The sequence below is a fragment of the Streptomyces sp. L500 genome, assembly GCF_054551825.1.
In genome coordinates this window covers 339768-397438 of sequence record NZ_JBTOLC010000002.1, presented here as the reverse complement: position 1 = coordinate 397438, position 57671 = coordinate 339768, and the positions used below count along the sequence as shown (strand labels likewise).

Annotated in this window: 46 protein-coding genes (2 of these 46 cut by a window edge); 21 read left to right on the top strand and 25 right to left on the bottom strand. The window is 73.9% G+C overall.

Annotated features, from left to right (window positions below; genetic code table 11):
- Together ACX9I7_RS04675 and ACX9I7_RS04670 are read left to right on the top strand one after the other, a co-directional pair.
- Positions 1-355 carry the end of a quinone oxidoreductase family protein gene (locus tag ACX9I7_RS04675; protein ID WP_459386566.1) on the top strand. It extends 578 nt beyond the left edge of the window, so 355 of the gene's 933 nt are visible here — the last part of the coding sequence; its start codon lies beyond the left edge, outside the window; the stop codon is at positions 353-355.
- A gap of 320 nt (positions 356-675) precedes the next feature.
- On the top strand, positions 676-2547 hold the full coding sequence (locus ACX9I7_RS04670; protein ID WP_459386565.1) for an exo-alpha-sialidase: 1872 nt from the start codon (positions 676-678) through the stop codon (positions 2545-2547).
- A gap of 86 nt (positions 2548-2633) precedes the next feature.
- On the opposite strand, the gene ACX9I7_RS04665 is transcribed toward ACX9I7_RS04670, so the two are convergent.
- Positions 2634-3659, bottom strand: coding sequence for a bile acid:sodium symporter family protein (locus tag ACX9I7_RS04665; RefSeq protein WP_387567419.1), 1026 nt, complete (start codon positions 3657-3659; stop codon positions 2634-2636).
- A 95-nt stretch (positions 3660-3754) separates the two neighbouring features.
- Here ACX9I7_RS04665 and ACX9I7_RS04660 point away from each other — a divergent pair, with 95 nt between their 5' ends.
- The 3 genes from ACX9I7_RS04660 (at position 3755) to ACX9I7_RS04650 (ending at position 7612) form a co-directional block, all read left to right on the top strand.
- On the top strand, positions 3755-4660 hold the full coding sequence (locus ACX9I7_RS04660; protein ID WP_459386564.1) for a LysR family transcriptional regulator: 906 nt from the start codon (positions 3755-3757) through the stop codon (positions 4658-4660).
- A gap of 161 nt (positions 4661-4821) precedes the next feature.
- Positions 4822-6648, top strand: coding sequence for an AMP-dependent synthetase/ligase (locus tag ACX9I7_RS04655; RefSeq protein WP_459386563.1), 1827 nt, complete (start codon positions 4822-4824; stop codon positions 6646-6648).
- A 121-nt stretch (positions 6649-6769) separates the two neighbouring features.
- Positions 6770-7612 (top strand): aldo/keto reductase, encoded by an 843-nt coding sequence (locus ACX9I7_RS04650; protein ID WP_358625136.1) that lies wholly within the window; start codon positions 6770-6772, stop codon positions 7610-7612.
- Between the two features lie 45 nt (positions 7613-7657).
- Here ACX9I7_RS04650 and ACX9I7_RS04645 read toward each other — a convergent pair whose 3' ends face one another.
- Positions 7658-7963, bottom strand: a complete 306-nt coding sequence (locus tag ACX9I7_RS04645; protein WP_459386562.1) for a 4a-hydroxytetrahydrobiopterin dehydratase — start codon at positions 7961-7963, stop codon at positions 7658-7660.
- Between the two features lie 191 nt (positions 7964-8154).
- On the opposite strand from ACX9I7_RS04645, the gene ACX9I7_RS04640 reads away from it, so the two are divergent.
- Positions 8155-9924, top strand: a complete 1770-nt coding sequence (locus tag ACX9I7_RS04640) for a hydroxysqualene dehydroxylase (protein WP_459386561.1) — start codon at positions 8155-8157, stop codon at positions 9922-9924.
- Between the two features lie 73 nt (positions 9925-9997).
- Here the strand turns inward: ACX9I7_RS04640 and ACX9I7_RS04635 are convergent, their stop codons facing one another.
- Positions 9998-12445 carry a collagenase gene (locus ACX9I7_RS04635; RefSeq protein ID WP_459386560.1) on the bottom strand — a complete coding sequence of 816 codons (2448 nt, stop codon included), beginning with the start codon at positions 12443-12445 and terminating at the stop codon, positions 9998-10000.
- 163 nt (positions 12446-12608) lie between these two features.
- On the opposite strand from ACX9I7_RS04635, the gene ACX9I7_RS04630 reads away from it, so the two are divergent.
- Both ACX9I7_RS04630 and ACX9I7_RS04625 read left to right on the top strand, forming a co-directional pair.
- The gene (locus tag ACX9I7_RS04630; protein WP_459386559.1) at positions 12609-13190 is read left to right on the top strand and encodes a TetR/AcrR family transcriptional regulator; all 582 of its coding nucleotides are present in this window, start codon (positions 12609-12611) and stop codon (positions 13188-13190) included.
- Positions 13191-13283: 93 nt separating this feature from the next.
- Positions 13284-14045, top strand: a complete 762-nt coding sequence (locus ACX9I7_RS04625; protein ID WP_459386558.1) for an SDR family NAD(P)-dependent oxidoreductase — start codon at positions 13284-13286, stop codon at positions 14043-14045.
- Positions 14046-14119: 74 nt separating this feature from the next.
- Here the strand turns inward: ACX9I7_RS04625 and ACX9I7_RS04620 are convergent, their stop codons facing one another.
- Both ACX9I7_RS04620 and ACX9I7_RS04615 read right to left on the bottom strand, forming a co-directional pair.
- Positions 14120-15505: an amino acid permease gene (locus ACX9I7_RS04620; RefSeq protein WP_459386557.1), complete on the bottom strand. Its 1386-nt coding sequence runs from the start codon at positions 15503-15505 to the stop codon at positions 14120-14122.
- 276 nt (positions 15506-15781) lie between these two features.
- Positions 15782-16072 (bottom strand): hypothetical protein, encoded by a 291-nt coding sequence (locus tag ACX9I7_RS04615; protein WP_387567399.1) that lies wholly within the window; start codon positions 16070-16072, stop codon positions 15782-15784.
- Between the two features lie 232 nt (positions 16073-16304).
- Between ACX9I7_RS04615 and ACX9I7_RS04610 the strand changes: the two genes are divergently transcribed.
- Entirely contained in the window at positions 16305-17732 is a 1428-nt protein-coding gene (locus tag ACX9I7_RS04610; protein WP_387567397.1) for a CoA transferase, read from the top strand.
- 58 nt (positions 17733-17790) lie between these two features.
- Positions 17791-19668: a DUF5107 domain-containing protein gene (locus tag ACX9I7_RS04605; RefSeq protein WP_459386556.1), complete on the top strand. Its 1878-nt coding sequence runs from the start codon at positions 17791-17793 to the stop codon at positions 19666-19668.
- Positions 19669-19785: 117 nt separating this feature from the next.
- On the opposite strand, the gene ACX9I7_RS04600 is transcribed toward ACX9I7_RS04605, so the two are convergent.
- Complete coding sequence (locus ACX9I7_RS04600; RefSeq protein ID WP_387567393.1) at positions 19786-20136, bottom strand: VOC family protein; 351 nt, start codon at positions 20134-20136, stop codon at positions 19786-19788.
- A 253-nt stretch (positions 20137-20389) separates the two neighbouring features.
- Between ACX9I7_RS04600 and ACX9I7_RS04595 the strand changes: the two genes are divergently transcribed.
- Positions 20390-22387, top strand: a complete 1998-nt coding sequence (locus tag ACX9I7_RS04595) for a zinc ribbon domain-containing protein (RefSeq protein ID WP_459386555.1) — start codon at positions 20390-20392, stop codon at positions 22385-22387.
- Between the two features lie 15 nt (positions 22388-22402).
- Here the strand turns inward: ACX9I7_RS04595 and ACX9I7_RS04590 are convergent, their stop codons facing one another.
- Positions 22403-23236, bottom strand: a complete 834-nt coding sequence (locus ACX9I7_RS04590; RefSeq protein ID WP_459386554.1) for a class I SAM-dependent methyltransferase — start codon at positions 23234-23236, stop codon at positions 22403-22405.
- 156 nt (positions 23237-23392) lie between these two features.
- On the opposite strand from ACX9I7_RS04590, the gene ACX9I7_RS04585 reads away from it, so the two are divergent.
- Positions 23393-24592: an aminotransferase class I/II-fold pyridoxal phosphate-dependent enzyme gene (locus tag ACX9I7_RS04585; protein ID WP_459386553.1), complete on the top strand. Its 1200-nt coding sequence runs from the start codon at positions 23393-23395 to the stop codon at positions 24590-24592.
- 84 nt (positions 24593-24676) lie between these two features.
- The gene (locus tag ACX9I7_RS04580; RefSeq protein ID WP_459386552.1) at positions 24677-25738 is read left to right on the top strand and encodes an MBL fold metallo-hydrolase; all 1062 of its coding nucleotides are present in this window, start codon (positions 24677-24679) and stop codon (positions 25736-25738) included.
- 41 nt (positions 25739-25779) lie between these two features.
- On the opposite strand, the gene ACX9I7_RS04575 is transcribed toward ACX9I7_RS04580, so the two are convergent.
- The 3 genes from ACX9I7_RS04575 to ACX9I7_RS04565 form a co-directional block, all read right to left on the bottom strand.
- On the bottom strand, positions 25780-27045 hold the full coding sequence (locus tag ACX9I7_RS04575) for an RCC1 domain-containing protein (protein WP_387567383.1): 1266 nt from the start codon (positions 27043-27045) through the stop codon (positions 25780-25782).
- A gap of 206 nt (positions 27046-27251) precedes the next feature.
- A complete protein-coding gene (locus ACX9I7_RS04570) occupies positions 27252-27800 on the bottom strand; it encodes a GNAT family N-acetyltransferase (RefSeq protein ID WP_387567381.1) in 549 nt (182 codons plus the stop codon).
- 71 nt (positions 27801-27871) lie between these two features.
- Positions 27872-28462, bottom strand: a complete 591-nt coding sequence (locus ACX9I7_RS04565) for a TetR/AcrR family transcriptional regulator (protein ID WP_387568367.1) — start codon at positions 28460-28462, stop codon at positions 27872-27874.
- A 97-nt stretch (positions 28463-28559) separates the two neighbouring features.
- On the opposite strand from ACX9I7_RS04565, the gene ACX9I7_RS04560 reads away from it, so the two are divergent.
- Positions 28560-29012 (top strand): DUF6463 family protein, encoded by a 453-nt coding sequence (locus tag ACX9I7_RS04560; RefSeq protein WP_459386551.1) that lies wholly within the window; start codon positions 28560-28562, stop codon positions 29010-29012.
- On the opposite strand, the gene ACX9I7_RS04555 is transcribed toward ACX9I7_RS04560, so the two are convergent.
- The 7 genes from ACX9I7_RS04555 to ACX9I7_RS04525 all read right to left on the bottom strand — a co-directional run bounded on the left by ACX9I7_RS04555 (position 29013) and on the right by ACX9I7_RS04525 (position 36890).
- A complete protein-coding gene (locus ACX9I7_RS04555; RefSeq protein ID WP_459386550.1) occupies positions 29013-29693 on the bottom strand; it encodes a 4'-phosphopantetheinyl transferase family protein in 681 nt (226 codons plus the stop codon).
- The gene (locus tag ACX9I7_RS04550; protein WP_459386549.1) at positions 29690-32218 is read right to left on the bottom strand and encodes a condensation domain-containing protein; all 2529 of its coding nucleotides are present in this window, start codon (positions 32216-32218) and stop codon (positions 29690-29692) included. The genes ACX9I7_RS04555 and ACX9I7_RS04550 overlap by 4 nt, the downstream gene beginning before the upstream one ends.
- Positions 32215-32445 (bottom strand): phosphopantetheine-binding protein, encoded by a 231-nt coding sequence (locus tag ACX9I7_RS04545; protein ID WP_459386548.1) that lies wholly within the window; start codon positions 32443-32445, stop codon positions 32215-32217. Before ACX9I7_RS04545 ends, ACX9I7_RS04550 begins: the two co-directional genes overlap by 4 nt.
- A gap of 5 nt (positions 32446-32450) precedes the next feature.
- Positions 32451-33083, bottom strand: a complete 633-nt coding sequence (locus ACX9I7_RS04540; RefSeq protein WP_387567373.1) for an isochorismatase family protein — start codon at positions 33081-33083, stop codon at positions 32451-32453.
- 37 nt (positions 33084-33120) lie between these two features.
- Positions 33121-34791, bottom strand: coding sequence for a (2,3-dihydroxybenzoyl)adenylate synthase (locus ACX9I7_RS04535; protein ID WP_459386547.1), 1671 nt, complete (start codon positions 34789-34791; stop codon positions 33121-33123).
- Positions 34788-35954: an isochorismate synthase DhbC gene (gene dhbC, locus ACX9I7_RS04530; RefSeq protein WP_387568364.1), complete on the bottom strand. Its 1167-nt coding sequence runs from the start codon at positions 35952-35954 to the stop codon at positions 34788-34790. Before dhbC ends, ACX9I7_RS04535 begins: the two co-directional genes overlap by 4 nt.
- Positions 35955-36110: 156 nt before the next feature.
- Complete coding sequence (locus tag ACX9I7_RS04525) at positions 36111-36890, bottom strand: 2,3-dihydro-2,3-dihydroxybenzoate dehydrogenase (RefSeq protein WP_459386546.1); 780 nt, start codon at positions 36888-36890, stop codon at positions 36111-36113.
- 175 nt (positions 36891-37065) lie between these two features.
- On the opposite strand from ACX9I7_RS04525, the gene ACX9I7_RS04520 reads away from it, so the two are divergent.
- Entirely contained in the window at positions 37066-37872 is an 807-nt protein-coding gene (locus ACX9I7_RS04520; RefSeq protein WP_358625176.1) for an ABC transporter ATP-binding protein, read from the top strand.
- 39 nt (positions 37873-37911) lie between these two features.
- Here the strand turns inward: ACX9I7_RS04520 and ACX9I7_RS04515 are convergent, their stop codons facing one another.
- From ACX9I7_RS04515 to ACX9I7_RS04485, 7 genes are all read right to left on the bottom strand, one after another.
- A complete protein-coding gene (locus ACX9I7_RS04515) occupies positions 37912-39909 on the bottom strand; it encodes a S9 family peptidase (protein WP_387567368.1) in 1998 nt (665 codons plus the stop codon).
- A 51-nt stretch (positions 39910-39960) separates the two neighbouring features.
- Positions 39961-41298, bottom strand: coding sequence for a M20/M25/M40 family metallo-hydrolase (locus ACX9I7_RS04510; RefSeq protein WP_459386638.1), 1338 nt, complete (start codon positions 41296-41298; stop codon positions 39961-39963).
- An 82-nt stretch (positions 41299-41380) separates the two neighbouring features.
- Positions 41381-41599: a hypothetical protein gene (locus tag ACX9I7_RS04505; RefSeq protein ID WP_387567366.1), complete on the bottom strand. Its 219-nt coding sequence runs from the start codon at positions 41597-41599 to the stop codon at positions 41381-41383.
- A 106-nt stretch (positions 41600-41705) separates the two neighbouring features.
- Positions 41706-42449, bottom strand: a complete 744-nt coding sequence (locus ACX9I7_RS04500) for a methyltransferase domain-containing protein (RefSeq protein ID WP_459386545.1) — start codon at positions 42447-42449, stop codon at positions 41706-41708.
- On the bottom strand, positions 42446-44785 hold the full coding sequence (locus ACX9I7_RS04495) for an ATP-binding SpoIIE family protein phosphatase (protein WP_387567362.1): 2340 nt from the start codon (positions 44783-44785) through the stop codon (positions 42446-42448). The genes ACX9I7_RS04500 and ACX9I7_RS04495 overlap by 4 nt, the downstream gene beginning before the upstream one ends.
- Positions 44786-44932: 147 nt before the next feature.
- On the bottom strand, positions 44933-47299 hold the full coding sequence (locus ACX9I7_RS04490; protein WP_387568359.1) for an MFS transporter: 2367 nt from the start codon (positions 47297-47299) through the stop codon (positions 44933-44935).
- Positions 47300-47537: 238 nt separating this feature from the next.
- Entirely contained in the window at positions 47538-47996 is a 459-nt protein-coding gene (locus tag ACX9I7_RS04485; RefSeq protein ID WP_387567360.1) for an SRPBCC family protein, read from the bottom strand.
- A 151-nt stretch (positions 47997-48147) separates the two neighbouring features.
- Here ACX9I7_RS04485 and ACX9I7_RS04480 point away from each other — a divergent pair, with 151 nt between their 5' ends.
- Positions 48148-48678: a GNAT family N-acetyltransferase gene (locus ACX9I7_RS04480; RefSeq protein WP_459386544.1), complete on the top strand. Its 531-nt coding sequence runs from the start codon at positions 48148-48150 to the stop codon at positions 48676-48678.
- On the opposite strand, the gene ACX9I7_RS04475 is transcribed toward ACX9I7_RS04480, so the two are convergent.
- Complete coding sequence (locus ACX9I7_RS04475; RefSeq protein WP_189448542.1) at positions 48648-49283, bottom strand: HEAT repeat domain-containing protein; 636 nt, start codon at positions 49281-49283, stop codon at positions 48648-48650. The two genes, ACX9I7_RS04480 and ACX9I7_RS04475, sit on opposite strands and share 31 nt — an antisense overlap.
- Positions 49284-49615: 332 nt before the next feature.
- Here ACX9I7_RS04475 and ACX9I7_RS04470 point away from each other — a divergent pair, with 332 nt between their 5' ends.
- The 5 genes from ACX9I7_RS04470 to ACX9I7_RS04450 form a co-directional block, all read left to right on the top strand.
- Complete coding sequence (locus ACX9I7_RS04470) at positions 49616-51433, top strand: 3-hydroxyacyl-CoA dehydrogenase family protein (protein ID WP_387567356.1); 1818 nt, start codon at positions 49616-49618, stop codon at positions 51431-51433.
- 100 nt (positions 51434-51533) lie between these two features.
- Positions 51534-52391 (top strand): TetR family transcriptional regulator, encoded by an 858-nt coding sequence (locus ACX9I7_RS04465; RefSeq protein WP_459386543.1) that lies wholly within the window; start codon positions 51534-51536, stop codon positions 52389-52391.
- A 70-nt stretch (positions 52392-52461) separates the two neighbouring features.
- Complete coding sequence (locus ACX9I7_RS04460; RefSeq protein ID WP_459386542.1) at positions 52462-54813, top strand: tetratricopeptide repeat protein; 2352 nt, start codon at positions 52462-52464, stop codon at positions 54811-54813.
- Between the two features lie 350 nt (positions 54814-55163).
- Positions 55164-56501: a crotonyl-CoA carboxylase/reductase gene (gene ccrA, locus ACX9I7_RS04455; protein WP_387567352.1), complete on the top strand. Its 1338-nt coding sequence runs from the start codon at positions 55164-55166 to the stop codon at positions 56499-56501.
- Between the two features lie 6 nt (positions 56502-56507).
- A protein-coding gene (locus ACX9I7_RS04450) for a protein meaA (RefSeq protein WP_459386541.1) crosses the window boundary here: on the top strand, positions 56508-57671 show its 5' portion. Its footprint extends 849 nt past the window's final position; 1164 of the gene's 2013 nt are visible here — the first part of the coding sequence; it begins with the start codon at positions 56508-56510; its stop codon lies beyond the right edge, outside the window.

The following is a 57671-nucleotide window of genomic DNA, read 5'->3' as shown; positions in this document are numbered from 1 at the left end:
GGGCGACCCGGTGGACATCGTGCTCGACGCGGTCGGGGGCGAGCTGCTCTCCCCCGCCGTCGCCGCCCTCGCATCGGGCGGCCGGCTGGTGCCCTACAGCTCCGGCGGCGGGACGATCGAGGCGTACGACCTGCTGGTGGGCGCGAAATCGGCCATCGGCTTCCAGATGGCCCTCATAGCCCGTGGGCGGCCCGAGCTGATGGAGCGATGGCGGCGGGAGCTGTGGGAGCTGTTCGCGGCGGGGCGGATCCGGCCCCGGGTGGACTGCGAGCTGCCCCTGGAGGACGTGGCGAAGGCTTTCGGCATCATCGAGTCGCGCGCCAACCGCGGCAAGGTGATTCTGCGACCCGTGTGAGCGCATATGGCGTCCGGTCCTTGTGAGAGGAAGGCCCGCCCCGTACGTTGACCCACCGGACACGTGGGGCCGCCCCGACGGCCTTGACGCGAAAGGGACGGGCCATGGCGGCGCATCCTTCCTCCCCCGGCACCTCCGACAGCCCCGACGGAGGATCCGCCGACAGCCCTGACGAAGAGTCCGCCGGAAGACCGGACGGGAGACCGGACGGGCGGTGGAGGGTCGGGCGGCGGCGCGGCGCCCCTTTCCGATCCCCCTTCCCATCCCGATTCCCCTTCCCATCCCGATTCCGCTTCCGATCCCGCTTCCGTGCCGCCGCCGTGTTCGTCCTCGCCGGCGCGTTGCTGGCTCTCCTTCTGCGGCCCGGGGCGGCCGGAGCCGCCGGGGCGACGGAGGATCCGGTCGGGCCGGGAGGGGCCGGGTTCGACGAGCGGGTCCTCTTCCGGGCCGACCAGGACCCCGGCTACGCCTGCTACCGCATCCCGGCCATCGTCACCACCACCCATGGCACCCTCCTCGCCTTCGCCGAAGGGAGAAAGGACAACTGCGGTGACGCCACCGACATCGATCTCGTGCTCAAACGGTCCACCGACGGGGGCCGCAGCTGGGGGCCGCTCCAGGTCGTCGATCCGGGCCGGGGCGACACCCACGGCAACCCCGCGCCGGTCGTGGACCGCCGGACCGGCCGGATCGTGCTCGCCACCACCTACAACGAGGGCCGTGAGGACGCCGGGAACTGCGACGTGCCCTGCGACCGCACCCCCCATCTCCAGTACAGCGACGACGACGGCGTCAGCTGGTCGTGGCCGCGCGACGTCAGCGAGGAGATCCGGCCCCCCGGCTGGAACTCCTGGTACGCCACGGGTCCCGGGCACGGCGTCCAGCTCGGCCACGGCCCCCATGAGGGGCGGCTGGTCATCGGCCTCAACGCCGAGAGCCACGACGGCACCCGCACCTCCGCCAACCACGCGGCACTCGCCCTCAGCGACGACGGCGGGGCCCACTGGCGGCTGGGCGCGGTCGACACGTACCCCGTCGCGGCCGACCGGACGTACCGTCAGAAGCCCTCCGAGCTGACGCTCGCCGAGCGGAGCGACGGCGCGGTCTACGCGGGCGGGCGCGAGCAGGACGGCACGGAGCTGGGCAACCGGGACGACGCCGTGAGCGGGGACGGCGGGGAGAGCTTCGACGCGCCGTTCCGGCCCCTTCCCGACCTCTACTCCCCCATGGTGCAGGGGGCGGTGCTCCCACTGCGGCCCGGGCGCTGGCTGTTCTCGGCACCGGCCGACCCGGACCGCCGCCGCACGATGACCGTCCGCTCCTCCTACGACGAGGGGCGCACCTGGGAGAGCGCCGAGCGGGGGCGGCGGGTCACCGCCGACTGGTCCGGCTACTCCGACATGGCGGTCATCGGGCCGGACACGACCGGTCTGCTCTACGAGGCGGGCAAGGCCGACGCCCGCCAGGAGATCCGCTTCGCGCGGTTCACCGAGGAGTGGCTCGGCCCCCGGCGCGGCCCGGACCCGACGACGCCGGACCGGGCGCCCGGCGGCACCGGGGCGTACGTCCTCGGGGGCGCCCGTCCGGTCGGGGGCCGGTTCGGGGGCGGGCTCGGCTTCGACGGGACGGACTCCGCCGTGCGCCTGCCCTACCGGACCGCGCTGCCGCTGGGCACCCGGGACTTCACGGCTGCCTTGTGGTTCCGCTACCGGGCGGCGGCAGTCAGGGACGAGCAGCCCCTGCTGTGGATGGGCGGGGTCGGGGGCGCACCGCAAGTGGCGCTGCGCGGGGAGCCGGGCACCGGCCGGGTGACCGGCCAGGTGACGGCGCTGGCGCCGGGCCCGGGCCCGTCCCGTACGGCGACGGTACGGTCGGCCGGCGCGTACGGCGACGGGCGCTGGCACCATGCGGCCCTGCGGCGTTCCGGCGGCCGGCTGACCCTCACCGTGGACGGCGCGTCGGCGTCGGTGCCGGACGTCCCGGGGTCGGTGAGCCGCAACTCGACGTTCGGGGTACACCTGGGCCAGAAGCCGGACGCCCGCGCGTTCCTGACGGGTGATCTGGACGAGGTACGGGTCTACGGCCGGGCCCTGACCGACGCGGAGCTGGCGGCGGTACGCGCCCGCAACGCGCCGGTCGCCGGCCGGGACGCGGTGCTGTGGCTGCCGCTGGACCGGATCGACGGCGGCTGAGCGATGCGCCCCGTAGGGGCGCGGGGAACTGCGCGACCAGCCCCCACCGGCCCGCAGGTGAACGAATCGACCTCCGCGCGGAGCGCTCACGCTCCGCCCCGCGCGGAGGCGGTTTCCATCGCCGAGCCCGCCGGCTCCGCCGGCTGGGCGACCGGCTCGCGGCCGAAGCGTTTCGCCAACACCGCGCCCACCATCAGCTGGAGCTGGTGGAAGAGCATCAGCGGCAGGACGGCCAGGCTCGCCTGGGCGCCGAAGAGGACGGTGGCCATGGGCAGCCCGCTCGCGAGGCTCTTCTTCGAGCCGGCGAAGGTGATGGCGATACGGTCCTCGCGGCCGAAGCCGAGCCCGCGCGAGCCGACCGTGGTGAGGGTCAGCATCACGGCCAGCAGGACGGCCTCGACACCCACCAGTACCACCAGCCGCCACGGCGAGACCTGTTGCCAGACGCCGCGCACCATGCCCGCGCTGAAGGCCACATAGACCACGAGGAGGATGGAGCCCCGGTCGACGAGCCCCAGCACCCGGCGGTGCCGGGTCAGGAAGCCGCCGATCCAGCGGCGCAGCAGCTGCCCGGCCAGGAAGGGCACGAGCAGGCGCAGCACCACCGACAGCAGCGAGTCCAGTGAGACCCCGGCGCCGCTGCCGCCCAGGAGCAGGGCCGCCAGCAGCGGGGTGAGGACGATGCCGGCGAGGCTGGAGAAGGTGCCCGCGCAGATCGCCGCCGCGACGTTGCCGCGCGCCAGCGAGGTGAAGGCGATCGAGGACTGGACGGTGGAGGGCGTCAGGCACAGGAAGAGCAGCCCGGTGTAGAGCTCCGGGGGCAGGACGTGGGGCACGAGTCCCCGGGCGGCGAGGCCGAGCAGCGGGAAGGCCAGGAACGTGCAGGCGAGGACCGTCAGGTGCAGCCGCCAGTGGCGCAGCCCGTCCATCGCCTCGCGGGTGGAGAGCTTGGCGCCGTAGAGGAAGAACAGCAGCGCCACCGCGCCCGTGGAGGCCCCGTCGGCGACGGTCGCGGCCGGGCCGCGTACCGGCAGGAACACCGCGAGCAGCACCGTGCCCAGCAGCGCTGCTATATAGGGGTCGACGGGGAGACGGGAGAGAAGACGGCGCATGCCTCCCACCCTCTCCGGCCGACCGCTCATCGGGAACCCCGTACACCGCTCTGACTGCTATCACGGATTGCGATAACCCGCTAACGTCGGTGGACGTGTTCGATCCCGTGCAGTTGCGCACCTTTCTGGCCGTCGCCCAGACGCTGAGCTTCACCCAGGCCGCACGGCGGCTGGGTGTGCGGCAGTCGACGGTGAGCCAGCAGGTGCGCCGGCTGGAGGAGGCCGCCGGGCGGCAGTTGTTCTCCCGGGACACTCACAGCGTGCGCCTCACCGAGGACGGCGAGGCGATGCTCGGTTTCGCGAGAACGATCCTGGAGGCCCATGAGCGCGCCGCGCACTGGTTCGCGGGGGCGCGGCCCCGGGGGCGGCTGCGCTTCGGGGCGTCGGAGGACTTCGTGCTGACCCGGCTGCCGGAGGTCCTGGAAGGGTTCCGGCGCCATCACCCCGAGGTGGACCTGGAGCTGACCGTCGAGCTCTCCGGGCATCTGCTGAAGCGGCTCGCGGCCGGGCGCCTCGATCTCGTCCTGGCCAAACGGCATCCGGCCGACGAGCCCATGGCGCCGGACCCCGGGGCCGACGAGACCCATGGCCGGCTGGTCTGGCGCGACCGGCTCGTGTGGATCGGCGCCGAGGGCACCCGCCCCGACCCGCGCCGCCCGCTGCCGCTGGTGCTCTTCCCGCCCCCGGCCGTGACCCGCGCCCGGGCCCTGGAGGTGCTGGAGCGGCACGCCCGCGCCTGGCGGGTGACCTGCACCAGCGGCAGTCTCAACGGTCTGGTGGCCGCCACCCGGGCCGGGCTCGGGGTGATGGCCCACGCCCAGGGGATGATCCCGCCGGGGCTCGTCCGCCTCCCGGCCGGCGCCGGGCTGCCGGACCTCGGCGGGATCGACGTCGTCCTGCTGCACGGCGCGGGCGCCCGGCGGGAGGGGCCGGTGCGCGACAGCGCGGAGGCCCTCGCGGACGCGATCCTGGCGGCGGGCGACCGGCTCCACTCCGGTTGACCTCCGCTCCGGTTGACCTCCACTCCGCTCGACCTCCCCTCCCGTTGACCTCCGCTCCGGTTGACCGCCCCCGGGACCGGGTACGGTCACGGCGCTGTGCCACGTCCGCGACAGCTGTGCCACGTGGCGAGGGCTGTGCCGCGTCCGCGAGGAGCGAGAGGTTGCGCGAGTTCACCGTGCCGTCCCTGGTGACGGCGCCCCCTGTCGGGGGGCTGGCGGACGTCGTCTTCGACCATGCCGCCGAGGATCCCGACCGGGTGGCGCTGAGCCGGGCCGAGGGCGGCGTGTGGCGGGACGTGACCGCGGCCGCCTTCCGGGACGAGGTGCTGGCGCTGGCCAAGGGCCTGCTCGCCCAGGGCGTCCGGTTCGGCGACCGGGTGGCCGTCATGTCCCGCACCCGCTACGAGTGGACGCTGTTCGACTTCGCGCTCTGGAGCGTCGGCGCCCAGCCCGTCCCGGTGTATCCCACCTCCTCCCCCGATCAGGTCCTGCGGATGCTGCACGACGCGGAGGTCACCGCCTGCGTCGTCGAGCACGAGGACCACGCGATGACCATCGGCTCCGTCATCGACCGCCTCCCCCGGCTCACCCGCCTCTGGCAGCTGGACGCGGGCGCGGTCGACGAGCTCACGGGCGCCGGGGCCCGGATCCGCGACGAGGTCGTCCACCGCCACCGGATGGCGCTCACCCCCGGCTGCCCCGCCACCGTCGTCTACACCTCGGGCTCCACGGGCCGCCCCCGGGGCTGTGTCCTCACCCACGGCAACTTCATGGCCGAGAGCGACAACGTCCTCCGCCGTTACGAGCGGGTCTTCCGCTCCCGACCCGGCGAGCAGGCGTCCACCCTCCTCTTCCTCCCCCTCGCCCATGTCTTCGCCCGCATGGCGCAGGTGGCCGCGGTCCGGGGCCGGGTCAGGCTGGGCCACCAGCCGCGGCTGACCGCCGCCGCCCTCCTGCCGAGCCTCCGCTCCTTCCGCCCGACGTTCGTGCTCGCCGTCCCCTATGTCCTCGAGGGCCTCTTCGCCGCCGCCCGGCGCGCCGCCGAGCGGGAGGGCCGGGGCGGGCCGTTCGAGAAGGCCGTCGACGTCGCGGTGCGCTACGCGCGGGCGCTGGAGGACCGGGCCTTCGGCACCGGGCCGGGCCCCAGCACGGCGCTCCGCGTCCGGCACCAGGTCTTCGACAGGCTCGTCTACGCCAGGCTGCGCGAGGAGCTCGGCGGCCGGGTGCGGTACGCGATGTCGGGCGGCTCCGCGCTGGAGCGGCGCCTCGGGCTGTTCTTCGCGGGGGCCGGGGTGACCGTCCTCGAGGGGTACGGGCTGACGGAGACCACCGGCGCCGCCGTCGCCAACCCGCCCGAGCGGACCCGCTTCGGCACGGTGGGCCGGCCCGTGCCCGGCACGAGCGTGCGGATAGCCGACGACGGCGAGGTGCTGCTCCGCGGCGATCAGGTGTTCGCGGGCTATCTGGGGGACGAGCGCGCCACCGGCTCCGCGCTCCGGGACGGCTGGCTGGCCACCGGCGACCTGGGGACGCTCGACGAGGACGGCTATCTGACGATCACCGGGCGGAAGAAGGAGATCCTGGTGACCTCCGGGGGCAAGAGCGTCTCGCCCCTCGTCCTGGAGGAGCGGGTGCGCTCCCATCCGCTGGTCGCCCAGTGCCTCGTGGTGGGCGACGACCGCCCATACGTCGGCGCGCTCGTCACCCTGGACCGGGAGGGGGTGGCGCACTGGCTCGCCATGCGGGACGTGCCCCGGCCCACCACCTTGGCCGAACTGGTGCACGATCCCGAGCTGGAGGCCGAGATCCGGCGGGCCGTGGTGGCCGCCAACACCCTCGTCTCGCGGGCCGAGTCCATCCGCGCCTTCCGCATTCTGCCCGGCCCCTTCACCGAGGAGCAGGGGCTGCTGACGCCGACGCGCAAGCTGCGGCGCAAGGCCATAGAGAAGGCATACGCCGATGAGGTGGAAGCGCTCTACTCCCCCTGACGCTCCTCCGGTCCCTTCCGATCCCTTCCGATCTCCTCCGATGGCGGGAGCGGGAATGCGACCGATGACGTTCCGGTTGACCCTGGAGCAAGTGCATATCCGAACGTAAGGATCGACTGCTGTGAGCAAGGTCCCCACCATCACCCTCAACAACGGCGTCGAGATGCCCCAGCTGGGCTTCGGCGTGTGGCAGGTCGCCGACGACGAGGCGACCGCCGCCGTCTCGACCGCCCTCGAAGCGGGGTACCGCAGCATCGACACCGCCGCCATCTACGAGAACGAGACGGGCACCGGCAAGGCCCTCGCCGCCTCCGGCATCGCCCGTGACGAGCTGTTCGTCACCACCAAGCTGTGGAACAGCGCGAACGAGACGTGGACGCGCGACAACGTGCTGCGGGAGTTCGACGCCTCCCTGGCCAAGCTGGGCCTGGACTACGTCGACCTCTACCTCATCCACTGGCCCCGGGCCATGCGCGAGGACTACGTGACGATCTGGCGCGCCTTCGCGGAGATCGCCGCGAGCGGCCGCGCCAAGGCGGTCGGTGTGTCCAACTTCCACGCGCCCCAGCTTGAGCGCGTGATCGCCGAGACCTCCCTGGTCCCGGCCGTCAACCAGATCGAGCTGCACCCCGACTTCGCGCAGACCGAGCTGCGTGCCGTGCACGCGCGCCACGGCATCGCCACCGAGGCCTGGTCCCCGCTGGGCCAGGGCCGCGACCTGCTGGGCGACCCGGTCCTCGCGCGCATCGGCGCCAAGCACGGCAAGTCGGCCGCCCAGGTCGTCCTGCGCTGGCACCTGCAGGTGGGCAACGTCGTCATCCCGAAGTCGGTGACGCCGTCCCGCATCCGCGAGAACTTCGACGTCTTCGGCTTCGAGCTGGACGCCGACGACCTCGCGGCGATCGCCGGCCTCGACGCCGGCAACCGGCTCGGCCCCAACCCGGACGAGTTCGACTGGAGCTGATCGACCGGCCGGTCCCACCGGGCACGCGCCCGGTGGGACCGGCCGTCAGCGCGCTCCGTGGCCCGGGGCGACCGCCTCGATCCTGCGGGCCAGCTCCACGTCCAGCCCCGTCACCTTGCCGCCCACACTGTGGGTGTTCACGGCGAGGGTCACGGTGTTGTAGCCGAGCGTCAGGTCGGAGTGGTGGTTCAGCTCCTCCTGGATCTGGGCGATGTGCATCACCATGGCCGCCGCCTGGAAGTGGCCGTCGAAGGTGTAGCGGCGGGTGATCCGGTCGCCTTCCGCGGACCAGCCGGGGAGCTCCTGGAGGCGAGACTCCACGTCCTTCTGCGAGAGCGGTTCGACTGCCATCACGCATCCCTTCGTTCTCGTCGCCCGACCGGCGAGGGACCTGCCACTCCAGCGTCCCATGGGGCGGCAGCGCTTTCACGCCAATGTGCGGCGGATGGCACAGCCGCGTCGGCGGCGCCCTTCCGGGACGTCTGGGACCCTCTTATGCTCCTGCGCCGGGCATGACACGTTACCGGGCAGGGGGCTGTGGCATGGCGGATCGCACACGCAGAGGGTTCATCGGCGGCGCGGCGGCCGTCACGGCGACGGCGGCACTCGCGGGGACGGCCCACGCCGCGCCCCGCGGCGCCGCCAAGAAGGCCGGACGGCGCGTCGCCGTCCTCGGGGGTGGTGTCGCCGGGCTGACGGCCGCCCATGAACTGGCCGAGCGCGGCTTCGAGGTGACGGTCTACGAGCGCAAGTCCGCGCTCGGCGGCAAGGCGCGCAGCATGGACGTGCCGGGCAGCGCGAAGGGCGGCCGCAAGCCCCTGCCCGGCGAGCACGGCTTCCGTTTCATCCCGGGTTTCTACCGCAATCTCCCCGATACCCTGCGCAGAATCCCCTTCAAGGGCAATGCGAACGGCTGCCACGACAACCTCGTGCCCTCAAGCGAGGTCATGCTGGCCCGCACCGGTGGGCGGGAGGACCTCCGCATCCCCTTCGGCACCATCGGCTCGCCGCCGCCCCTCCTCACCCCGGACGCGCTGCTGCGGGCGCTGACGGCCTACTGCGAGACGTTCTCCCGGCTGCGGGCCCATGAGATCGCGTACTTCGCGAACCGGCTGCTGGTCTGGTTCACCAGCGGCGAGCGCCGCCGGCTGGAGTCCTGGGAGCGCGTCCCGTGGATGGAGTTCACCGGGGCCGCGCGGATGTCGGCCGACTACCGGCAGCTGCTGGCCATCGGCATCACCCGCAACATCGTCGCGACCAAGGCGGAGGTCGCCAGCACCCGGACCGTCGCGACCTGCGTCGAGGCCTTCCTCTACAACGCGCTGGGCCGGGGCGCCGACGGCGAGCCCGACCGGGTCCTCGACGCGCCCACCAACGAGGCGTGGATCGACCCGTGGACCGACCGTCTGCGCTCGCTGGGCGTGGTGTTCCACACCGGCTGGTCCGTGACGGACCTGCGGCTGGAGGGCGGCCGGATCACCGAGGCCGTACTGGAGGACGCGGGCGGCGCCCGGCAGGCGGTGACCGCCGACCACTTCGTCTCCGCGATGCCGGTCGAACACGCCCGGCGGACCTGGAACGAGCAGGTCCGGGCGGCCGACCCCCGGCTCGCGCGCTGCGACAGACTCAAGACGGACTGGATGACGGGCATCCAGTTCTATCTCACGGAACCCACCCCGATCATCCACGGCCACATCAATCACATCGACACGCCATGGTCGATCACCTCCGTCAGCCAGGCCCAGTACTGGCGCGGCCGGGACTTCCGGGCCGACTACGGCGACGGCACGGTCGCGGACTGCCTCTCCGTGGACGTCTCCGAATGGGACCGCCCCGGCATCCTCTACGGCAAGCCCGCCAAACGCTGCACCCGCGAGGAGGTCGCCCGCGAGGTCTGGGCCCAGATGAAGGCCGGACTCAACGACACCGGGCGCCCGGTGCTGCGCGACGCGACGCTCCACTCGTGGTTCCTGGACCCGGCCGTGGAGCTGGACGGCACCCGCGCGAGCAACGACGAACAGCTCTTCATCCACCCCACCGGCACCTGGTACGACCGCCCCGAGGCCCGCACCGCCATCCCCAACCTCTTCCTCGCCGGGGACTACGTGGCCGTCGACATCGACCTGGCCACCATGGAGGGCGCCAACGCCGCCGCGCGCGCCGCCGTCAACGCCCTCCTGGACGAGACCGGCTCCCGCGCCGAGCGCTGCGCCGTCATCCCCCTCTACCGGGCACCGGAACTGGAGCCGTTCCGGCGCCAGGACGAACTCCGGCACCGGCTGGGCCTGCGCAACGTCTTCGACCTGGGCTAGCGCGAGGCGTGACCGCCGCGACACGCGGTCTCCCGGACCCGAGTGCGCGGGTCCGGGAGACCGCCCGTCGTTCTCAGGGCCGCAGCGGGCCCTCGCAGGAGAAGTCGGCGGTGCCCGCCCTGCCGTCGGTCCAGATGTCGACGGCTCCGAAGGAGCAGTTCATGTCCGAGAGGTTGTTGGCCGCCGGGGCGGCGCGGTCGAGGATGAAGTAGTCCACGGTGCCGGACATGTCGCTGAAGACATGATCGGGGCTGCCGCTGTCGGAGAGGTTGGCGGTGATCCGGCCCGTGCAGGTGAAGCGCGGCTTGCCGGTGGTGTCGCCGTTGCCGGCGCAGGCCGACGGGGTGATCCCGGTGGCGCTCGTGAAGGCCGCGCCGACCTGGTCGGCGGCCGCGTGGGTCAGCGAGCCCACGGGGGTGTAGTGGGTGTCGGGGACGTAGAGGTGGTCGACGCCGCGGATCTGCTCGTCGAGGAAGGCGTCGTACTCGCGCTGGATGGCGGCGTCCTTGCCCATGCGGGTGCGCCAGGCGTCGAAGCCCTTGGGGTCGTCGGCGCGCTCGTATCCGTACATCTCCCGCAGCAGCGAGGGGTGCTCGCGCCACAGGAACTCGAAGAAGGTGCCCGCGTAGTTGTAGAAGCGGAAGCCGTCGCCGTCGTAGGTGGCGTGGAGGAACCGGTCGACGCTCATCCGGGGCTTGCCGCCGGCGGTGTCGGCGATGATGCCCTTGACCAGGGACTTGCGGACCTTGATGCCCTCGCCGCGGGTGGCGCCGTCGAAGAACTCGGCGGTGCCCTCGTCCATGGCGGTGGTCAGGTCGCCCTGGTACCAGGGGCCTTGGCCGAACATGCCGGGGACGGCCCAGCGGCCGTTGAGGTAGTGGGTGTACTCGTGGCGGAAGAGCTCCTCGAGGGTGAGGCTGGAGTCCTGGGGGACGCGGCGCTGGTAGGTGTAGAAGGTGGCGCCCTGTTCGATGTAGACGCCGCCGTTGTTGGTGCCCATGCCGGTCAGGAGGGGGTGGAGCACCTCGTAGTCGGCGCGTGAGGCGTAGAGGTGGATGTGGAGGGTGGCGTTGGGGTCGCCCGCCAGCGGGACGTTGGTGCCGAGCACCCGGAAGAACTGGGCCTTGACCTGCTTGCTCGCGTAGTAGAGCTGGTCGACGGTGGCCTGGTCGAGGGCGGTGCGGACCTCGATGCCGCCCTTGTCGTAGGTGTAGGTGCGCGGGAAGACCCGGGCCTCGATCTGGGGCTTGCAGACGTTGTAGGGCGCGCACGCCTCATAGGTGTTGAGCCAGGAGGCGAGGGAGGCCCAGGGGGCGCTGAGGTCGCCGAAGTTGGTTTCGGCGGTCTTCAGCAGCGCGCCGAGGTCGGTGGTGATCTCGGGGCGCAGGCCGTCGACCTGGCCGAAGCGCCCGTACTCGCTCAGGGCGTCGCGGACCGTCCAGGCGTTGGCCGTGCCCTTGAGGTGGGTGTGGCCGGAGAAGGCGCGGAAGGCGGCGCGGTAGCCGGCGTCGGCGGCCACGGCCCGCTGGAAGGCGGTGTCCTTGTTGCCGGGGTAGACGCCGAGGTAGTTGACGGTGAGGGCGGCGAGGGCCGCGCCGCCCCAGGACGCGTCGCCTGCGGTGGTCCGGCCGGGGCCCATGGTGGCCAGGGTCCTGGTGACGAGGCCGAGTTGGTGCTGCCGCAGGCCCGGCGCGCTGCCGGCGGTGAGGGCCTCGCGGAGGGTCTCGGCGTTCTGCCGGGTCACGTCGAAGGTGTGGGCGGCGGTGCCGTACGCGTCCGTGGCGCGGCGCATGGCGTCGACGGTCGCGGGGTCGGTGAGGTCGATCTCGTCGTGGGAGAAGTCGTGGTAGACGGCGGCGTGGAGGTAGGTGAAGAGCTCCAGGAGGTGGCTCGCGTCGTCCCCGGTGTGCCGGGGGGCGAGCTCGGCGGCGCGCCGGGCGACGGCCTGGACGTGGGGGCGGGAGAGGACGGGGACGAGGCGGGCGTCCCAGGTCCAGATCAGGCCGCGCAGACAGCCGTCCGCGGTGACGGCGGGGTCGGTGAGGAAGTCCGCGAGCTGGTCGGGGCCGAGCCGGGTGAGGCCGTCGAGGGTGCAGGGGACGGAGCCGTGCAGGGCCGGGCCGCCGGTGGGTCTGCCGGGTTTGCCGGTGCTGCCGGCTCTGTCGGGTCTGGCAGAGCTGTCGGGTCTGGCGGTGCTGTCGGGTCTGGCGGAGCTGTCGGGTCTGCCGAGGCTGTCGGGGCTTGCGGAGGCGAGGTCGCCGGGTATCCGGCCCGGTTCGGCCCGCTCGCCGCCGGGGACGGGGGTGCGGGTGGTGCTCCTGGGCGGGGCGGCGAGCCTGTCGACCTCGTCGCGCGGGTCGTGGACCGGGGCCGTGCCGGTGGCGGTCCCGGTGGCGGGCGCGGGTGTCCGGGCGGATGGTCGGGCGGGTCCGGCCTGGGCGGCCTGGGCCGTCGGCAGGGCGAGAGCGGCCGCCAGGGCGGCGGCCAGCAGCCCCTTGCGCACTGTGCGTAGCGCGTACACCGGTTCTCCTCAGGGGGGTTGATGTTGCGTCAGCTACGAGTGACGTGCGGCGTACCATAGTAATGTGACATTTCACTGACAACCCATAAGGCCACGATGAACGAACTCTTGACCGATCGTTGATTCTTGACCGGTCGTTCTGGATACACCTAAGATCGAAAACGTGGCCAGGACCAAGGAATTCGATCCGGACGCCGCCCTCCAGTCGGCCCTCGAACTGTTCTGGGAGCGCGGCTACGAGGCGACGTCGATGGCGGACCTCGTGGAGCGCCTCGGCATCGCCCGGGCGAGCCTCTACGCGACGTTCGGCGGCAAGCGCGACCTCTACCTCAAGGCCCTGGAGCGCTACGGCGAGCAGCAGGACCCACGCTTCATGGCCGAACTGGCCCAGCCCGGCCCGGCGCTGCCCGCCGTCCGCGCCGTGGTGCGCCGCTTCGCCGCCGAGTCGGCCGGGGAATCACCCCGGCTCGGCTGCTTCGTGACGAACACGGCCGTGGAGCTGGGCCCGCACGACCCGGTCGCGGCGCGCCGGGTCGAGCAGAGCTGGCACCACGTCGAGGCGGCACTGACCTCGGCCCTGATGCGGGCCGCGGCGCAGGGCGAACTCCCTCCGGACCGCGACCCGGTGGCGCTCGCCCGGATGCTCCTGGTCTTCCTCCAGGGCCTGCGCGTGATCGGCCGGCTCGACACCGGACCGGGCCTGGCGCGCGACGCCGCCGAGCAGGCACTGGCCCTGCTGGACTGACACCCCGAGGAGCACTTCCCCCGCTCCTTCATGCCCAAATTCAAGACCGATCGTTCTTTTATCTTTGTTCGCGTTATCCGAGGAGTCATCGACATGACCACGCGTTTCTCCGGCAGGACCGTCCTCGTCACGGGTGGTGGCACCGGCATCGGCCGGGCCGTCGCGCTCGCCTTCGCCCGGGAGGGCGCCCGGGTCGTGGTCGCGGGCCGGCGGGCCGAGCCGCTTCGGGAGACCGTCGCCGCCGTCGAGGCGGCGGGCGGCGAGGCCACGGCCGTCACCGCCGACGTGACCCGCCCGGCCGACGTCGAGGCCCTCGTCGAGCGGACGGTGAAGCGGTACGGCGGCCTGGACGTGGCCGTGAACAACGTCGGCGTGTTCGTCCCGCCCGCCAAGGTCGCCGACCTCCCGGAGGACGACTGGCACACCGTGCTGGCCACGAACCTCACGGGCGTCTGGCTGTCGATGAAGCACGAGATCGCGCACATGCGGGTCAACGGCGGTGGCGCCATCGTCAACATCTCGTCCAACCTCGGCGCGCACACGCGCGTCCCGGGGCTCGGCGCGTACGCCGCGAGCAAGGCCGCCGTTTCGACGCTCACCCGCAGCGCGGCCCTCGACCACATCGGCGAGGGGGTGCGGATCAACGCTGTGAGCCCGGGGCCCATTGAGACCACGATGTCCTCGCGGCCCGGGGAGTCGGCCGACGAGAAGGCCGAGCGGATGAGCCGCGACGTCCCGGCCGGGCGCGCGGGCAGCCCCGAGGAGGTCGCCGCCGCGGTGCTCTACCTGGCCTCCGACGAGGCCGCCTACACGGTCGGCACGGAGCTCGTCCTGGACGGCGGCGTCACGGCCTGAGACGGCCGGAACGTGAGGAAGGGGCGGGCCCGAGGGCCCGCCCCTTCCTCATGGGTACCGCATGGGTACCGCCGTTACGCGACCAGCTCCGGCTCGGCGGACTTCTCCGCCGCCGCCACGGGCTCGCCCTGGCGCTCTTCCGCCGCCGGGCGGCGGGCTGCCATGAACGCGTAGACGAGGATGCCGGCGAGGAGGAACAGTCCGCCCTGGTAGACCGCCGCGTACCCGGCGCCGGCGACCAGCCAGAAGGAGAAGCCGAAGCCGCCGAGCGCGAAGACCATGTCCCGCGCGAACCGGCCCGCGTGGACCTTCTCGCGCTCCCCCTTGAGCAGGAAGAACACCTGCGCGGCGGTGGCCAGGAGGTAGGGGACGGTCGCCGAGAAGGTGGTGATCAGGACCAGGATCTCGAAGACCCCGCCCGCGCCCGACGTGTAGTTGACGATCGTCAGCAGCGAGGCCAGCACCGCCGCGGCGAGCACGCCCGCCGTGGGCACCCCGCGCCGCTTCTTCCCGAACATCGCCGGGAACAGGCCGTCCTTGGCGGCCGCGTAGGGCATCTGGGCGCTCATGAGCGTCCAGCCGTTGAGCGCGCCCACGATGGAGACGACGGCGGCGAAGGCGATCAGCGTGCCGCCCCACTGGCCGCCGAACATCACGTCGACCGCGTCGGAGAAGGGCGCCGTGGACTTGGCGAGCTTGTCGTGCGCGACCGTGCCGAAGACCGCGACGGTGCCGAGCAGATAGACCACGGCGGCGCCGATGGTGCCGAGCACGCTGGCGCGGCCCACGTTGCGCTCCGGGTCGCGGACCTCGCCCGCGCTCATCGCGGCGGACTCCACACCGATGTAGCTGTAGAGCAGGATCGCCGCCGAGGCGGACAGACCACTGGCCCAGCTGCCGCCGCCCTCGGAGAAGGAACCGAGGTTCTTCGGGTCGAAGAAGAAGAGACCGGCGACGGCGACGAACAGCAGCGGGATGAACTTCAGCAGCGTGGAGACCACCTGCACCGCGCCCACCCAGCGGGTGCCGGCGAGGTTCGCCAGCGCCGGGAGCCACAGCATGAGCAGGGCGATCACCAGGTCCGTGCCCTTGGAGGACGAGCCCCCGGTGAGCACGTGGAAGTAGCCGACGCCGGCGACGGCGAGGGCCGCGTTGCTGACCCAGGTCATCGTCCAGTACGACCAGGCGGACAGGAACCCGGCGAAGTCGCCGAAAGCCGCGCGCGCATAGACATACGGTCCGCCGGTGTGCGGATGGCGCTCGGCCAGCCGCCCGAAGACGAGGGCGAGGGCGATCGCGCCGATCGTCAGGACACCGAAGGCCAGCAGGCTGACGGTGCCGAACGGGGCGACCGAGGCGGGCAGCAGAAAGATGCCCCCGCCAATGATGTTGCCCATGACCAGGCAGATGGCCGTGGGGAGGCCGAAGCGGCGTGCGGGAGTGCCGTCGGTTTCTTGCATGGAAGGGTGCGCCTCTCGTACTGCGGGCAGGTCGCTGATTCTGTGGCGACTTCGCATGACTGTGCAAGAGCACAGGTATGTGCGACAGCACATATTGACCGCAGTGTGAGACGGCGCAAAATTGAAATTTTTTGTCCCGTGAGGTAGGCCCGGCGGCCGCAAAAGGTGCTGCGATCGACCCCGCGCACCGTGATTCGTCCACCGCCGCGCGATCAAGCGGAACGGGCTGCTTCGCTCCTGTCGACGGGATTCGCGCCCGCGAGCGGGAGAATCCGGTCAGCCGTCCCGCTCCGGGGCGGGCGGGGCGGGCTCATCGGGGGGCTCCTCGGAGGGCTTCCCGGAGGGCTTCCCGGGGTGGCCGAGGGTCGGGTCGAGCCCGGAGTCGTACGTCCCGGATCCCCGGCAGTGGGCGCACTGCCCCGCGCGGTGGACGGTGTCGGCCGGGCCGGCGAAGGGGTCGGCGCCCGGACAGTAGGCCAGTGCCCGTGTCCCGAACCCGGAGCCGTGGCACCACTGGCACGTCAGCCCCAGCGGGTCCGGACCGGACGGAGATGTGCGCTCGCTCACCGAAACCCGCCCCAGAGCCGCTCACCGGGCGCCGCCCGCCGATCACCGTTGGTCGCGACCCAGCCTAGACCGCCGGGGCCGCCGCGCCGGGCCCGCGCCGGATGTCACCCGATCGGGTTGCCTCCCCCATCCGTCCCCTATGGGACAGGACGTCCTTGGGCAGGACACCTCCGGGCAGGACGCCTCAAAGGGCCTCTTCCCAGCCCCTGGCACCCAGTGCCAGACTCGGAGGATGATCAAGCGATCGTCCGAAGCCACGGACCGCGTCTGGGCGTTGCTCGGCGGGGATCCCGCGCTCACGGCCTCCGTCGAATACACCGGCCCGGAGGCGGCCCTGTCCGGCCGGCTCCCGGCCCGGCTCCCCGTCCGGGAGGCGGCCCGGGCCACGGTGGCCGTCTGCGCGCTGGCCGCCGCCGAACTGCTCGCCGCCCGGCGCGGCGGGCCGCCGCCACGCGTGCGCGTCGACGACGGCGCCGTCGCGACGGCGTTCGCCAGCGAGCGCCATGTGCGCCGCGACGGCCGCGCCCCGGCCTCCTTCGCCCCGCTGTCCCGCTTCTGGCGCACCGCCGACGGCTGGGTGCGCACCCACGCCAACTACCCCCACCACCGCGCCCGCCTCCTCGCCGCCCTCGCGGTGCCCGACCCGGGGCCGGACGCGGACGCCGCGCCGCTCGTCGACCGGGTCGCCGCCGAGCTGGCCGGCCGGGAGGCCGCGCGGGTCGAGGAGCTGGTGTGCGCGGCCGGCGGGCTGGCCGTCGCCGTGCGCACCCCCCACGAGTGGGCCGTCCACCCGCAGGGCGCGGCGGTGGCCCGCCGCCCGCTGCTCGCCCTGGAGCGGCTCGCCGAGGGCCCGGCCCGCGAGCTCGGGGCGCCCTCCGGCGCGCTGCCCGCCGAGGGCCTGCGCGTCCTCGACCTCACCCGGGTCCTCGCGGGCCCGGTCGCCACCCGCACCCTCGCCCTGCTCGGCGCGGACGTGCTGCGCGTGGACTCCCCCGCCCTGCCGGAGAGCCAGGAGCTGCACGACGACACGGGCGCGGGCAAGCGCTCCACCGTCCTCGACCTGGCCCGCACCGCCGACCGCGCGACCTTCGAGGAGCTGCTCGCCACCGCCGACGTCGTCGTGACCGGCTACCGGCCCGGGGCGCTCGACCGGTTCGGCCTGTCCCCGCAGGCCCTCGCGGAGCGCCGGCCGGGCCTGGTCGTCGGCCAGCTGAGCGCCTGGGGCAGCTACGGGCCGTGGGGCGACCGGCGCGGCTTCGACAGCCTCGTCCAGGCCGCCTGCGGCATCGCCGCCACCGAGCCGGGCCCCGGCGGCGGCCCCGGCGCGCTGCCCGCCCAGGCGCTCGACCACGGCACCGGCTATCTGCTGGCCGCCGCCCTGCTGCGCGCCGTCACCGAGCAGCGCGCCATCGGCGGCACCCATCTGGCCCGCTTCGCCCTCGCGCAGACGGCGGCCTGGCTGGCCCGTGACGTGCCCCACGACGACGGCGTGCCCGCGCCCGGCGCCGACGCCCACGACCCCACGCCCTGGCTGGCCGAGGCGGAGGGCCCGCTGGGGCGGCTGCGGTACGCGCGCTCGCCCGTGGAGTTCACGGGCTCCCCGCGCGACTGGGCCCGGCGGCCCGGACGCTGGGGCGCCGACGCCCCCGCGTGGCTGTGACAGGACCCCTGCCGAAAGCCCCTCCGAAATCCCTCCGAAGCGAAAGGGAGCCCGACGCGTGGCCACCACCATCCGCCGAGCCGTGCTGACCCTGCCCGCGGCCTCCCCCGGCCCGGAGAACCCGCTGCCGCGGCTGGGCACGCGCGGCGACGTCCACCGTCTGGACCGCGCCGCCATGGCGGGCCTGCCGCCCGCCATGGCCCGGCGGATGCGCTACGCGCCGCTGCGCTCCCTGCTGCCCGTCCGCCGCCGCGACGACTACACCCGCACCCGGGTCCCCACCGACCTCGACGCGATCGTCATCGAGAACGACCGGCTGCGCGCCACGGTCCTGCCGGGGCTCGGCGGCCGGGTGCACTCCCTCGTCCACAAGCCGACGGGCCGCCCGCTCCTCTACTCCAACCCCGTCCTCCAGCCCGCCGGCTTCGCCCTCAACGGCGCCTGGTTCTCCGGCGGCATCGAATGGAACATCGGCGCGACCGGCCACGGCACCCTCTCCGTCGCCCCGCTCCACGCGGCCCGCGTGCCCGCGCCCGACGGCGGCGAGATGCTGCGGCTGTGGGAGTGGGAGCGGCTGCGCGACCTGCCCTTCCAGGTCGACCTGTGGCTGCCGGACGGCTCCGACTTCCTCTACGCCGGTGTGCGCGTCCGCAATCCCCACCACCGCGCCGCGCCCGTCTACTGGTGGTCCAACACCGCCGTGCCCGAGACCCCGCGCACCCGGGTCCTCGCCCCGGCGGAGGCCGCCTGGCACTTCGGCTACGACCGCGCCTCCCTGCGCCGGGTGCCCGTCCCCCACTGGGACGGCGCCGACCGGACGTACCCGGCGGACGGCACCCGGCACGCCGACTACTTCTACGACCTCCCCGACGGCGAACGCCGCTGGATCGCCGCGCTCGACGAGCACGGCCAGGGGCTCGTCCAGACCTCCACCGACGCCCTCACCGGCCGCAAGCTCTTCCTGTGGGGCGCGGACGAGACCGGGCGGCGCTGGCAGGAGTGGCTCACCGAGCCCGGCACGGGCGGCTACGCCGAGATCCAGGCGGGCCTCGCGCCGACCCAGCTGGAGCACGTCCCCCTGGAGGCGGGCGGGGAGCTGGCCTGGCTGGAGGCGTACGGGCCGCTGACCGCCGACCCGGCCGCCGTCCACGGCGCCGACTGGGCGGCGGCGCGCGCCGAGGCCGCCGCGCGGCTGGAGGCGGCGCTGCCGCGCGCCTCCGTCGACGCCGCGTACGCGGCGTGGCGGCCGTACGCCGACCACGAGCCCAAGGAGACGCTGGCCACCGGCTCCGGCTGGGGCGCGCTCGAGGTCGAGCGCGGGCGGCTGGAGCTGCCGGGCACGCCGTTCCCGGTGCCGGCCGAGGACGTCGAACAGCGGCCGTGGCGGGCGCTGCTGCGCACCGGCGCGCTGGGCGAGGAGGGGCCGGAGCCCGGCCCCTCCCTGGTCTCCCCCGCGTGGCGGGAACTGCTGGAGCACGCCGAGCCCGCCCCGCACGCCTCCTACCACCTGGGCGTCGCCCAGTGGCACGCCGGCGACCGCGCGCAGGCCGTCCGTAGCTGGGAGCGCGCGCTCCGCCAGGGCATGGGCTGGCCGGCACGCCGCGCGTTGGCGGCGGCGGACGTCGAGCGCGGCCACCCGGAGCGGGCCGCCGAGCGCTACGCGGCGGCGGTGGCGGAGGCGCGGGATGCGGGGGCCTCGCGGCCCGCGCGGACGGCGCTGGCGCTGGAGGCGATCGAGGCACTGCTGGCGGTCGGGCGGGCGGAGGACGCCGCGGCGGTGCTGGCCGGGGTGCATCCCACCGCGCGGGCGCGGGGGCGGTTCCGGTTGCTGGAGGCGCGGGTTCGCCAGGCGCGGGGGGATGCGGCGGGGGCGCGGGCGATTCTGGACGCGGGGGTGGAGGTGGAGGACCTGGGTGAGGGGGAGACCTTCCCCTGAGCCGCCTCTTCCCGTAACCGGGGCTCCGCCCCCGGACCCCCGGTCCTCAAACGCCGGACGGGCTGAAACCAACCCGTCCGGCGTTTGAGGACACCGCGCGTCAGCGCCTATAAGGGCTCACCCCGCCCGGCGGTCCACATACTCGAACACCGAGCCGTCCGGGTGACGGGCCACCAGGTTGCTGCCGATGGACGTCCGCACCGGGCCCGCGATGATCTGCGCGCCCACCGCGCGCAGATCGGCGAGGGCCTCGTCGACGTCCGTGACGGCCAGCGTGGCCGTGATGTTGCGCAGGACGGAGAGTTCGGCTTCCGGTCCGCTCATCAGGAAGAAGCAGCCGACGGCCGCGACCGAGACCCCGCCGCGCCGGAAGCGCTGGGCCTCGGTGCCGGTCAGTCGTTCGTACACCGCGATCGCCGATTCCAGATCGCTCACGCACACCCTTAGCGAAGTCCCCAGAATGTTCATGAAAAGCAGGCTAGTGGCTCGTCTCGCATCGTTGGCCGGGTAATCGACGTGCGACGTGATCCACGCCGTCGATGAACGGGGGTTCGATGATCGAATCGTCGCGCCTGCGGTAGGTGCCATCACCGATCAACAGCCGGTGACCGGCAGCCTGGTTGCCCAATCACATCCCATATCAGGGATGGTCGACCCAATCCCCGCACCTGGAGGGTGTACTTCGCGTAGCGTGCCATAAGTCAACTGATCCGGAACGGAGGTGACTGCCCTGCAGGCCGCCCAGCCACAGCAGAAGTTCCGGGGGAAGAACAAAGCCCCGAAGTGGACCAGACCCGACGGCGGGATGGTGTCGGTGATGGTGCTGCCGCTGGCCGTCACCGACCCGGCCGACCTCGCCCGGCTGGAGAAGCTCTTCGGCGCGATGTGGTCGATCAAGCGCGCCGTCCAGCGCGACGCCCGCGCCAAGGTGGACGCCTACTGGTCCGCCAAGCACGAGCGCGACACCCACAGCGCGAAGGACGTACGACAGCGACTCGGCCTGTCCCGTGAGGCCCTGGAGCGCTGTGCGTACAAACACCTGGAGGCGGCCGGTCACCTCAAGCACCACGCCTCCAAGGCCCTGTCCATGCACATGGCCGACGAGGTATGGAACGGCGTACAGAAGCACCTGTTCGCCGACGCCACCGGCAACCGCCACGGCCGCCCCCGCGTGGGTCGCCGGCACGGCTTCACCCGTATTCCCGGCCGCGCTCGCTCCCACACCACCGCCAACAAGTGGGAGACCTTCCGCCTCGTCGGCACCTTGCACGGCCACCTGACGGCCTACACCAGTGGCGGACAGCACGACCTGATGCAGCCGCGCCGAATGCCGAAGCCGACTCGGCCGAATGGCGAGGTTCCTACCGGCAAGGGCACCCGCAAAGCGAACTGGTGGGATCATGCAGGGCCGCTCGCCGTGGTGTTCGCCGGCGGCCCAGACGGCAAGCGCGGCGACCTCGTCCTCCCTGTCCGCATCCCCCAGAGCCCCGCTCAGGAGAACCGGGTACGGCACTTCCTTGAGACCGACGCCCGCTGGCACAAGGTCGATCTCGTCCGCCGTCGCAAGGCGTCCGCGCCGGGCGGCTGGGCGTACGAGGCGCACCTGACGGTCCTCGGCCCCGGCTACACCTCCCCTGCCGTCCGGCAGATACGGCAGCAGGCCGCCGAACTGGACCGTATCGGCGGCGTGGACGGCAACGTCTCCAACCTGTCCGTCGTCTCCTTCCCCGCCAGCTTGGAGGCATCGGCAGGCGCCGCCAAGTCCTCCGAGATCGTACTCACCGACGACGAGCGGACGCGGCTGGAGAAGGAAGCGAAGAAGCGGCGCGGCCGGGCCAAGGCGCTGGAGCGTTCCCGCCGCGCCACGAACACCACACAGTACGGCTTGTCGCGGGGGCAGACCGCCCGCGCCGAACGCCGCGCTGCCAAGGGCCTGACCCCCAAGGCCGTGGTTGTCCCGGGCGGTGCCCGTGCCGCACGAGCCGACGGGGTGCCCAAGCAGCCGTTCCGCCGCGACCGACTGTCGGTCGGCTACCGGGAACTGCGCGCACGCCAGGCCGAAGCCTCCGCCGGCGCTGCCGAGTGCCGACGCCACCGCGCCCGCGCTGTGGCCCGCGACATCGTCGCCGCCCACGGGCCCCGCCTCACGGTGGAGGACTGCGACATCCGCACCTGGTACCGGCTGTGGGGAAGGCGCCTGGCCCAGACCACGCCGGGCATGCTCATTGCCGCCCTGGAGATCGAGTGCGAGGCTGCCGGTGGTCGCCTCGTGCGTGCCTCCACCTGGTCCACCGCACTGTCCCAGCACTGCATGTGCGGTGAGCGCGTCGCCAAGGCCCTCCGGGACCGCGAACACAAGTGCATCGCCTGCGGCCTGGTCGGCAAGCGAGACCTGGTGTTCGCCGCTCTGGCCGCCTTCGTGGACTTGTCCAACCCCGACGACCCCAAGACCGCGACCCTGGACACCGCCCGATCGCGGCACGCACGAATCATCTTCGATCAAGGGCTGAAAGAGGCCCTGTGTGAGTCAACCACACCGTGCCAGAACACCCCTCGGGGCGCTGGCCGCGTGGCAGTCCCCACCCAGCGGGCGGCCTCTGCTCACCGAACCGCCGAACGACGGGACCGAGCAACCCCGGATGAGCCGCGCCCAGTGCGCGACCACGCCGGAGAGCCCGGCACCCGACCGGCGCGCAGTCCACAGCTCACCCTCTGGTGACCTACGGATCAAGTCTTAGTTGACCCGGCAGAGCAGTTCCCCGTGGAGCACCGAGAACCACGCGTCCTCGTGACGCCCCCACTCCTGCCAGGCCGCCGCGATCGCCTCCAGGCCCGCCCGGTCCGTGTGGCCGCCCTCGATCGCGTGGCGGGCGTACGGGTCGGAGCGGGTGCGGTCGGCCCACAGGCCGCTCCACCAGGCGCGTTGCTCGGCGCCCGTCCAGCACCAGGCGCCCGCCGTGGCGGTGACGTCGGTCAGGCCGGCCCGCCGGGCCCAGGACAGCAGCCGGCTGCCGGCGTCGGGTTCGCCGCCGCCGGCGCGGGCGACGTCCACGTACAGGCGCTGCCAGTCCTCCAGGCCGGGGACGCGCGGGTACCAGGTCATGGCCGTGTAGACGACGTCGCGCACGGCGACGATGCCGCCGGGGCGGCACACCCGGCGCATCTCGCGCAGGGCGGCCACCGGGTCGTCGAGGTACTGGAGCACCTGGTGGGCGTGGACGACGTCGAAGGAGCCGTCGGGGAAGTCCAGGGCGCGGACGTCGCCGACGGTGAAGTCGGTGTTGGACACGCCGCGTTCGCGGGCGGTGGCGCGGGCGGTCGCCAGGACGCCGGGGGCGGCGTCGAGGCCGGTGACCCGGCCGTGCGGCACCAGGGCGGCCAAGTCGGCGGTGATGCTGCCGGGGCCGCAGCCTATGTCCAGGATCCGGTGGTGGGGTTCGAGCGAGGGCAGCAGGTAGGCGGCGGAGTCGGCGGCCCTGCGGCGGCCGTGGGAGCGCAGCACGGACTCGTGGTGGCCATGGATGTAGACGGCGCTCGCCGTGTTCCGTTCGTCCTGTCGTTCCGGCATGGTGGTCCCTTCGCTCCGTCGTGAAGTGGCGTTTCCACCGTAGGCCGTTCTCTCGCATCGTGAGAGTGCCGTCTTGGCATCCGGGACGGCGGGGTTTGTTCACTCCGCCGCCCGTGTCGGGCCGCCGCGCACCCCGTGATCTGCGAAGGTGTGAGGATGCAGCAGGTACCGCCCGCCCTCCCGCCGCCGGAGTGCGGGCTGCCCGTGCTTCCGGAGCTGGGCGAGCGGCTGGCGGGGGCGGCCGGCCTGGCCGGCCCCGAACCGGTCGGCGGCGGGCGGGCGCTGCGGGAGGCCGCCTGCGGCTACTGGGCGCGGCGCGGCCTGCCGACGGAGCCGGAGCGGGTCCTCGCGGCGCCGGGTGCCCAGCCGTTGCTGCTGGCCCTGTTCGCCTCGGCGGGCGGCGAGGTGCTGCTGACCCGGCCGTGCTCGGCGTCGTACAGCCCGCTGGCGCGGCTCGCCGGGCGGCTGGCGTACCACGTGCCGGTGCCGGCCGAGTGCGGTGGCGTGCCCGACCCCTACGCGCTGCTGGAGACCGTGCGCAGGATCCGGGCCGAGGGCGGCCGGCCGCGTTTCCTGGTGCTGTCGGTGGCCGACGACACCACCGGGACGGTCGCCCCGCCGGAGATCCTCCACGAGGTGTGCGAGGCGGCGGCGGCCGAGGAGCTGACGGTCGTCAGCGACGAGACATGGCGCGACACCCTCCACGACCCGCACGAGACGGTGTTCGTGGGGCCCGCCGAGATGTACCCGGACCGGGTCGTCGTCCTCACCGACCTCGCGGGCCCGCTCGCCCCCGCCGGCTGGCCGGCGGCGATCGCCCGTTTCCCGGCCGGGGGAGCCGGCCCGGCCCTGTACGCCCGCGCCGTCTCGCTGCTGACGGCGGTACGGGCCGAACTGCCGCCGCCGGTCGCGGCGGCCGTGGGCTGGGCGCTGACCGAACCGGAGCCCGTCCGGGCCCGGACCGCCGCCGCGGCCCGGCTGTACGGGCTGCTGGGCGAGGCGGTGCGGGAGCGGCTCGACGCCGCCGGGGTGCTCTGCCGGCCCCCGCGCACCGGGCCGCACCTCTACGCCGACCTGGGCGAGCTGCGGGTGCCCCTCGCCGCGCGGGGCGTCACCGACTCCGTGGAGCTGGAGGAGCGGCTGAGCGCGGCGCTCGGCCGTCCGGTGCCCGGCGGCCACCGGTTCGGCGACGACCCGGACGCGCTGCGGGTGCGGATCTCCACTCCGCCGTTCCTCGGCACCGGCGACGACCGGCGGCGCCGTGCCCTGAGTACCCCGGATCCGCTGGCGGATCCGGATGTCGTGGAGGCGTTGTCCACTTTTGGATCGGCGTTCAGTGAACTCTCCGGTGACTGATCTACCGTCAGTCGGTGGGCGTACGACGGCGCGGGCCCCGCGCCCGTACCGCCAGGTTCCGGTTCCCCACGAATGGAGCCCCAGATGACCGAACAGACCGAGCGCCCTCTCGCGGAGCCGCGTCCTCTCGGGGAGCCGCGCCCGCTCGGCCAGGTCCGTTCCTGGCCCCGCTCGTTCGCCGACCGTCTCACCGCACCGCTGCCGGGAGTGCGCGCCATGGCCCGGCTGGCCCGCGAGGGCCGGCTGCGGCCCGGCGCGGCGGCGCTCCGCGAGGTCCCGCTGCTGCCGGTCGAGCCGGGTCCGCTGCCGGCCGCCGACGCCGGCGCGCTGGCCGTCACCTGGGCCGGGCACGCCAGCTGGGTGGTGCGCGTCGGCGGGCTGACGGTGCTGACCGACCCGGTCTGGTCCCGCCGGATCCTCGGCACCCCGCCCCGGGTGACGCCGGTGGGGGTGCCGTGGGAGGCGCTGCCGAGGATCGACGCCGTCGTCATCAGCCACAACCACTACGACCACCTCGACGCGCCCACCCTCAAGCGGCTTCCCCGCGACACCCCGCTGCTGCTGCCGGCGGGCCTGGCCGGCTGGGCGCGCCGCCGCCGGTTCACCCGGGTGACCGACCTCGACTGGTGGGAGGCGGTCGAGCTGCCCGGCCCGGCGGGCCCGGTGCGCTTCGACTTCGTCCCGGCCCACCACTGGAGCAAGCGCACCCTCACCGACACGTGCCGGTCGCTGTGGGGCGGCTGGGTGCTGACCGCGCCGGACGGGCGGCGGGTGTACTTCGCCGGGGACACGGGCTACGGCTTCTGGTTCGAACGGATCGGCGAGCGCTATCCGGACATCGATGTCGCGCTGCTGCCCATCGGCGCCTACGACCCGCGCTGGATGCTGAGCCCGGTGCACACCGACCCGGAGGAGGCGGTGCGCGCCTGCGGGGACCTGGGAGCGCGGGTGCTGGCGCCGATGCACTGGGCGACGTTCCTGCTGTCCGCCGAGCCGCCGCTGGAGCCGCTGCGGCGGGTGCGGGCGGCGTGGGCGGCGACCGGCCGGCCCCGGGAGGACCTGTGGGACCTGCCGGTGGGCGCTTCACGGGTGCTCGCCGAGTACGACAGGAGCGAGTACGACAGGAGCGTCACGGGGCTGCTGTGACGAGTGTGCCCCTGCCCCTCCGTTCACCCTGCCCCTCCCGTTCACCCGGCGCCGGTTCCGGTGAACGTGAAGGTGAAGCGGTTGGCGCCGTGCCCGGTGCAGGTCAGGTGGGAGGGGAAGCGGCTGGCCCGGGTGTCGACGCCGACGGTGCGGGTGGTCTCGTCGTAGCTGAAACGGACGATGCCGTCGCCCAGGACCTCGTCCCCGCCCCGCCGGATCTCCAGCGTCACGGGCACGCCCTCCCGGATGCCGAATTCCTGGGCGGGCTGATGGGAGGTCAGGGCCACGTCGAGGTTGTCCTCGCGGCGCAGGAGCCACAGCGTCACGTCCGGCCCGGCGTCGTCGGCCGCGTGGAAGTTCGCCCGGATCGCCCGTCCCCGGGGTCCGTCGGGGGCGACGACGGCGAGGCTGTGGTAGCCGCCCGCGGCGATCCGCGCGGTGTGCCGGTGCCGCACGGCCTCCAGGATGCCCGACACCTGCCCGTCGCCGTCCTTGCCCGCGCCCAGCAGCTCGCCGTCCTGGGTCAGCGCCAGGCTGTGCAGATGGCCCGCCGCGACGGCCGTGACCCTGCGGCCCTGGGCGAGGCGCAGGATGCCGGACACCTGGTGGTGCCCGTCCCGGCCGGCGGCGAGCAGCAGGCCGTCGTCGGTGACGGCCAGGCTCTGCAGGGCGGCGGCGGACACGGCGACGACCTTCCGGCCGTCCGCCGCCGCCAGGATTCCGGAGACCTGCCGGTCGTCGTCGCGGCCGGCGGCCAGGATCCGGCCGTCCTCGGTCACCGCGAGGCTGTGGAAGTCGCCCGCGGCCACGGCGGTGACCCGGTGGCCGCGGGCCGCCGTCAGGATGCCCGACACCTGTCCGTCGCCGTCGTGCCCGGCGGCGAGCAGCTCGCCGTCCTCGGTCACGGCGAGGCTGTGCACGGCGCCGCCGTCGACGGTCGTGACCTTCTTGCCGCGGGCCGCGTCACGGGCACCGGTGACCTGGCCGTTCTGGTCCTTCCCGGCGGCCAGCAGCCGGCCGTCCCGGGTCACCGCGAGGCTGTGGAAGCCGCCCGCGGCCACGGCGCCGACCAGCTCACCGCGCGCCAGCGCGAAGATCCCGGTCACCTGGGCGTAGTCGTCGAGCCCGGAGACCAGCAGCCGCCCGTCGTCGGTGACGGCGAGGCTGTGGTAGTCCCCGGCGGCGATCGCGCCGATCCGCTCGCCCTCGGCCGCCATGAGGATGCCCGGCACCTGACCCTGGAGGCCCAGCCCCGCCGCGTGGAGCCGGCCGGCGGCGTGGGCGGATACGGGCGGGTCGACGGCCAAGAGGGGCCTCCTTCGGCGCGGGCGGGACGGACGGCGCAAAGGCCGCCGCCGTCCACGCTGGTCGCTCCGCCGGGCCGGGGCACGTGCGGGGCGGCCGAACGCGTGACGCGTGAGCGCTCCGCTGGAAGGCGGGCTAGTGATCCGCGGGCGCGTCGTGGCTGGTCGCGCAGTTCCCCGCGCCCCTTTGGGGCGCTGCCGAGCGCTGCTCAGGGGGCCGCCTCCAGGACGTGGACGCACAGCGGCCCGCCATGGGCCGGATGGACGGTCCGGCGCTCCGGCCGCATGCCGAGCTTGCGCATGACGCCCTCGGAGGCGTCGTTGCCGACGGCGTGCACGCTCACCACCCGCGCGAGGCCGCGATCGCGCAGCGCGAAGTCCAGCACGACGCGGGCCGCCTCGGTGGCGAGCCCGCGTCCCCAGAACTCCCTGCCGAACCGCCAGCCGATCTCCACGGCCGGCAGGATCTCCGGCAGGAACTCCGGCACCGACAGCCCCGTGAACCCGGCGAACCGCCCGCTCTCCCGCTCCTCGACGGCGAACAGCCCCACGCCGCGTTCCTCCCACTCCCGCTCCCACGCGGCGATCCCGGCCGCGGTCTCCGCCCGGTCCAGGACCGAGCCGTCGCGGATCCAGCGCATCACTTCCGGGTCGGCGTTGATGGCCGCCATCGGCTCGACATCGTCCTCGCGCCAACGGCGCAGCGTCAGCCGGGGGGTTGTCAGTCGGGGCGTCGACGTACGGAGGGTGGTGGTCATGTGCGGATGCTGCCCAGGGGGAAGGTGCGCCAGTCCCGCCCGTTCCGTCCATGACCTTCCGGACGGAACGCCTAGCTCGCCGACGGGTCCGCGGGGTCGACCCCGCCGGGCGAGCGGCCGAGGACGAACTCGCTGGCGCGGGCGCGAACCTGGGCGTGGGTGCGGCCGGGGTGCTCGGCGGCGAGGAAGTGGCTGCCGATGGCCATGCAGAAGGCGAGCAGGCTGCGGGCCTCGACCTCGTCGGGGTCCGTACAGACGGTACTGAGCGCGTCGCGCAGCACCTGCATGCGCCGGTTGTCCACGCGGCGCAGGCGGTCGGCGACCGCCTCGTCGCGGCGGGCCCAGTCGCGGACGGCCAGGTCTATGGACAGCAGGCGGTCGCTGGAGAAGGTGAGTTGCCCGGCCAGCCGGACCTTGTCCAGAACGTCGCCGCTCTCGTGCTCGATCCGGTCGAGGACGTCGTCGACGCTCTCTCGCTCCCAGGCGTCGAGCATCTCCGTCAGCAGCGCGTCACGGCTGGCGAAGTAGCCGTAGAACCCGCCCCTGGTGACGCCCAGTTCCTTGGCCAGGGCCTCGACGCGCACCGCGTCCACGCCGCCCGTGGCCAGCGCCCGCAGCCCCTCTTCGACCCACGTCCCGCGTGGTGTGCGCAGCCTGCCCATTGTGTGACCCACCTCGCCGTTCCGCTGGATGTACATGACCGTACAACCGGCCTAGCCTCGTCTTGTACATAACTGTATAACCGAGAGGAGTGCGGCTGTGGCACGGCTTACGCCCGGAAATCGGATGGTCGAGTGGGCAGGCTGGATCATCACCCTCGCCGGAATGGGGCACACGCTGGGCAGCCTCGTCGAAGCGGCCCCGGACCACGCTGGAACATGGTTCGGCGGAGGATGGAACTTGGGGGACTACCCCGACATGAGTGACGCCACCGTCGCGTGGTGGTACTCGGTGTTCAGCTTCGGACCGCCGCTTCTCCTGATCGGCTTGACCGTGTTGTGGCTGAACCGTCGCGGCATGACGCCGCCATTGTTCGTCTCATGGGCCATGGTGGCGTGGGTCGTCGTCGGCTTCGTGGTCGACGGGCCCTCGCCCTTGCCGATCCTCCTGGTCGCGGCCGGCCTGTTGCTGGCCGACGCCCGGCGCGCCAGGCGCCACGGGAACACGCCGCCCCGGGCCGGCACGGCTTCTGGAGCGCGCGTCGAGTCCTGATCAATTCGCGGGACCCGCCACCGCGATGGCCGCCGCGTGGCCCGGCCCCGCCTCGACGTCGGTCAGCGTCCACCCGGGCGGCGCCACCGGCGCGGAACCCGTGCCGACGTACGTGACCGCCGGGCTCTCGGCCAGACCCGTGCCCGTCCCCTTGAGGTACGCCTCCTTCCGCGTCCAGCAGCGTGCGAACGCCGCCGGGCGCTCCGGTTCCGGGAGGGCGGCGAGTTCGGCCGTCTCCGCCGGGTGGAGCATCGGGGAGACGTCGGCGACGACCGCCGCCGACTGCTCCTCCTCGACGTCCGCTCCCACCGGCGTGTCCGCGAAGGCGAAGAGGGCCAGTTCCCCGGCGTGGGAGAGGTTGAAGTGCAGCGGTCCGGCGACGGCCGGGCGGCCGTGGGGGCCGCCGCAGCCGGGGCAGGGTTCGCGGGTGAGGGCGACGTCGGCCGGCGGGAGGCCGAGGTACGCGCCCAGGAGGCGGCGCAACCCCCCGTGCGAGGCCACGAAGCGCTCGCGGTGGAGGGGGCGGAGGAAGCCGGCGGCCCGGGTCCGTTCGTCGGCGTCGAGGTCGTCGAGCGGCCACGTCGACCCGTCGGCGATCCTCAGCAGCCAGACGTCCGGGCCGCCGCCCGGGCGCCAGGGCCCGGGCAGCGGGTCGCGGCCGAGCTCCCGGGGGCGGATCACGGCGCCTCCGGGAGAGGGGCCGGACCGGCCTCGGCGGCGGCATCCGCCGAGGCCGGAGTCGGGGTGGCGGGGCGCTCCAGGCGGCCGTCCGCCGTCCAGCGGGCCGGGGTGCCCGTGCGGCGCATCCGGCCGCCGGGCGGGCCGAAGGGGTCGCCGACGAGGCGTTCCCCGGCGGCCCCGCGACCGTGGGCCGGGCGGTCGGCGGCCACGTACAGCTCGCCGGTGACGCCGGGCGGGCACGGCTGGAGGGCCGCGTCGAGCACGTACAGGCGGGTGTTCCAGGCGGGCCGCCCCAGGGGTACGGGCCCGCGCTCGCCCGGCTCGCAGCGGTGGTGGGCGGCGCCGGCCGCCTCCCCCGCGCCGTACACCAGGTGCAGCGCCACGTCCGGGAGCGCCCGGTGGAAGGCGTCGACGGCCTCGCGGGAGGGCGGGTCGCCCTCGCAGACGACCCGCCGCAGCGAGCTCCCGCCGAGGGCCGCCAGGTGCGATCTGTCGCAGCGGACCGTCGTGACGCCCTGTTCGCGGACCGTACGGGCCAGGTCCCCGCTCTCCGGCAGGACCACCGTGGCGCCTTCCCGCAGCGGCCACAGCAGCTCCCGCAGCGATGCCTCCGAGCCGGCCTCGGCGTGGCGCAGCACGCGGTCGCCGACCGTCAGCCCGCACCGGTCGCTCAGCCAGCGCAGCCCACCGTCGAGCGTGGCGTGCGGGACGAGAGTTCCGCTGGCGGAATAGGCCCCGTGCTGCGGGGTGAGCGCGCGGCCGGGGTCGACGGGCGGCTGTCCGGCGACGGCGGCCGTCACGGCGGGGTCGTCCAGGTCGACGACGGGGACGTCCGGCAGTGTGCGGCTCGTGGCCGCGTCGGTCACGACGCACACGGCGGCGGGGTCGTCGGGGCCGGTGAGCGCGCCGCCCGCCTTGAGGACAGCGAGCACCGCCACCGTCTCCCGGACGGAGAGGCCGAGCGCCACGGCGGCCCGCGCCCCGGGCCGGACGCCGAGGCCGGCGAGGTGCCGGGCGAGGCGGGAGGCGCGGGCGTTGAGCTCGCCGTACGTCAGGGTGAGGTCGCCGTGGACGAGGGCGGGGGCGCCGGGCGTCCGGGCGGCGCGGGCCTCGACCGGGCCGATGAGGGTGGTCGGGGGCAGGGCGACGGCCGTGTCGTTGAACTCCGTCAGCACCCGGGCGCGCTCCTCGTCCGTGGCGATGCCGAGACCGGCGAGCGGCCGGTGCGGGTCGCCGGCGGCGAGGCGGGCGAGGAGGTCGACGAAGCGGCGCTGGTGGGCGGCGAGTTCCCGGGCGTCGTACAGGGCGGGGTTGGCGTCGTGGTCGACGCGCAGGCCGGTGCCGTCGGCGCGGTCGTAGACGCTGACGGTCAGGTCCTCTACGGGGCCGCCGGAGAGGTTGTGGGCGGTGGAGGGGGCGCCGGCGAAGGTGAGCCCGTAGTCGAAGGGCATCACGTTGACCTGGGGCGCGCGGACCGGTTCGGCGGGGCGGTGGCGCTGATGGCGGCGCGCGGCGCGGATGCCGAGGTCGGCCTGGTGGGCGAGCTCGGCGAAGGTGGTGTCGGGGGTGACGGTGAAGCGCAGCGGCAGGACGTTCATGACCATGCCGGGGATGCGCAGGGCGACGGATCCCATGCGGCCCATCATGGGCAGTCCGAGGGTGACGCGCTCGCTGCCGGTGGCCCGGGAGAGGTAGAGGGCCTGGGCGGCGAAGAGGACGTCGGGCCAGGTGGCGCGGACGGACGCGGCGAGTTCGCGCAGCCGGGCGGTCTCCTCGGTGCCCAGGTGGGCGGTGCTCCGGAGGGCGGTACCGGAGGGGGGCGCGGTGCGGCCGGCGAGCGTGGGGGCGTCGTCGGCGGCGGCGTGGCGGAGCCAGTGTTCGCGGTCGCGGTCCTGGGCGGCGGAGCCGCGGTAGGCGGCGTCCTCCTCGACGAGCGCGGCGAGCCGTCCGAAGGGGCCGGGGCCGGGGTCGGTGCCCGCGGCGAGGGCGGTGTAGACGTCGGCGGTGCGGCGGGCGAGGAGGGAGTGGCCGTAGCCGTCGAGGACGGCGTGGTGGACGCGCTGGGACCACAGCCAGCGCCGTTCGCCGACACGCAGCAGGCCGTGCCCGAAGAGCGGGCCGCGGGCGAGGTCGAAGGGGACGGCCAGGTCGGCGCGCATCCATGCGTGGGCGGCGCGCACGGGGTCGCGTTCGGCGCGGAGGTCGGCGGTGTGAAGGGGGAAGCCGTGGCCGGGCGGCGGGATGTCGACGGGTAGCTGCCGGGGCCCGGCGGGCGTGTCCGCGATCCGTACGCCCAGGGTGTCCGCCTCGCGGGCGACGCGGTACAGGGCCTGCGCGAAGAGCTCCGGGTCCAGCTCGCCGTGGATGTCCAGGTACTCGGCGGTGGCCCACGCGGGGCTGCCCGGGCCGGGGGTCCGGGCGTGCCACACGGCCGACTGAGCGGCCGTCAGCGGCAGCCCCTCCGGCGCGAGGCGCCGGTCGGGGCCGTTGCCGCTGACGGGCCGCTCGAGTGCGGTGATCGTCATGCCATGGCCCCCAGCAGGGGTGCCCACTCCTCGATGGCCGGCTTCTCCGCGAGGTCGACGAAGGTGACCTCGGTGCCGTGGTCGCGCCGCCAGCGTTCGACGAGGGTCATGATGCGGACGGAGTCGAGGCCGTAGTCCACGAGGTTCTCGTCGTCGGGGATGTCGGCCGGGTCCTCGCCCAGCACGTCGGCGACGTCGGCGCGGATCTGTTCCAGGGTCAGGGCCACGGTACTCACTGTCCTTCGAAGACGCGGTCGGTGGTGGTGACGACGGCGCACTTGGCGGCCGCCCAGCGCAGTGCCATGGCGTGGTCGCCGGCGGAGAAGTCGGCGACGGCGTCGGCGACGAGGAAGGGCTGGATGTCGCGCATCCAGGCGTCGCAGGCGCTCATCATGACCCCGATGTGGGCGTAGACACCGACGACGATCAGCTGGTCGCGGCCCTGCTCCGCCATCCGCTCGGCGAGGTCGGTGCGGACGAAGGCGCTGTACTTCCACTTGGTGAGCACGGTGTCGCCCGCGTCGGGGGCGACGGCCTCCGCGATGGCCTTGGCGCGCTCGTCGTCGGGCAGCCCGGGGCCCCAGAAGTCCTGCTGGAGGCCGCGCTCGGCGGGGCTCTGGCCGCCGGGCTGGGCGGAGTAGACGACGGGGACGCCGAGGCGGGCGCACTCCTTCTTCAGCCGCGCGATGTTGGCGAGCAGCTCCGTGACGGGCGAGGCGCCGGTCTCGAAGGCGTCGAGGAAGTAGTTCTGCAGGTCGTGGACGAGCAGCACGGCGCGGCTCGGGTCGACCGTCCACGCGACCTTGTTCGCGGGGAGGTCCGCGGCGGTGGGCATGGGATAGGGGGCGATGGCGGGGAGCGCCATGGTGACGGTGGCCTTTCGTGGTTCGAGCGGTGAAGTCTCAGCCGCGGGCGGCGGCGGTCGTCTCGCGCAGCCGCGCGGCGATGGCGGCGCGCAGGTCCTTCTTGGAGACCTTGCCGATGCCGGTCTGCGGGAACGCCTCGACGAACTCGACGCGGTCGGGCACCTTGAAGGCGGCGAGCCCGCGCTCGCGCACGAACTTCTTGACGGCGACGGACTTCACCGGCTCGGCGCCCACGCGCAGCACGACGTAGGCGCAGGTGCGCTCGCCGAGGTAGTCGTCGGGCATGGAGACGACGGCGACGTCGTGGACGGACGGGTGGGCGAGGATGTGGTTCTCGATCTCCTCGGCCGCGACCTTCTCGCCGCCCCGGTTGATCTGGTCCTTGGCCCGGCCCTCGACGACGAGGTGGCCCGTCTCCGTGAGCCGTACGACGTCGCCGGTGCGGTAGAAGCCGTCGGCCGTGAAGGCGGTGGCGTTGTGCTCGGGGGCCCGCCAGTAGCCGCGGATGGTGTAGGGGCCGCGGGTGAGGAGGTGCCCGGTGGCGCCCCGGGGCAGGTCGTTGTCCTCGTCGTCCACGACGCGGATCTCGTCGTCGGGCGAGATGGGGCGGCCCTGGGTGGTGACGATGGTGTCCTCGGGGTCGTCGAGCCGGGTGTAGTTCACCAGGCCCTCCGCCATGCCGAAGACCTGCTGGAGGGTGCAGCCGAGGGCGGGGCGGACGCGCCGGGCGGCCTCCTCGCTGAACTTGGCGCCGCCGACGAGCAGCACCTCCAGGCTGGAGAGGTCGTGCGGGGTGGTGGCGGCCGCCTCGGTCCACACCAGGGCCAGCGGCGGGACGAGGCCGGTGAGGGTGACGCCCTCGGCCTCGATCAGCGGGAAGGCCACGTCGGGGCTGGGGCGGGGGGCGAGGACGACCCGGGCGCCGGCGTACAGGGCGCCGAGGGTGCCGGGCGAGCTGAGGGGGAAGTTGTGGGCGGCGGGCAGCGCGCAGAGGAAGACGCTGTGCTCGTCGACGCCGCAGATCTCGTTGGAGCCCCACAGCGAGTAGATGTAGTCGTCGTGGGTGCGCGGGATGAGCTTGGGCACGCCGGTGGAGCCGCCGGAGAGCTGGAGGAAGGCCAGCTCGTGGGGCCGGGGCGCGTCGGCGATGGCGACCGGTTCGGCCGGGACGTCGGCGAGGGCGGTGTGCTCGCCGGGGTCGCCGACGACGAGGACGTGCTTCAGGGTGGGGACTTCGGCCCGCACCTTGGTGGCGAGCTCACGGTAGTCGTAGCCCTCGGCGACGTCGGCGATGACGTAGGCGGCCGCTTCGGTGAAGGCGCAGAAGTGGCGGATCTCGGTCTCGCGGTGCGCCGGGAGGGCGAAGACGGGCAGGGCGCCGACGCGGAAGAGGGCGAAGACGACCTCGAAGAACTCGGCGACGTTCGGCAGCTGGAGGACCACGCGGTCGCCCTTGCCGATGCCGCGCGCGAGCAGGCCGGCGGCCAGCCGGTCGGCGCGCAGGTCGAGTTCGGCGTACGTCCAGCGGCGTCCCTCACCGGCCGGGTCGACGATCGCGATCCGGTCGGGGTGCTTCTCGGCGCGCTCGCGGAGCATCTGGCCGAACGTTTCGCCACGCCAGTAGCCCTTGGCCCGGTAGCGCTCGGCGAACTCGGCCGGATATCCGGGCGCGTCGTCGATGTCCTCGATCTTCTTGGTGACCGTCACTGGTCGACCCCCACTGCCTGAAGGAACGTCTGGAACTTGGCGCCGGTCTCGGCGGTCTCCGCCTCCGGCGAGGACTGCTCGACGACGCCCGCGCCGGCGAAGAGGCGCAGTGTGCGCTCCTCGGCCTCGGCGCAGCGGATGGTGACGACCCATTCGCCGTCGCCGCTCGCGTCGCCCCACCCGACCATGCCGGTGTAGGCGCCCCGGTCGAAGGGCTCGAGCTCCCCGATGACCCGGCGGGCGGTGTCGGTGGGGGTGCCGCACACGGCGGGCGTCGGGTGGAGGGCGCAGGCCAGTTCCAGGGCGGAGACGGCGGGGTCGGCCGGCTCGCCGACGACGGTGGTGGACAGATGCCACATCGCGGCGGTGCGCACCAGGGTGGGGCGCGCGGGCACGTCGAGGGTGCGGCAGTAGGGGGCGAGGGCCTCGCGGACGGCGTCGACGACGACGGCGTGCTCGTGCAGGTCCTTCTCCGACTCCAGCAGCCCGGCGGCGCGGCGGACGTCCTCGGCGAGGTCGGCGCTGCGGGGTATGGAGCCGGCGAGCGGGTTGGCCACGAGGCGGCCGCCGCGCCGGGAGACGAGGAGTTCGGGGCTGGCGCCGAGCAGGGTGCGGCCGGGGCCGGAGGGGACGGCGAAGGTGTAGCCGCCGGGGTCGCGGCGGGCGAGGCGCTGGAGCAGCGCGGGCAGGTCGAGCTCGCGCGAGGAGCGCAGTTCGAGGGTGCGGGCGAGGACGACCTTGCTGAAGTCGCCGCGCTTCATGCGCCGTACGGCCTCGGCGACGGCTCTGCCGTAGGCCGCCGGTTCGGGTACGGGCCGGATGTCCCAGTCGGCCGCGGCGGGGGCGGCGGCGGGCAGGGCGACGAGCGGGTCCTCGGCGAGCGGCGGCGCCCAGCGGACGGCCTCCGGCACGGCGAGCGCGGCGGGGGCGGTGTGGTCGAAGGGCACGGCGCCGACGACGACGGGCGCGGGGTTGCCCACGCGGAGTTCGGCTTCGAGGGTCTCGGTGACCCGCCGGTGCAGGGGTGCCGTGCCGTGCGGGACCTCGGCGCGGGTGCCGTGGGCGAGCAGGGTGCGGGTGGGCGAGGCGAAGAACCGGGCGCGGCCGGGTTCGTAGGCGTCGAGCAGCGAGGTGGCGGCGCCGACGGTGGCCGTCGGGTCCACGGGGCCGCTCGCGCTCGGCCGGTCGGCGACGGGGTGAACCGTGGTCACCTGCTGCTCCGTTCTCCCGGTGGATCGCACCGGGTATGGGGGTGTTGAGGGGCCCGGGTGGGGCTGATGTAGGGGGTGCGGGTGCGGCCCGGTGGGCACAAACCGCCGCTAGGCGCGAAGGGTGGCGCCGCCGTCGACGTAGAGGTCGTGCATCGTGATGTGCCGGGCGCGGTCGGAGACCAGGAAGAGGACGGCGTCGGCGATGTCGGAGGGCTCGGCGATCCGGCCGAGGGGGATGCCGACGCGGTACGAGCCGGGGTCGCCGTCGATGACGCCCGCGGGCGGCTCGTCGCCGGACCACAGGGAGCGCTGCATCGCGGTGTCCGTGGAACCGGGCGAGACGACGTTGCAGCGGACCCCGCTGCGGGCCAGCTCCAGCCCGAGGCACTTGGTGAACATGGTGGCGGCGGCCTTCGAGGCGGCGTACGCGGCCATGCTGGTGCGCGGCACTCCGGCGGCGTTGGAGCCGACGGTGACGATGCACCCGGAGCGGCGCCCGCTCATCCGGCGGGCGGCGGCGCGGGAGGTGTTGAAGACACCGGTGGAGTTGACGTCGAAGGTGCGCTTCCAGTCCTCGTCGGTGATCTCGACGACGGGCGAAGTCCGCAGCACCCCGGCGACATTGACGAGGATGTCGAGCGGCCCGGCGGTGCGCTCCACTTCCTCGAAGACGGCCTCGACGGCCCGGCTGTCGGAGACGTCGGCGGTGTAGTGGGTCACCTTTTCGGTGCCGTATTCCGTCTCGAGCGCCTTGACGCCGTCCTCCGTCGCGTCGACGGCCGCGACACGCGCTCCCTGGGCGACCAGGGCGCGGGTCACGGCCTCGCCTATGCCCTGCCCCGCGCCGGTGACCAGCGCGATCCGGCCGGCCAGTGCGGACTGCTCCACAGCGGTTTCCCCATTCCACTCGAATTAAGGTAAGCCTTACCTTACACAACATCTTCACCAGGGGGAATTGACGTGCGGCCGGACAATCAGGCGCCCCGTCAAAAGCCAAGGACACCAAGAGGACAACGAAAAACCCGAGGGAAACAGATGCCGACCATTAGGTTAGGCTAACCTCATGCGACTCGTCGTCGAACAGCTCACCGCCGGATACCCCGGCCACCCGGTCGTCCACGGCGTGGACCTGACCGTCCCCGAGGGACAGGTCGTCGCCGTCGTGGGGCCCAACGGCTGCGGCAAGTCCACCCTGTTGCGCTCCATCGCCCGGCTGCACCAGCCGGACTCCGGCACGGTCCGGATCGGCGATGCCGACATCTGGCGGCTCACCCCGCGCAGGGCGGCGCACCGCATCGCGCTGCTCCCCCAGTCGCCCCAGGCACCCGAGGCCGTGACCGTCGCCGGGCTCGTCCGCTACGGACGCCACCCCCACCAGGGCCTCTTCCGCCAGTGGTCGCGCGAGGACGAACGGGCCGTCGAGGCCGCGCTGGAGGCCACCGGCACCACCGCGCTGGCCGGGCGCCGGCTCGACCAGCTCTCCGGCGGCCAGCGCCAGCGGTGCTGGCTGGCCATGGTCCTCGCCCAGGAGACGCCCGTCGTCCTGCTGGACGAGCCGACGAGCGCCCTCGACCTGGGGCACGCCGTCGACGTCCTGGAACTCGTCCGCGAGGTCGCCGCGGCGGGCCGCACGGTCATGATGGTCCTCCACGACCTGGCGAGCGCCGCCCGCTACGCCGATGTGATCGTGGCCATGCGGGACGGGCGCGTCGTCGCCCACGGCCCCTCCCGCGAGGTCGTGGACGCCGCCCTCGTCCGCGAGCTCTACGGCGTCGAGTCCGACATCCTGGCCGCCCCCGGCGACGGCTCCCCCGTCGTCGTCCCCGCGCCGCGCCGGCCCGCCGCCGCCCGGGCGGTCCGGGCGGCGTGAGTCACCCCGGCCGGCCCCACGACTCCGGCCACGGGCCCGTCACTTGACGAGCTCCAGGACGGGTATGCCCGGCACCTCCATCCCGAAGGTCTGGGCGTAGAGGGAGAGTTCCGCCTCCAGCGCGCGCACGATGTTGCGCTGCTCCCGGAGGCCGTGGCCCTCGCCCTCGAACGCGAGGTACGCGTGCGGCACGCCCCTGCCCTCGACCGCCGCCAGGAACCGCTCCCCCTGCTCGGGCGGGCAGACCGGGTCCTCCAGGCCCTGGAGCAGCAGGAAGGCCGCGGTGAGCCGGTCCGCCCGGGATATCGGCGAGCGCTCCCGGTAGCGGTCGGGGACGTCGGCGAGCGGGCCGACCAGGTACTCCGGATAACGCGACTCCAGGTCATGGGTGCCGCCCGCCGCCATCACCGACAGGTCCAGCACCGGGAAGCAGATGGCCCCGCAGGCGTAGAGGTCCGAGGACACCAGCGAGGCGGCCGTCGTCCAGCCGCCCGCGCTGCCGCCGCGTATCGCCAGCCGGGCCCGGTCGGCGCCGCCCTCCTCGGCCAGCGCCTCCGCGACGGCCGCGCAGTCCTCCACGTCCACCACGCCCCACCGCTCCCTGATCCGGTCGCGGTAGGCCCGCCCGTAGCCGGTGGACCCGCCGTAGTTGACCTGGACGACGCCGATGCCCCGCGAGGTGAAGTAGGCGATCTCCAAGTCGAGCACCAGCGGCGCCCGCCCGGTCGGCCCGCCGTGCGCCCACACCACGTACGGCGGCGCCTGATCGGCGGGTGCCGTGTAATCGGGGCTGTGCGGCGGATAGACATGGGCGTGGACGTCCCGCCCGTCCGGCCCGGTGAAGGTGCGGATGAGGGGTTCGGGGTAGTAGGCCGGGTCCACCGCGTCCCGGTGCCGGGCGCCGATCGCGCGGGCCCTGCCCGTACGGACGTCGAGCTCCACCACCTCGTAGCCGCTGCGCGGGCTGGCGGCCACCCCCACGACCCGCGAGCCGTCGGCCGCCAGGGTCGCGGCCCACTCCGTCCACGGCCCGGCGGCGTCCACCAGCTCCCCGGTGTCGGGGTCGAGGATCCCCAGCCGCTGGGCGCCCCGGCCGTGGACGACGGCCACCAGCCCCCCGGCCAGCGGGGCGAACCAGCTCAGCCCCGCCCGCCACAGCGCCCCCGCGAACTCCTCCTCGCGCGGGCAGAGGTTGACGCCCTCCCCCGTCTCCGGGTCCACCCGGTACGGATTCCACCACCCCGTACGGTCGGTCACCGCCAGCAGCGACCCGTCGTGCGCCCACTCCACCTGGGCGACGGCCTCCGTCGCGCCGCCCAGCACCGTCCGCGCGCCCGTCAGCAGGGCGCCGCCCGCGCCCTCCGTGACCTCGGCGACCTTCAGCTCCGTGCCCTCCCAGGGCATCCGGGGGTGGTCCCACGCCAGCCACGCCGCCCGCCGGCCGTCCGGGGAGAGCCGGGGCCCGGTGACGAAACGGCTGTCGTCACCGGTGAGCTCGCGCACCGCCGCGCGCTCCTCGGCGGCCGAGCCGTCCAGCGGCACGGCGGCTATCAGCCGCCGCAGCCGGTCCGGCCCCTCCCCGGTGAACTCCTCCAGCACGCACCACACTTCGCCGCGCTCCGGCAGCAGCACCGGATCCGCCCAGCGCAGCCCGCCGCCCACGGACGACACCGGCGTCAGCGGCCGGGGCCCGCCGCCCGCCGGGCCGTCCGGCTCCCACACGTACAGCCGCTGGTCCGCGAAGTGGACGAAGACCACCAGCGGCCCGCCGGACGGGCGGGGCACGGCCGCCCAGGGGCGGCCGCCGTATTCCATGACCCGGCTGCGGACGTTCCACGGCGCGGCCAGGGCCGGGCCCTCCTCGCCGCCGGAGCGCCGGCGCACCAGGGCCGACCGGCCGCCCTCCGCCGGACAGGAGGTCACCCACCACACTTCGTCACCGACCGTGCCCACGAACTCCGGCCGGCCGTCGTGCGCCGCGGCGAGCGCGGCGTCGATCGGGGACCGCCAGGCTCCGTAGGGCGCCGTGGACACCATGATTGCTACGCCTCCCAAGTAAAGTGATCCGAACTCGCTGTGCTCATGTGCTCATGTGCTCATCAAGAAGTGGTCGAGCACCCGGACGCCGAAGTGCAGCGCCTCGACGGGCACACGCTCGTCGACGCCGTGGAACATCGCCTGGTAGTCGAAGCCGGCCGGCAGCCGGACCGGTGAGAAGCCGTAGCCGACGATGCCCAGGCGGGAGAACTGCTTGGCGTCCGTGCCACCCGACATGCAGAAGGGCACCACGTGCCCCTCCGGGTCGAACGCCTCGATCGCCGCGCGCATCCGCTCGAACACCGGGGCGTCCACCGGCGCCTGGAGGGCGACCTCCCCGTGGTAGTGCTCCCACTCCACGTCGGGCCCGGTGAGCCGGTCCATCGTGGCGCGGAACTCCTCGGCGCCGCCCGGCACCGTCCGCCCGTCGACGAAGCCGACGGCGACCCCCGGGATGACGTTGACCTTGTAACCGGCGTCCAGCATGGTCGGGTTGGCGCTGTTGCGGACCGTCGCGGCCACCAGCGCTGCCGCCTTGCCGAGCTTGCCCAGCAGCTCGTCCAGGTCCAGCCCGGGGGCGTCCACGTCGACGCTGATGCCCTGCACGGCCGCGATCTCCCGCAGCGCGGCCCGGACCGTCGGCGTGAGCCGCACCGGCCAGCGGTACTCCCCGATCCGGGCGATCGCCGCGGACAGATTGACCACCGCGTTCCGCGGGTTGATCTTCGAGCCGTGCCCGGCGGTGCCCCGCGCGGTCAGCTTCACCCAGGCGGAGCCGCGCTCCCCCGCGCCCACCGGATACAGCCGCAGCCCCCCGTCGGCGTGGAAGGTGTACCCGCCGGACTCGCTGATCCCCATCGTGCAGCCCTCGAAGAGCACGGCGTGCTCATCGGCGAGGAAGCCCGCGCCGGGCACCCCGCTGTCCTCCTCGTCGGCGGTGAAGGCCAGCACGATGTCACGCGGCGGGCGCACCCCGGCCCGGGCCCAGGCGCGGACGACGGCCAGGACCATCGCGTCCATGTTCTTCATGTCTATGGCGCCCCGGCCCCACACCACCCCGTCCCGGATCTCCCCCGAGAAGGGGTGGACGGTCCAGTCGGCGGGCTCCGCCGGGACCACGTCCAGATGGCCGTGGACCAGCAGGGCCTCCGCGCCCCGATCGCGGCCGGGCACGCGCGCGACCACATTGGTGCGGCCGGGATCCCGCTCCAGCAGCACCGGCTCGATGCCCACTTCGGCCAGCCGCTGGGCGACGTACTCGGCGGCCGGCCGCTCCCGGCAGTCGCCACCGCCCCGGTTGGTGGTGTCGATACGGATGAGGTCCGAGGTGAAGCTCACCACCTCGGCCAGCGCCCGCTCGTCGATTCTGTCGATACCGTCTCTGTCGATATCGCCCCTGTCGATACAGTCCGTCCGCACACCCGGCGGCCCGGACCCCGGACCCGGCCCCCCGTCGCCCCCGTGCGTCTCCTCAGCAGCCATACCGCTCCTCCACCGCGACCGGCGCGAGCGCCGTGACACCCTGGAGCGGCGGATTGCCCCGTCCATGACGATCGTCACCGGCCACCGGCACTATCAGCACACCGTATGCGCCGGTGGCCGGGGAATCGGGCAGGCCCTCGCCCGCCCGCGCCCCGTTCACCCGGACGCCATTGGCCGCCGTGGTGCCCGCCGAGATCAGGATCTTCATGCCCCGTCACGTTACGCGTCCGCGAACACCCCGACCAGGCCTGTGGATAACTCCGGCCGTCCGTACCGGCACAGTCGACGCGGGCGGCTCAGCGGGCCCGGGCCGCTCAGCCGTCTCCCCCGGCCGGCGCGTCCGCGCGGCCCGCCACGAACCAGTGGGACGGCAGCATGATCCGCCTGCCGTCCGTGTGGAAGCCGGTCATGGCGAGCTCCGTCTCCCCCTCGGCGAGGATCGCGAGCCCGGCCGCGCGCAGCAGCGCGGCCACCTCGCCGCCGGACGCCGCCGCCGGCCGCAGGTCGTGGGCGAAGACGCGCCGGACCTTCTCCGCCGTGTCGCCGGTGGCCCCGGCCGCCTCCGCGATGACGTCCCTCGCGGCCGGTTCGAGCTCCACCACGAAGGCGCGGCCCCGCGCGCCCACGAGCTCCGCGACCGCCGCCGCGACGGCCGGCCGGTCCCCGGGATCGCTCTGGTGGATGACCGCCCGCAGGTACACATGGCTGTCGCCCAGGCGCTCGTGGAGGGCCCGGACCGCCGCCGTGTCCACCAGGTCCAGCCGCTCGTACGCGGCGAGCCCCTCCGGGTCCGCGCGGCGGGCGTGCTCCACCGCCGCCCGGGACAGGTCGACGCCGATCGCGCGCGGGAAGTGCCCGGCCAGCCAGCGGGTCCGGGTGCCGTTGCCGCAGCCCAGGTCGACGACGGGCAGCGGGAGTTCCCCGGGGAGCGCGAGCAGCGCCGGATGCGCCTCGGCGGCGGATTCCGGGGCCGAGTCCCAGATCACCTCGCCCGGCGCGCCGGAGGAGGCGCCCCAGAAGCCCTCCCACGCGTTCAAGTAGCGCTCCGTCACACTCATGGGCGCACCAGCGGCATCTCGAACCACACCGTCTTTCCCCGTCCCGAGTGACTGGCGCCCCATTCGCGCGCCAGTGCACTCACTACCCGCAGCCCGCGCCCGTATTCGTCCTCCTCTCCGGTACCCATCAGCGCCGGCAACGTGTGGTCGTCGTCCGTGACCTCGCACAGCAGCACGTCCGTGCGCACCAGCCGCAGCCCCACCCGGCCGGTGCGGGCGTGCCGCACGGCGTTGCCGACGACCTCCCCGGCGAGGACCTCCGCCGTCGCCGCCGCCTCGTCCAGGCCCCAGGCGGCCAGTTGTGCGCGCACCAGCCGCCGGGCGCGGGGCGCCTCGTGGAGCTCGGGCGCCAGCTCCCACTCGGCCACGTGCTCGGGCGGGACGCCGTTGAGGCGGGCCATGAGCAGGGCCACGTCGTCGTCGCGGCCGCCACGGGTGTTGAGGGCGCGGATGATGGTGTCGCAGGCGTCGTCCATGGACGCGGCGGGGTGGGCGGCGGACTCGCACAGCGCGGCCAGGCCCGCGCCGATGTCCTGCCCGCGCACCTCCACCAGGCCGTCGGTGCACAGCACCAGCCGGTCCCCGGGGGCCACCTCGACCGTCACCGTCTCGAAGGGCACCCCGCCCACGCCGATGGGCGCTCCGGTGGGCAGTTCCAGCAGCCGGCTGCGCCCGTCCTCGGCGCGGACGAGCACCGGCGGGATGTGCCCGGCGTTGCCGATGGTGAGCTCGGAGCGGATGGGGTCGTAGACGGCGTAGAGGCAGGTGGCCAGGTAGTGCTCGCCGAGCCGCTGCGCGAGGTCGTCGAGGCGGCGCAGCAGCTGCCCGGGCGGCAGGTCGAGGGCCGCCATGGTCTGCACGGCGGTGCGCAGCTGACCCATCATGGCGGCGGAGTGGAGGCCGTGGCCCATGACGTCGCCGACGACGAGGGCGGTGCGGGAGCCGGGGAGCTTGACGCTGTCGAACCAGTCGCCGCCGACCCGGCCGAGGCGGGTGCCGGGCAGATAGCGGGTGGCGGTGTCACAGCCCGGCATGCGCGGGGTGAGCTGCGGCAGCATGCTGTCCTGGAGGGTGTCGGCGACGTTCTCCTGGTGGGTGTACATCCGGGCGTTGTCGAGGACGAGCCCGGCGCGGGCGGCGAGTTCGGCGCCGGTGGTGCGGTCCATGTCGTCGAAGGGCGCGCGGTCGGCGCGGCGCAGGAGCACCATGAAGCCGAGGACGACGTTCCGGGCCTTGAGGGGCACGACGAGCAGGGAGCGCTCGTTGATCAGGGGCCGCAGGTCCCGCTTCTCGAACTGGGCGGAGATCCGGTCCCCGAGCTCCTCGCCGATGCGGGGGATGAGGACGGGCTCGCCGGTGACCATGCACCGGAAGAACGGGGTGTGCTCGGGGAAGGCGATGGCCTCGCCGACGGGGACGGTGTCGTCCCAGCGGCCGGGCTCGTCGTTGTGCTCGACCCAGACGCGGTGCCAGACGGTGGTGACGTCGGGCGGGCCGTCGGGGAAGCCCTCGCCGGCGAGGACGGCGGCGCGCAGGTGCGTCCCGGCGAAGTCCGCGAAGCGGGGCACGGCCGCGCTGGTGACCTCGCGGATGGTGCGTGCGAGGTCCAGGGAGGTGCCGATGCTGCCGCTGACCTCGTTGAGGAACTCCAGGCGCTCGCGCACGGCGGCGTGTTCGAGGTCGGGTAAGGATGACGCGGGGTCGCCGACGGGGGTTCTGCCGGACTCTCCCGCCGTGGCCGCCCGCGCCGCCCGATTGTGCCGGTACCGGCGCTCGGCGCGCCGGGGCACGCCCCAGTCCGGGGTGACGGGCACCTGGCGGAGCCGGTTGAACTCCAGGACGGGGTAGCCCAGTTCCAGTACCTGGGAGACGATGCGCCCGCTGGTCGCGGGGCCCATGGCGGGCAGGATGTCGGGGAGGCGCCGGGCGAGCTCCTCGGCGTCGGGGAAGGCGGTGTGCGGGGCGAATCCGGGCACGGCCGCCTCCCGGCCGCCGGGGTCGCCCTCGGCGGCCAGCACGAGGAGCCGTGCGGGGCCGCAGCCCACGAGGGGGTAGGCCCACCAGAGCACGTCGATCCGGCCGCGTCCGGGGACGTCGCAGCGGGCCCGGCCGGCGCTGGGGTGGCCGGGCAGCCCGGAGAAGGCGCCGCATATGGGCATGAGGTCGCCGGCGGGGCGGCCCAGGGCCGCCTCCTTGCCGTGCCCGAACAGCCGGCTCGCTCCGGAGCTCCAGTGGGTCACCAGCCCCGTGCCGTCGGCCACGGCCACCGCGAGCGGGATCCGCCCGGGGGCGGGCCGTCGCCACGCGGGGGCGGACTCCGGCGTACCAGGCTCCATGGGCGGTCGCTCCTTCGTACACGTACCCCAGATCTTCGCCACCGTCCTCCACGGTAGGCCCCGGGAGGGAGCGGGGTGCGGTATTCGGTGAAGAGGACGCGCGCCGGGGCGTGTTCGTCCCCGCGAGGGGCGCGCGGCCGCGCGCGGTCAGTCGGCGTGCCCCAGCAGGAGGTCCCGTTCGGTGCGGCCGCCGCCCGCGACCTGGAGGACGGTGGCGACGGGCGGGTAGCCGGCGGCGACGACCGTGTACTCGCCCGCCGAGAGGTCCACGAAGCGGAACGTGCCGTCGGCGCCGGTGATGGCGGAGTCCACGACGTTGCCCGCGGCGTCCAGCAGGGTGACGCGGGCGTCCTCGACGGGCCGGCCGCCGCTGGCCCGTACGGTGCCGCGCAGGACGGCGCCGCCCGCGAGTTCGATGTCCTGGCGGGTCTCCCGGGCGGACTGGACGCTCACGGGCAGGGCGGCGGGCCGGAAGGCGGGGGCGCTGCACGCGAGGGTGTACTCGCCCGCGACGAGTTCGTCGATGACGTAGCCGCCGTCGGGGCCGGTGCGGGTGGAGGCGACGACCTCGCCGTGGACGTTGGTCAGGGTGACGAGGGCCTCGCGCACCGGGGTGCCGTCGGCGGTGGTGACGGTGCCGGCCAGCCGTCCGGCGCCGCCGAGGACGACGTCGAGCTCGACGGGCCGTTCCCCGACGGTGACGGTGACGGCCTGCGGCTGGTGGCCGCCCGCGGCGGCGATCAGGACGTAGCTGCCGGTGCCGGGGGTGCTCAGCGCGTACCGGCCGTCCTCCCCGCTGGCGCCGCGGCCGATCTGACGGCCCTGGATGTCGATGAGGGTGAGCGCGGCGCGCGGCACGGTCGTGCCGTCGTGGTGCTGGACGGCGCCGGTCACGGGGATGCCCGCGACGAAGTGCGGGGGCTCGGTCGGGGGGAGGACGGTGCGCGCGGAGGGGATGGCGGCTTCGGCTGCGTTGTGGGACACCAGTGGTTTCTCTTTCAGCAGGAAGGCGAGCAAAAAGCCCACGATGAGCACCGGTACGAGGTAGAGGAAGATCCGCGGCATGGCGTCGGCGTAGGCCCGGACGTAGCCGTCGCGCAGGGGGGCGGGCAGGGCGTGCACCAGCTGGGGGGTGAGGGAGTCCGGGGCCGGGAGGGCGGTGCGGGGCGGCAGTTCGGCGACGAGGGCGTGCTCGAGGCGGCGGGCGAAGAGGGTGCCGAGGACGGCCGCGCCGAGCGAGCCGCCGAGCTGCCGGAGGTGGTCGTGGGCGCCGGTGGCGGTGCCGACGTCGGCGGGGTGCGCGGAGTTCTGCACGGCCAGGACGAGGACGGGCAGGGCGAGGCCGATACCGACGCCGAGGATGGCCATCCAGAGGCTGTAGACGAGCCGGCCGGTCTGGACGTCCAGGTGGGACAGCAGGTACATGCCCTCGGCGGAGAGCGCGCCGCCGAGGATGGGCAGGAGCTTGTAGTGGCCCGTTCGGCTGACGAGGTGGCCGGCGACGAGCGAGGCGGCGACGATGCCGCCCATCATGGGCAGCATCAGCAGCCCGGACTCGGTGGCCCCCACGCCGTCGACCATCCGCAGGAAGGTGGGCAGGCAGTCGGCAGCGCCGAAGAGGGCCACCCCGGCGATCACGCCGAGGAGCGTGGTGACGAGGAAGACGGAGTCCCGGAAGAGCCGCGGGGGGATGATGGGTTCGGCGGCGAAGTGCTCGACCATGACGAAGAGCAGGGCGGTGCCGAGCGCGCCGGCGGCCAGGCCGAGGACGGTCCGGGAGGTCCAGTCGTAGGTGGTGCCGCCCCAGGTGGTGAGCAGTACGGCGCAGGTCGAGCAGGCCGTCAGCAGCAGCGCCCCCAGGACGTCGAAGCGGGCCCGGCGCGTGGGGCGGGGCAGGTGGAGCGCGCCGGCGACGACGGCGAGGGTGAGCAGCCCGAAGGGGACGTTGACGTAGAAGCACCAGCGCCAGGAGGCCCGGTCGGCGAAGAAGCCGCCGAGCAGGGGGCCGGCGACGGAGGCGAGTCCGTAGGCGGCACCGATGGCGCCCATGTGGTGGCCGCGCTCCCGGGGCGGGACGAGGTCGGCGACGAGGGCCTGGACGCCGATGAGGAGCCCTCCGGCTCCGACGCCCTGGACGGCGCGGAAGGCGATGAGCTGGTCCATGGAGTGCGACCAGCCGGCGAGGGCGGAGCCGACGACGAAGACGGCGAGCGCGAAGAGGAAGACGGTCTTGCGGCCCCGGAGGTCGCCCAGCTTGCCGTAGAGGGGGAGGGTGACGGTGGCGGTCAGCAGATGGGCGGTGACCGCCCAGGACATCCGGTCGAGGCCGTGCAGCTCCCCGGCGATCCTCGGCAGCGCGGTGGCGACGACGGTCTGGTCCAGCGCCGCGAGCAGCAGCGTGAGCATCAGGGCGGCGAAGACCAGCCGCGTCCGGGCCCGGCCGGGTTCGGGGAGCGGGTCGGCCGGCGCCGGCGGCGAGGGGGGCAGGGTGAGCGTCCTGTCGCTCTTCTCCAAGGTGGCCTCGAAGGTGGACCCGCCCACGTAACTTCTCCCCTCGTCGCGCCTGCGTTGCCGCCCATTTCTCGCATTACGCGACAACGGCCAGCAAGCGCGACGATTTGTCGGGGAGCGCCGGGCACGGCACTTTCTGCCGGTCGGAGGCGGTTTGGGCACAGCGGGGCCGGGCCGGGAAAACCACTCGAACCGGTGAGCCCGGACCGGTCCGGTCCGGGCGGTCCCGTTCGGCCCGCGCTCAGCCCGCGCTGGGCCCGCCCTCCACCTCGGCGGCGAGGCGGGCGAGCACGGCGTCGTAGATGCGGCCGAGGCCCTTGGGGGCGAAGGCGCGCTCGAAGAAGCCGCCGATGCCGCCGGCGCCCTGCCAGGTGGTGGTGACGACGACCTTGGAGCTGCCCTCGCCGGCCGGGGTGACGGTCCAGGTGGTGACCATGGAGGAGTTGCGGTCCTTCTCCACGAGCCGGCCGTCGGTGGGCTCGTCGACCTCCAGGAGGCAGTCGCGCACCCGCTTGCTGGTGGCCTGGAGCTTCCAGTGGACGAGCGTGCCCTTGCCGTCGCCGCCCTCGCGCACCTCGTATTCGCTGAAGTGCTCGGGCAGCAGCTTGGCGCGCGTGCCGCTGTAGTCGGCGAGGGCGTCGAACACGTCCTCCGCGCCCGCCGCGATGATCCGCTCCGTCGTGGCCTCGACCTGGCCCATGGCTAGTCCTCCGGGACATTGAGAGAAGTGCTGTCTTGCCGCTTTACCGCGGGTGCGCGCAAAGCCAATCACCATCGGCGCGACCACCCAAAATCCGGGGGCGGCCGACTCCGGCCCGCACTAACCTCCGCACATGGTGACCATACGGACCATGACCGCAGCCGACGTGGACGAGGTGGCGGAGATCCGGGTGAGCGGCTGGCGGACGGCGTACGCGGGGATCGTGCCGCGGGGGTATCTGGACGCGATGGACCCGGTGGCGAACGCGGCGGCGCTCCGCGAGCGGCTGGCGTCGGGGAGCGAACCGGCGGCGGACGAGACGGCGGTGGACGCGGTGGCCGAGGCGGCGGGGGCCGTGGTCGGCTGGGCCTGCTTCGGGCACTGCCGCGACGCCGACCGGCCACCCGGCACGGGCGAGTTGTACGCGCTCTACGTCCGCCCCGACCTGATCGGCACCGGCGTCGGCCGGGCCCTGTGGATCGCGGCGCTGGAGGGACTGCGTGAGCTCACGGGGCACGAGGGGGCGCGCGTGGCGCTGTGGGTCGCCAAGGACAACGCGCGCGCCCGCCGCTTCTACGAGCGCGCCGGCTGCCGGCCCGACGGCGCCGAGCGGTCGGCGGAGTACGCCGGGACGGCCGTGCCGGAGGTCCGCTACGTGCTGGACCCGCTCCGCGCCCCCTGAGCCCCGCCGCGCCCGGCCAGCCGGGCCAGGGCCGCGACGGCGGCCGGGCGCAGCCGTTCGTGCTCGCGGGCGGCGACGAGCGTGGCCTCGGCGCGGCGGTCGCCGAGGGCGCCGAGGCCCTCGACGCAGGCGCGGGCGATCGGCCAGCAGTGGTCGCGGGCCGCCAGCAGCCGTTCCAGGGTGGTGAGCAGGGCGGGCACGGACTCGGGGGCGCGCAGCTCGGTGAGGAGCCGGACGGGGTGGAGGGCGTAGGCGGTGCGCAGGGGGTTGGTGACGAGGGCGGCGGCGGCGCGGGCGGTGCGGGGGTCGCGCAGCCGGGCGAGGGCGTGGGCGGCGGTGGCGCAGCGCACGGGCTCGCGGTAGTTGAGGAGGAGGACGAGCGTCTCGAAGGCGCGGCGGTCGCCCTTGACGCCGAGGGCGAAGGCGGCGATCTCCCGGGCCCACAGGGGGCGTTCGGGGGCCACCAGGACCTCGGCGAGTTCGTCGCGCGCGGCGGCGTCGTCGGCCCGCACGAGCGCGAGCAGCCGTTCGTAGGCCGTGAATTCGGCCGGGGAGACCAGTTCGGCCCGGACCCGGCGCGACAGCGCGCGGAATTCCTCGTCCATGTCCCGCTCTCCTCCCCGAGTGGCCTGGACCACATCGTAAGTCGCGCGTACGACCCCTGGCGCTCTTGGTTACCCGTGAGTTAATCTCCCGGCAAGAGCAGTACCCCGCTCCGGCGCCCGGTGACGCGGCCGCCGAGAGCGTTGACGTCGGTTCGGTGATCTCCCGAGTACGGCGCGCCCCGGGACAGGGCCCGCCGGTCGTACAACTCCCTTCCGCGGACTTCGTGGACCTCCTTTCGTCCGTCCCGGAAGCCAGGCCGCCGCCCTTGCGCGGAGCCGCCGACCGCCGTCCGCTCCCCCTCGCGCGGGGGAACACCTTCTGGAGTCTCGCGATGGACCGTACGTCCACCCCTGAGCCGTCCTCCCTCAGCCCGAAGTCTCTCAGGACCGTCGCCGTGATCGGGCTCGGCACGATGGGTACCGGCATCGCCGAAGTGCTCACGCTGGCCGGCCGCGAGGTCGTCGGTGTCGATGTCAGCGACGCGGCGGCCCTGCGGGCCGGCGCGGCGCTGGAGACCGCCACCGCCCGCGCGGTGGAGCGCGGCCGGATCACCGAGCCCGAGCGCCGGGCCGCGCTCGCCCGCTTCCGGACCGCCACCGAGCTGACCGCGGCCGCCGACGCCGATCTGGTGATCGAGGTCGTGCCGGAGGACTACGACCTCAAGCACGAGGTGTTCACCGCCCTCGACGCGGTCGTGCGCCCCGACGCGATCCTGGCGACCGGGACCAACGCCCTGTCGGTGACCCGGCTGGCCGCCGACTCGGCGCGCCCGGAGCGGGTCCTGGGCCTCCACTTCTTCAACCCGGCACCGGCGATGAAGCTGGTGGAGATCGTCTCCTCGGTGCTCACCGACCCGGGCGCCGTGGCCGCCGTCACCGAGCTGGCCCACGAGCTGGGCAAGGAGCCGGTCGCGGTGGGCGACCGGCCCGGATTCGTCGCCGACGGGCTGCTGTTCGGCTATCTCAACCAGGCCGCCGCGATGTACGAGGCGCGCTACGCCAGCCGCGAGGACATCGACGCGGCGATGCGGCTGGGCTGCGGGCTGCCGATGGGGCCGCTGGCGCTGCTGGACCTGATCGGCGTGGACACGGCCCGGACGGTCCTGGAGGCGATGTACGCCGCCTCGCGGGACCGGCTGCACGCGCCCGCGCCGGTCCTGGGGCAGCTGGCGGCGGCCGGGCTGACCGGCCGCAAGGCGGGGCGCGGCTTCTACACCTACGAGGCCCCCGGCTCCTCCGCCGTCGTGCCGGACGCCTTGACCCCGCCCCCGCCGGCCGCCCGGGCCGGGGGGCGCGCGGTGGACCGCGTCGGCGTGGTGGGCTCGGGGACGATGGCGAGCGGCATCGCCGAGGTCTTCGCCAAGGCGGGCCTGCCGGTGGTGCTGGTGGCGCGGACGCCCGAGAAGGCGGAGGCGGCCAAGGGGCGGATCGCGAAGTCGCTGGCGCGCGCGGTGGAGAAGGGGCGGCTGACGGCGAAGGAGCGGGACGCCGCGCTCGCGGCCGTGACCCCGGCGGGCTCGCCGGACGCGCTGGCCGAGGTGGACCTGGTCGTGGAGGCGGTGGCGGAGGACCTGGACGTCAAGCGGGAGCTGTTCGCCGCGCTGGACAAGGTCGTCAAGCCGGGCGCGGTGCTGGCCACCACCACCTCCTCGCTGCCGGTCGTCGCCGTCGCCCGGGCCACCTCGCGGCCGCAGGACGTCGTCGGGATGCACTTCTTCAACCCGGCGCCGGCGATGAAGCTGGTCGAGGTGGTGCGCACGGTGCTGACCGCCGACGACGTCCACGCCACCGTCCGCGCGGTGTGCGCCCGGATCCGCAAGCACCCGGTGGACTGCGGGGACCGGGCCGGATTCATCGTCAACGCCCTGCTGTTCCCGTATCTGAACAACGCGGTCAAGATGGTCCAGGAGCACTACGCCTCGCTGGACGAGATCGACGCGGCGATGCGGCTCGGCGGCGGCTATCCGATGGGCCCCTTCGAACTGCTCGACGTCGTGGGCCTGGACGTCTCCCTGGCCATCGAGAAGGTGCTGCACCGCGAGTTCCGGGATCCGGGGCTGGCGCCCGCGCCGCTGCTGGAGCACCTGGTGGCGGCGGGCTGCCTGGGCCGCAAGACCGGCCGCGGCTTCCGCGAGTACGCGAAGGCCTGACCGGCCGGTGCCCGGTGAGGGGGCGGGGTGGGGCGGACTGCTGGATCCCCGGACAGGTCCGTCCCGCCACGCCTGCACGGACGCGTGTTACGTTCCCCACATGTCCCAGCCCGCCAAGTCCGCCCGCGTACCGCGCGGGGCCACCGTCGAGTCAGGAGGAGCCCCGGGCCCGAAGGCCGCCAAGGAACCCCGAGAGACCGGCGCCGGCGCCCGCCGCGCCGCCGCCCAGCGGCTCACCATGCGCCGCAAACTGGCCACGGCGGCGATGGAGTTGTTCGCGACCAAGGGCTACGAGGCGACGACCGTCGACGAGATCGCCGCCACGGCCGGCGTGGCCCGGCGCACGTTCTTCCGCCATTTCCGCTCCAAGGAAGAGGCGATCTTCCCCGACCACGACGACACGCTCGTCCGCGCCTCCGGCGTGCTGGACGCCGCGCCACCGCACGAGAACCCGCTGGACACCGTCTGCCGGGGGATCAAGGAGGTGATGCGGATGTACGCGGCCTCTCCCGCCGTCTCCGTCGAGCGCTACCGGCTGACCCGTGAGGTGCCCGCGCTGCGCGAGCGCGAGATCGCCTCGGTGGCCCGCTACGAGCGGCTGTTCACCCGCTATCTGCTGGGTCACTTCGACGAGGCCGCGCACCACGCCGGGGACGACGACCCGCTGCTGGCGGAGGTCGCCGCCTCGGCCGTGGTCACCGCGCACAACCACGTGCTGCGCCGCTGGCTGCGCGGGGGCGCCCAGGGCGATCTGGAGGCCCAGCTCGACCACGCCTTCGCCATCGTGCGGGAGACGTTCGGCACGGGCATCGGCGCCGGGCGCGCCGACCGGGAGGAGGCCCCGGCCGCCTCGGCGCGGGCCCAGGGCGAGGTGCTGGTGACGGTGGCGCGGACGGACGCGCCGCTGGACGAGGTCATGCGGGCGATCGAGAAGGCGCTCAAGACAAAGCGGAACTGACAGCGGCGGCCCACTCGTGCTATCCACGTGACCCGTGGACGACGCGAGCGGGCCGCCCCCGAATCCAGCCGTGCGCAACACCTTGAACGGCGGCACGGCACGGGATGTCATCCAAGCCGGGGTCGTCAATCTCGTCCCACCGACCGCGACCCCCCGGGCGCTCAGCGGGCTGCCCCCACGGCCGGGCGGCCTGGCCGGACGGGCGGAACCGCTGGGGCGGGTCCTCGCCGCCCTGCGCCCCCGGTCCGCGGAAGGCACGGGTTCCCTGGCCGTCCTGGGGCCACCCGGGGCCGGTAAGACGGCCCTCGCCCTGGAAGCCGCCCACCTGGCCGTGTCGCGCGGCTGGTTCCCGGGCGGTGTGCTGTACGCGGACCTGCGCACCCACCATCACGGACGATCCGCCACATACGAGGAGTTGCTGGGTTCCTTCCTCCGGATGCTCGGCGTCGCCGACGGCGACGTGCCCACCTCCCGAACCGGCCTGGAGGCACTGCTGCGGACCCGGCTGCGGGAGCAGGAGGGCGCCGTGCTGGTGCTGCTCGACGACGTGGGCGGCCCTGAACTGGTCGCCCCGGTCCTGCCCACCCTGTGCCGGCACCGTCTGCTGGTGACGGCCCGCGAGCACATCGAGCTGGACGGGCTGGACACCCTGCGCCTGGGGCCCCTCGACCCGGCCGGCTCACGCGCCATGCTGACCGCGGTCCTCGACGGCCCGGACCTGGCCGCGTTGTCCCCGGCCGAACTCGACGAACTGGCCGGTCTGTGCGGGCATCTCCCTTTGTCCATGCGCGTGGCGGCAGGCCGCATCCGGGAGGAGGGCACCCCAGAGGCGCTGCTCGCGACACTGCGCGTAGAGACGGAGCGGCTCGCCGAGCTGGATCTCGGCGAAGGTCTGAGCGTCCGGGCCGCCTTCGACGCCTCCTACCGGTCCCTGGACGACGCGGACGCCCGCTGCTTCCGCCTGCTCGGCCTGCATCCGGGCACAGAGATCGACGAGGAGTCCGCCGCCGCGCTGACGGCCGTGCCGGTGACCGAGGCCCGGCGCGCCCTGCGCCGGCTGTGCCGCTACGGCCTGCTCCAGCCCGCCGGTGACGCCCGACGGGTGCGCTTCCACGACCTGCTCCGACTCTACGCACGCGAGCGGGTGGCCGACGGCCCGCCGGATGAGGCGGAAGCGGCGGAGACTCGCTTGTCCGAGCACTGGGAACGCGGAATCGGCACTCGTGACGTGGCGTGGCTGGACCGGGAGTCGGCGTCCCTGCTGGCGGCGGTGGAGCGGGCGGCCCGTCATGGGCGCCACGAGCAGTTCCGGCGTCTCGCCGTGCCCCTGACGAAGCATCTCGTACGGCGGGCGCGGCTTCCCGAAGCACTGCTCGTCCAGTCGCTACGCGTCGCGGACGTCCAACGCGTCGGCGATCGGGCGGCCGAGGTCGATCTGCTGCTGGAGATGGCCCGGATGTACGACGCCCTGGGCCGCGAGGACGAATCGTCGGCCTGCCGGGCGGGTGCCACCCGCATCGGCAACCAGATCGGACTGGTCTTCGGCCATGGCGGGCTGGAGCAGGAAATGGGTGATGCCCTCGCCGAGTCGGGCAGCGCCAGGCTCGCCGCGTCGGCTCATCGGTCGGCAGTCCGGTGGCATCTCCTGCGTCGGCAACCCCGCTTACAGGTTCTCTCGCTGATCTCCTTGAGCGAGGACTACGCTCGGCTGAAGCGGACGGCCGCGGCCGGCCGCGTCCTGAGGCGCGCGGCGCGCGTCGCCGCACGGGCCTCCGATCACGCGGGCCTGGCCCGCGTCCACCTCGGCCTGGGCCGGTTACGGGAGCTGTCCGGGGACCTGCGCGCGGCGCTGGCGTATTACGAGAGCGCACTGGCGCAGGCCGAGGAGCAGGGACTGGTCGCGGAACGCACGGCCGCCCGTCGGCGGATCGCCGGCGTGGCGCGAGGCACCGGGGACGAGGAAGCGGACTCCCGGCGGCCGAACGAACCGGACGTCCCCCCGCCTCCCCGGCCCTCGCCCTACCGACTGACGGTCGTCGACCGTCTCCGGGTCTTCGGGCTGCCGGTCCTCACCGTCGGAGGCGCCCTCACCGTGCTGACGAGCACCGTCGTCTCTCCGGAGCCGCACCTCTCGTGGGGGGCGCTGTTCTGGGCTGTGGCCACGGCCGCCCTGGTCGTGTCGGCCCGGTGCGAGTACCGGGTATGGGCGACGAAGCGCGACGGCGGGGACTACGGCTGGGCCATGTTCATCCAGGGGTGCTGCACGATGGCGGTGGTGGTGCTCTCCGTCATCGGCGCCCTCACGAACGCCATGCCCAGGCACCGCCTCCTCTTCATTCCTCCCGCCCTCTCTTTCCTCGTCGGGCTCACCCCGTCGATGCGGGATTTCCTGCGCGGCCTGCGAACAGGCCGCGGACAGTGACAGATCGATGGAAACCGGTACACGCACTGCGCTCGTTCGTGCCCTCCGGATGACATCTGAGAGAAATTGTTGGCACGCAGTGTCTTGTCGAGTGGCACGCGGTGCCATACCTTGTCGGTGTCCGGGCGGCCGGCGCACCGACCACCGTCGAGCGCCGACTGTCCCCGCAGACCCTGTCGTGCGCGCCCGGACGCCTGCGTCACCAGGCATCGCTTCCTCCGCGCCACCCCGCGCGGGAGCACCATCCGCCGGACCGACGGCACCACCCCCTCGCTCCACCCGCAGTCGCCGCTCCACCCCCGACGTTCCCTCAAGCCCGTTCCCACGACGTGCTTCGCCGGAGGCAAACCGTGAACCAGATCCTGGACGCCATCCTCGCGCCCGACAGCCGCGCCGAGGACTTCGCCGCGCTCCCCCTGCCCGAGTCGTACCGCGCGGTGACCGTGCACAAGGACGAGGCGGACATGTTCGCCGGGCTCCCCACCCGGGAGAAGGACCCCCGCAAGTCCCTCCACGTCGAGGAGGTCCCGGTGCCCGAACTCGGGCCCGGCGAGGCCCTGGTGGCCGTCATGGCTAGCTCCGTGAACTACAACTCGGTGTGGACCTCGATCTTCGAGCCCGTCTCCACCTTCGCCTTCCTGGAGCGCTACGGAAAGCTCTCCCCCCTCGGCAAGCGGCACGACCTGCCGTACCACGTCATCGGCTCCGACCTCGCCGGCGTCGTGCTGCGCACCGGGCCCGGCGTCAACGCCTGGCGGCCCGGCGACGAGGTCGTCGCCCACTGCCTCTCCGTGGAGCTGGAGTCCGCCGACGGGCACGACGACACCATGCTCGACCCGGAGCAGCGCATCTGGGGCTTCGAGACCAACTTCGGCGGACTGGCCGAGATCGCCCTGGTGAAGTCCAACCAGCTGATGCCCAAGCCGAAGCACCTGAGCTGGGAGGAGGCGGCCGCCCCCGGGCTGGTGAACTCCACCGCCTACCGTCAGCTGGTCTCCCGCAACGGCGCCGGGATGAAGCAGGGCGACAACGTCCTGATCTGGGGCGCGAGCGGCGGACTCGGTTCCTACGCCACCCAGTTCGCGCTCGCGGGCGGCGCCAACCCCATCTGTGTCGTCTCCAGCGAGCAGAAGGCGGAGATCTGCCGGCGGATGGGCGCCGAGGCGGTCATCGACCGCAGCGCCGAGGGGTACCGCTTCTGGAAGGACGAGCACGAGCAGGACCCGCGCGAGTGGAAGCGGCTCGGCAAGCGCATCCGCGAGCTCACCGGCGGCGAGGACGTGGACATCGTCTTCGAGCACCCCGGCCGCGAGACGTTCGGCGCCTCCGTCTACGTCACGCGCAAGGGCGGCACCATCGTCACCTGCGCCTCCACCTCCGGCTACAACCACCAGTACGACAACCGCTATCTGTGGATGTCACTGAAGCGGATCATCGGCTCGCACTTCGCCAACTACCGCGAGGCGTGGGAGGCCAACCGGCTGATCGCCAAGGGGAAGATCCACCCGACCCTGTCGAAGACCTACACCCTCGCCGAGACCGGCCAGGCGGCGTACGACGTCCACCGCAACCTCCACCAGGGCAAGGTCGGCGTGCTGTGCCTCGCCCCGGAGGAGGGCATGGGCGTCCGCGACGAGGAGATGCGCGCCCGGCACGTCGAGGCCATCAACCGCTTCCGGAATGTGTGACGTCATATGACTCAGCGTCAGAAGGATCGTCCGTGGCTGATGCGGACGTACGCCGGGCACTCCACGGCCGAGGCGTCCAACGAGCTCTACCGGCGCAACCTCGCCAAGGGCCAGACCGGCCTCTCGGTCGCGTTCGACCTCCCGACGCAGACCGGCTACGACCCCGACCACGTCCTCGCCCGCGGCGAGGTCGGGCGGGTCGGGGTCCCCGTCGCCCACCTCGGCGACATGCGGCGGCTGCTGAAGGACATCCCGCTGGAGCGGATGAACACCTCCATGACCATCAACGCCACCGCCATGTGGCTGCTGGCGCTGTACCAGGTGGTCGCGGAGGAGCAGGGCGCCGACATCGCCCAGCTGCAGGGGACGACGCAGAACGACATCGTCAAGGAGTACCTCTCGCGCGGGACGCACGTCTTCCCGCCCGGGCCCTCCCTGCGGCTGACCACCGACATGATCGCCTACACGGTGGACCGCGTCCCCAAGTGGAACCCGATCAACATCTGCAGCTACCACCTCCAGGAGGCGGGGGCCACCCCCGTCCAGGAGATCGCCTACGCGATGTCCACGGCCATCGCCGTCCTGGACGCGGTCCGGGACTCCGGCCAGGTGCCGGCCGAGCGCTTCGGCGACGTCGTCGCCCGTATCTCCTTCTTCGTCAACGCGGGCGTCCGCTTCATCGAGGAGATGTGCAAGATGCGCGCCTTCGGCCGCATCTGGGACCGCGTCACCCGGGAGCGCTACGGCATCGAGAACCCCAAGCAGCGCCGCTTCCGCTACGGCGTCCAGGTCAACTCCCTCGGGCTGACCGAGGCCCAGCCGGAGAACAACGTCCAGCGCATCGTGCTGGAGATGCTCGCCGTCACCCTCTCCAAGGACGCCCGCGCCCGCGCCGTGCAGCTGCCCGCCTGGAACGAGGCGCTGGGCCTGCCCCGCCCCTGGGACCAGCAGTGGTCGCTGCGCATCCAGCAGGTCCTCGCCCACGAGAGCGACCTGCTGGAGTACGAGGACATCTTCGCCGGCTCCCATGTGATCGAGGCCAGGGTCGAGGCGCTGGTCACCGAGTGCCTGGCCGAGATCGAGCGGATCCAGGAGATGGGCGGGGCGATGGCCGCCGTGGAGTCCGGCTACCTCAAGGCGCGGCTGGTCTCCTCGCACGCCGAGCGGCGG

Excerpts from the sequence above, each read along its gene's own strand:
- ACX9I7_RS04585 (WP_459386553.1), top strand. The coding sequence starts at position 23,393 with ATGCAGCAGGTACCGCCCGCCCTCCCGCCGCCGGAGTGCGGGCTGCCC.
- ACX9I7_RS04475 (WP_189448542.1), bottom strand. The coding sequence starts at position 49,283 with ATGGACGAGGAATTCCGCGCGCTGTCGCGCCGGGTCCGGGCCGAACTG.
- ACX9I7_RS04565 (WP_387568367.1), bottom strand. The coding sequence starts at position 28,462 with ATGGGCAGGCTGCGCACACCACGCGGGACGTGGGTCGAAGAGGGGCTG.
- ACX9I7_RS04625 (WP_459386558.1), top strand. The coding sequence starts at position 13,284 with ATGACCACGCGTTTCTCCGGCAGGACCGTCCTCGTCACGGGTGGTGGC.
- ACX9I7_RS04495 (WP_387567362.1), bottom strand. The coding sequence starts at position 44,785 with ATGGAGCCTGGTACGCCGGAGTCCGCCCCCGCGTGGCGACGGCCCGCC.
- ACX9I7_RS04665 (WP_387567419.1), bottom strand. The coding sequence starts at position 3,659 with ATGCGCCGTCTTCTCTCCCGTCTCCCCGTCGACCCCTATATAGCAGCG.
- ACX9I7_RS04590 (WP_459386554.1), bottom strand. The coding sequence starts at position 23,236 with ATGCCGGAACGACAGGACGAACGGAACACGGCGAGCGCCGTCTACATC.
- ACX9I7_RS04470 (WP_387567356.1), top strand. The coding sequence starts at position 49,616 with ATGGACCGTACGTCCACCCCTGAGCCGTCCTCCCTCAGCCCGAAGTCT.
- ACX9I7_RS04465 (WP_459386543.1), top strand. The coding sequence starts at position 51,534 with ATGTCCCAGCCCGCCAAGTCCGCCCGCGTACCGCGCGGGGCCACCGTC.
- ACX9I7_RS04520 (WP_358625176.1), top strand. The coding sequence starts at position 37,066 with ATGCGACTCGTCGTCGAACAGCTCACCGCCGGATACCCCGGCCACCCG.
- ACX9I7_RS04570 (WP_387567381.1), bottom strand. The coding sequence starts at position 27,800 with ATGACCACCACCCTCCGTACGTCGACGCCCCGACTGACAACCCCCCGG.
- ACX9I7_RS04500 (WP_459386545.1), bottom strand. The coding sequence starts at position 42,449 with ATGAGTGTGACGGAGCGCTACTTGAACGCGTGGGAGGGCTTCTGGGGC.
- ACX9I7_RS04645 (WP_459386562.1), bottom strand. The coding sequence starts at position 7,963 with ATGGCAGTCGAACCGCTCTCGCAGAAGGACGTGGAGTCTCGCCTCCAG.
- ACX9I7_RS04640 (WP_459386561.1), top strand. The coding sequence starts at position 8,155 with ATGGCGGATCGCACACGCAGAGGGTTCATCGGCGGCGCGGCGGCCGTC.
- ACX9I7_RS04610 (WP_387567397.1), top strand. The coding sequence starts at position 16,305 with ATGATCAAGCGATCGTCCGAAGCCACGGACCGCGTCTGGGCGTTGCTC.
- ACX9I7_RS04485 (WP_387567360.1), bottom strand. The coding sequence starts at position 47,996 with ATGGGCCAGGTCGAGGCCACGACGGAGCGGATCATCGCGGCGGGCGCG.
- ACX9I7_RS04515 (WP_387567368.1), bottom strand. The coding sequence starts at position 39,909 with ATGGTGTCCACGGCGCCCTACGGAGCCTGGCGGTCCCCGATCGACGCC.
- ACX9I7_RS04600 (WP_387567393.1), bottom strand. The coding sequence starts at position 20,136 with ATGAACATTCTGGGGACTTCGCTAAGGGTGTGCGTGAGCGATCTGGAA.
- ACX9I7_RS04620 (WP_459386557.1), bottom strand. The coding sequence starts at position 15,505 with ATGCAAGAAACCGACGGCACTCCCGCACGCCGCTTCGGCCTCCCCACG.
- ACX9I7_RS04480 (WP_459386544.1), top strand. The coding sequence starts at position 48,148 with ATGACCGCAGCCGACGTGGACGAGGTGGCGGAGATCCGGGTGAGCGGC.
- ACX9I7_RS04505 (WP_387567366.1), bottom strand. The coding sequence starts at position 41,599 with ATGAAGATCCTGATCTCGGCGGGCACCACGGCGGCCAATGGCGTCCGG.
- ACX9I7_RS04540 (WP_387567373.1), bottom strand. The coding sequence starts at position 33,083 with ATGGCGCTCCCCGCCATCGCCCCCTATCCCATGCCCACCGCCGCGGAC.
- ACX9I7_RS04580 (WP_459386552.1), top strand. The coding sequence starts at position 24,677 with ATGACCGAACAGACCGAGCGCCCTCTCGCGGAGCCGCGTCCTCTCGGG.
- ACX9I7_RS04550 (WP_459386549.1), bottom strand. The coding sequence starts at position 32,218 with ATGACGATCACCGCACTCGAGCGGCCCGTCAGCGGCAACGGCCCCGAC.